Source organism: Sagittula salina, assembly GCF_017813235.1.
GTDB lineage: Bacteria > Pseudomonadota > Alphaproteobacteria > Rhodobacterales > Rhodobacteraceae > Sagittula > Sagittula salina.
Genome location: NZ_JAGISH010000021.1, coordinates 1 through 46,357, shown reverse-complemented (window position 1 = coordinate 46,357; position 46,357 = coordinate 1). Strand labels below are relative to the sequence as shown.

The window sequence follows — 46,357 nt, the reverse complement described above, 5'->3', positions numbered from 1 at the left end:
TGGAAAAGCCCTGTCGCCTTCGAACGCAAGGTGGCCTAAACGAGCACTTGGGGCGGCACGAAATCGGGACAGGTCCAGCCTTCACCTACAATAGACAGGTCAGCCGCCTCGCTCCGATCCAGGAACACAAGATGATCCGCAAAGCGATCGAGCGCGGCGTTCCCGAAGAGAAGATCGCGCTCGCGCTCGACCTCAACATGAGCAGCATACGACGCAAGGCGCGCCTACTGGACGGCATCTGCGAAGAAGCTGTCGCGATCCTGAAAGACAAGCCGTGCACGAATGCCGTGTTCGATGCGCTTCGCAAGATGAAGACCATGCGCCAGATCGAGGCGGCCGAACTGTTGGTCAACGCCAACAACTATTCCGTCGCCTACGTGAACGCGATCCTGGCAGGAACACCGCAGGCCCAACTGGTCGAATCCTCCAAGCCGAAGAAGGTCAAGGGCATCACGCCCGAGGCCATGGCGCGCATGGAGCAGGAACTGGCCCGTCTGCAGGAGGGGATCGCCTCGATCCAGGACACCTACGGCCAGGATCATCTGCACCTGACCGTGATCAAGGGCTATGTCGGCAAGCTGCTCGGGAACGCCCGGGTCGTGCGCTACCTGGCGCAGAACCATCCCGAGTTCCTCGGCGAGTTCCAGACGATCACCGAGATCACGCCGGCCGAGGCCGCCGACGCCGAGTAGCCGTTCGCGGCGAATGAAGGGGACCCGGACCCGATAAGCGCGGGGACCGCGGGAGACGCCGGACTGTGGGCCGGATCGAGCGCGGCGGTGGGGATGGCGGCGAACCCGCTCGGAGCCCACCAGGCCGGCTCGAGTTTTCGCCGGCCGCGTGGCCGTGCATGCGGCTGCGTTTCATCGGGGCGTGCCGGAGGCAGGGCAACTTCGGCACGCCCACTTGGCCCATTGCAAAACATGGTGAATCCGCGTCGACTTACCACGGAACTTCGTCAGGGATTGATCCCCTCAAACCGACGGCACTCGGTCAGGAGGCTGACCGCAGTTTCAAGCCGATCAGGTGTGGGCTGGGGCGGATTTCCCATCGTTGTCGTGCCTGGGGTCAATGCCCAACCGCCTTCATCCATAACGATGCGCAGACGCATGATTTGCTTCCCACGGGTTCTTGCATCGGCAAGGCCCCTCCCGACCGACCAATAGGCATGTTGAGCCATGATCCAGTTCTCGATCAGCCGAATAAGAAAATCCCTGGGAGCCAGATGTTTCCAGGAATCGGCGTCTTTTCGTGCGCGCGCCAACGGGAGCCTGTCTGAACTTTCAAACTGATGCGCCTCTCTCGGTGCCTCGGCTAAGCTGAATGCCAATCCACGAATAAGAGCCGCAACGAGTAACGTAGGATCACGTGGACGTCTTTGCAGTTCAGTCTGGATGTCTCGAAGCAGTGTGACCGGGTTTCCGGCAAGCGCGGTCTCTGGCACCCAACTTATTGCTGATTTTGGGAGGTCAGCACCTGCGCCGAGCTCGTCGAGGAACGAGCGCGCAATCTGTCGCGTTGTCATCGGCCCTTTCATCAACGTGCCGACCGTCCAATGGAAAAGACCTTCGAGAGTGAGACGAAACAGCTGTCTGACCTGGAGCTCTCGCCATTGCGTCGATATCTCCGGACGAAGCGCCGCCTCGCGCCAAGACGCCGGCAGGTCCGCCATCCGAGTGCGCAATGCGTCAGCAGTCGGCGCGGCCTCCGCCAGGTCCTTATGCGCGGCTATAATCAGGGCAATTCCCTTGCGGCGGACGCTCGACGCGTGAGCGCCACCCAAACGATCAAACGCGACCTCTCGTTCTCCTTCGGTGACCCCGTCCAGTGCCCACAACTTTCCCCATCGGGCAGCATCTTCTCGTGATACCGTAACTGGGCCAAACTTATTGAACGCGTCATGTGTCAACTCGGTGCGAATGGCGTCTTCGAATTCGTCGATCACCGGGTCGAGGTCTGGATTGGGCTGAAATACGCCGATGCCGGACTCGACAGGAAATAGCCAACCGAGTGTCCGAAGGCTTGGGCCATAATTCAGCGGCGAAATGATTCCAGTGGACTCACGTCGCATGTCCCTGCGTGCCACCCATCGGGCACCACCGAAGTGGTATTTTGGTGCGGTCATCAACTCCTGAATGGCTTGCCGTCCAGGAAGGTCACTCTGAGGCATGTGCAAGAATTGTGACCATGCATAAATTGCTTCGAGGCGATCGACAAAATCGCGCATCTGTTCGTCTTCGGCCCCTTTAATTCCGGTGGACTTCACGATTGTTCTGACCCGACGCCACGCCCAAGCCATGACGATGTAAGGACGTACATGCCGAGCCACGTTGTTCAGATCGGGAAGTACCTGATCCATCAGATCGAAGTTGATTTGCCGTAGGCCTAGGGGGTCGACACCACCAATTGCCATCCTTGAGGCTGCTACTGGCCGCGCTTCAAGTTGCTGGTGAGCTTCAATCAGCATGTCCTCGACTGACGGCATGGTTAGCAATCCTTGTTGAGGATGACGCGACCGCAGCAATCGCACACCGCGACCCCTTCGGACTTCAAGGCGGACCTTTTTGCACTGGGCAGAAGAATGTGCTTCCGTGGGCAGAGACCCGTAGCCTCTTCCACAACGGATATCTTGGCGAAATCGTTTGGGTTATGGAGAGCACGAAGGAGTCTTGGCCAATGAGGAGACTTTTTCAGGCTGTCGAACCCATCGTCAGGCCCGCGGCCCGCGGCCGCCTCAAGATAGGAATGGATTTGCTCCCCAATGGTAACGGCAATTTGCGCCCTGTGTAACTCCGCCACCAAGTCTACCTGCGGATTGAGCACTTCAATAAACGCCGGAATGCAGTCGGGATCTAGCTTCACCTTGTTGAGATCGACGCCCCTTTTGAGGAAGAAACGCCGCGCCATGATTGGGCTTGACCCCTCTTGAAGTGTGCCGTGGTAGAGCAAGGCAGTGGCAACAATCGTGTCAGCTTCCGGGCTGGACAAGTCCGAAACTTGATGGAGGATCCTTCGCACCCAAGATTGGACCTCATGGGTTTCGGGTCGTATGCGATCTGTCAGGAAATGGGCCAACGACAGGGCTAGCGGGGCCGCCCCTCCTTTTAACGCGGGGTCGAGGATTACCTCGAGAAGCTCCGAAAAATTCCTGCGCGACTTGTCTTTCGCCCTTTGCTGGGCTGACGCCCGCTCGCTCAGGCCCTCCACGTCGTCTTCATCGACGTCATCGCCTCCAGAGGCTGCATCTGGCCAAGGGCCACGGATCTGCACGAAACTTGACCGGATCATTGCCATCGCCCTCTGCCAGGCGAATTGCGGATCGCTCAGGTCACCGGATTGTGGCGCTGACGTCAAATGAGCCGTGGTCAAATCGCTCAGTGTGATGAAGGTCGTGCCTTGGGTGGTATTCGCGGCAGCCGACGACCCGCCGCCGCTGACCGACGCGATAGCAGGAAGGCGCCTGGGATCTTCCTTAAACCAAGCAAGAATCGCAGCCACATCTTCGGGCGTGTCCGTTCCGCCAAGCATGGCGATCAGTTTCGATGCAATCGAGCCGGTTCTCCGAATTAGTTCCAAGGTGACCGAAATTGAAAGAAATCCTTCCCAAGAGCCGCGATCCTTTTCCAGCCGCAGGACGAGGCGGCCCGTCTTGAGAGCGTCCAGTTCGAAGCCCGCAGCCGAAAGACTGAACTGCCCCTGTTCGTCAGCTTCGATCTCTCCAAGAGCTGCCGAACGCAGCGGGCTTCGTAAGCTTGCCTGCATCTTGCCGCTTCCATGAGGCTTCAAGATGCGGCCGACTACCGTGTCTCCTTCCAATTTCGCATGTAGAACGCCCAACTCGGCTTCGGTATCCGCTTCCTTTTCGTCATCGGGGGCTGAGCGGACGGGCGGAGTGCCAACCGATGTCTGCCAATACAACTTAGTGTCCTGCTGCACCCTGAGGACGCTGGCTTCGATGTTGTTGCCAAACAGTCCTGCGTTCGTGGCGTTGGCGCTGCCCGCTACAAGGAGCCGGCCTTGCTTGCATTGAACCTCCATCGTCTTGGCGTGTAGCCTGCGATGATCACCGCGCAAATGGGAGAGCGTCACTGGCTCCCATTGCTGTTTCGAGGCATATGGCCAAGGCGGGGCAATACCGGCGCCGACGCTACCAGACGGGTGTGAGTGCAGAACGAAATTGTCGCAATTGGTCATTGCCTCCAGCTTCGAGATGCCATTTCCATCCAAATCGAAATAAGGCGATGCCACAGCGATGCGCGTCGCACCGCCTAGCTCTTCGGCATAAAGAGCGATCTGTTCGGCAATCGGGGCGTCAAGACTATGCAAGAGCCGAAACTGGCCATTGCGCTGGCCGCGCTCTGCCGCTTTCCGAAGGTCCGTTGCCACCTCTCGACAAGCATTTCCATCGGTGGTCTGTACGGCATCCGACGTCGCCAAGGCCTCAAAGAAGGCCGCGCCGTCATCGAAAGCATCGGCAGCAAAGCTGGGATGCAAATGTTCGATGACCTCGAGGTTTCCACCCCAACCTGAAAACGTCAGATTCCCTGATCCAACCAAAAGATGTGTGTCGTCGTCATTCGACAGAACACTGATTTTCGGGTGGAAGACTCCCGGCCGGTTGCAAACGACGGGCGAGATTTCATAGTCCCGACCGACGCGGCGTGCGCCCTCTTCACTCAGCGCTGCCCGAACCCCCTCCAGGTCGGACAAGATAAGCGCGCCGCGCGCCCGCCCGCGAAGCAAAGCATCGAGGATAACTGCTTCGAAAAAGGACAGGCTGAGCGCGTAGGTCGTAAGAACGACTCGTGTCCATGGAGCTGATGAAACAAGATCAACCGGGTTCAATGCAATCTACCCAGTCGCAGTCATTTGATGCGCATCTTCAGAATTTTGCATGTCTATCGGCCTTCGAAGTCCACCGCGTTTAGCTTTGATAGCCGATCAAGGTTGCAGTTGGCAAAGGTCGCAGGACAAGCTGGTGGGACGCGACGACGAGGTCCAGCTCATTGATTCGACTGCAACAACGCCCTTTGCTTAGTTTCCTCGCTGATCCCTTCGGCAAGTCTGCCCGCGCGATAGAACTGGACGGGGATCACCTCCGGATCACGCGACGCCGTCGAACTTCCTCCATGTCGCTGCAGTCGCTGGCGAGCGCTCCATCCCTTCGGAAGGGAATGCTCGGGACCGCACTGACTATCAGCTCCGACGAACTTGACGATGTGGTGCTGAAGGCAGCAAGCCGCCGAGATGCACACGAATTCTCATTGCAGATCACGGCGGCCTGGACCCGCTTCAATCTTGCAGCCCTGGAGAAGGAAGCAGCGCGACTGGACAGGATCCTTGCCAGGGTGGTGTCGCTCGCGGCACCGTCCCAATATCCCGCCGCGTGTGAGATCGCGCCGTTGCTTGACGACGCCCGTGCTCTGGATTCTGCGCTCTTGTCGAAGCTGAATGCCGAGGCTATCGGGCCTGAGGCCGTCGCGCGTATCGCGCCCGTCCGGAAGTTTGCAAGCGATCCGCGCACGTTGCGGGCCAACGGCATCGCGGCCTTCGTCACCGCCGAACTGGACCGATGGAAGGATTTCTTCGACAACATCGAGAGCAATCCCCTGACGCCGGAGCAACGCCTTTCGGTCGTCGTGGACGAGGATGCGACGCTGGTCCTCGCCGGTGCGGGATCGGGCAAGACAAGCGTCATCACCGCCAAGGCCGCCTACCTCGTCAAGGCGGGCATCCGTCAGCCGGAAGAAATCCTGCTTCTGGCCTTCGCGAAGAACGCGGCGGAAGAAATGTCGGAACGGGTCGAGGCCCGATCCGGCGTTCCCATCGTGGCGCGGACCTTCCACGCGATTGCCTATGACATCATCGGGATCGTCGAAGGATCGAAGCCCGCCCTGGCCGACCATGCCACTGACGACATGGCCTTCACCAACCTGATCAAGCAGATCCTGAAGGACTTGGTCTACCGCCTGTCAGAGGTATCGAAGGCGATCATCCAGTTCTTCGCGCATTTCCTGGTCGAGCCCAAGACAGAATGGGACTTCAAGACCAAGCACGATTTCTACACGCACATGGAGAGCCAGGACCTGCGGACGCTGCAGGGCGAAAAGGTCAAGAGCTACGAAGAACTGCAGATCGCCAACTGGCTCTACGAGAACGGCGTCGAATACGAGTACGAGCCCGTCTATGAGCACAAGATCGCGGAAACTGGCAGGCGCGATTACCAGCCGGATTTCCGGCTGACCGAAAGCGGAATTTACATTGAGCATTTCGGGGTGCGCCGCCAGAAGGTGGCCGATGGCAGCGAGCGGCTGATCACGGCGCCCTTCGTGGACCGCGACGAATATCTGGCTGGCATGGACTGGAAGCGGAAGGTCCACGCCGAGCACGAAACCACGCTGATCGAGACCTACAGCTATGAACGGCAGGAGGGCCGCCTGCTCACCGGCCTCGCCGAAAAGCTGGCACCGCACGTAACCTTAAAGCCTCGCTCGCCCGACACGATCTACGACCGGATTGTCGAGCTGAAGCAGGTCGACGACTTCTCCAAACTGCTTGGAACCTTCCTGCGCAAGTTCAAGAGCGGCGGCTACAGCTTGCAGGACTGCGAGACCAAGTCCAATCAGATGAAGCTGGGCAAGCGCGCCCAGGCGTTCCTGGACGTCTTCGCGCCGGTCTTTGAGGAATACCAGAAGCGCCTCGATGGCCGGATCGACTTCGAGGACATGATCCTGCGTGCCGCGCACTACGCCGAGACCGGCCGCTATGTCAGCCCCTTCCGGCACATCCTGGTCGACGAGTTCCAGGACATCTCGCAAAGCCGAGCGCGACTGGTGAAGGCGCTAAAGGCCCAGCATCCGAATGTTCGCGTCTTTGCAGTCGGTGACGACTGGCAATCCATCTTCCGGTTCGCCGGGTCAGATATCCATCTGATGCGCCATTTCGGGCGGGAGTTCGGCGGCGCCTTCGATGGCGAGGCTGGCGTGCACCGCACCGTCGATCTTGGTCGCACCTTCCGCTCGGTCGACCTGATCGCCTTTGCCGCCCGGACCTTCGTGCTGCGGAATCCCGCCCAGATCCAGAAGCAGATCGTCCCGGCTGGAACCGCCACCGAACCTGCGATCAGGGTCGTATCCGTGTCCAAGGGCGAGGATGAGGCGAAACTGTCGGAGGTTCTTACCGCCGTGTCAGCCGCTTTGGCACCAGAGGCAACGCCTGCGACGGTGCTGCTTCTCGGCCGTTACCGCTTCGTCGAGCCAAACCTCCGGGAACAGAGACGACGCTTTCCGCGGCTGAAGATCAGCTTCAAGACTATCCATGCCTCCAAGGGGCTTGAGGCCGACCACGTCATTCTGCTGAACGCCGATAGCGGACGCACAGGATTCCCGTCAGAGATCGTTGACGATCCTCTGCTATCTCTGGTGTCGCCGGAGGAGGAAGCGTTCCAGAATGCCGAGGAACGGCGAGTCATGTATGTCGCGATGACCCGGGCCCGGCACACACTGACGATCCTCGCCTCGAACGCCCGGCCATCGTCCTTTGTTACCGAGCTGAAGAAGGATCCCGCCTACGGCATCGTCGCTCCACCAGGCGTTGAGCTGGAGGAACACGGCTGCAGCGAGTGCGGTGGGCGGCTGTTGGGCGTCACCGGGAAGGATGGCCGCATCTGGTATCGCTGCGAGCACGTCCAACATTGTGGCAACCTGCTGCCCGCCTGCCAATCCTGCGGAACCGCTCTGCCCCGCGGCACGGATGGAACGACCGCAGTTCGATGTGCCTGCGGCGCCACCTATCCGTCGTGCCCTCAATGCGAAGATGGCTGGCTGATCGAACGCAGCGGCAGCTACGGAAAGTTCCTGGGCTGCGTCCGCTATCCGACCTGCGTCGGGAAAGCGAAAACATCGAGCGGTGACCGGTCCACACTCACGAAGCCGCGACGCCGAAACAGGGCCTGAAATGAGGTCCATATTTGTGCCCATCGTCAGGCAATGCATGCGCAGGCGCCCCTGCGATCATCTACTTGCGGGTAGTCCCTGCCGCTAGTTAACAGCGCGAGTCAGGGACCTGGGTTGGGCAATGCGCCGGGGTCGAGGCTACCGACCCTTCCCACGAAAGCGTCCGCCGGCCCATTTTCACCGGCAAGCGCGCGCTTGGTCCCGCATCACGGCATAGTCGATCAGCATCTCCGCTATCGCAGAGCCTTCCGGCAGGAGGGCCAGCTCGTCGGCCGCCTGCGCCTGGAACTCCCGACTGTAATCGACCACGGGCGGACATGTTCTGACGGCGCGCCCGTCAGAACTCACCGCTGCGCAGCCGCTGAGCAAGCTCGTTGCGATCGCGAGGACGGCGAGCCGCCGCATCCAGCATCCTGCGTTGGACATCATTGGCCTTCTCCATGGTCTCGAGGCGTTCAGCGAGGCGTCCCGCTTGCTCCCCAGACCGCCGAAGCGACAGCAGGAACAGAAGCACGGCGAGGACGATGGCGCCGTAGCGCAGCGCCGCCCGCACCCACGGGCTGGCCGCGATCCCGGTGAGGAGCCCGGCGATCACCGCCGGCCCCGCTTCCAGTCATCGAGGCGAGCATAGATGGTGACCGCGATGCCGCCGAGCGCCACAAGGATGAACAACCAGCGCAGGGTGTCGAGATACGGCACAAGCGGCAGGATGGCGGATTGGGTCTCTGCCAGGACGCTCTGCGCGACTTCCACCCCGGCCGCGCCGAGCGTCGCGACACCCGCCGCCCCGCCGCCCTTCATGGTGCGGCTTTCGGCCAACACCTCGCGCGCGGGCGGCGTCTCGGCGGCGAAGGACGTCTCCCGGACCGGGAACCGCTCACCCCACTGGCGCGGGGGGCCGAGGTCGACATGCATGAACCCCGAGCGGGGATAGAAGCCGAAGCCGAGGAACCCGACCTCCCGCGCCGCCGCCTCGAACGCCGCCGGGTTGTGGTTCGCCATGGCGATGTCGAAGGCGGCGCCGTCCATGTGCTTCGACCGGGTCGCGCCGCCGACAGCGCGATTGTGCTCGGGGCTGCGATAGGCGGAGCGGACGATCAGCGGCTTGCCCAGCCGGTCGCGCAGCGCCTGCAGCTTGTCGAGCGCCGTTTCGTTGACCAGCAGTTTGCCAGTACCCCGGCAGGCGATCTCGGCAGGGCTGAAATTCGGCCAGCGCCAGGTGCTCTCAGGCACGTCGCGCCAATGGCGGTGGAAAGTTGTGGTCATGGGGTCCTCCAAAACAAAAAACTCGCCTCGAGGGCGGGTGCGGTTGGACTGATGAATGGTGATCGAGCGCGGCTACGGGCTGCCGCCGAAGATCTTGAGCTTGATGGCGATACCGGCGAGCAGCGCCAGCATGACGCCGGTTGTGATCATGCGGACGGCGGTCTGCATCGCCGTGCGCCGCTCCAGACGGATGCAATCCACGAGGGAGCGCAGATCGCGGATGTCGAGCGCGGCCTCGTCGCCGTCGAGGCCCACATCGGCCAGCGCGCGCTTCGCGCCTTCCTCGGCCGCCCGGGTCAGGATCGCCTCGAACTCGGCGTCGGGCATGCGGACGAAGCCCTCGGATCGGGGTGGTGTCATCGGATCGTCCATCCCCAGCTCAGCCGATCTTGCAGCCCCAGAAGGACGTGTGATCGGCGGCGAAGTAGCCGTCCGCGACCCGGAAATACCCCTGCAGCTCGACGGTATCGCCGGCCGTCAGCGGGACCATGGTCTGCAGCCAGATCGCGGTGGCGAGCGAGACATGGGTGGCGGAGATTTCACCGAGGGAGCCGCGGATTTCGGTCGTGCCGTTCAGCACGAGCCGCCCGCGCATGCGGGCCGTGGCGCTGGCGTTGATCTTGTAGAGGAGTGTCGCGCCGAAGAGGTAGGTGCCGTCGACCGGCGCCACGAAGTGGTTGTTCGCGGCGTCGAAGGCCCCCTGGTCGTTGTAGTCGGTGTTGTTGAGGCCGATCTTCGTCCAGGCCCCGACGCCGACATAGTTGTCGTAGTTGGTGTACGCCTTGAACCGCGGCAGCCGGGGCTGGTCGACGATGCCGGTGGCGTTGTCGACGCTGAGCCCGTCGAAGAAGGTGCTGCCGTCGGCGGAGACCGCCAGCCGGAAGCGGTCGGAGCCGAAGAGCCCGACGAGCGCCTTCGTGATGAAGCCGGTCTGAAGCGTAAGGCCGAGATCGTCGCCCGCAGCCTCCTTGTTCATGGTGTAGAACAGATCGCCGGTGCCACCCTCGGCCGCGGTCTTCGCCGTCCAGAGCGCGGCATTCAGCTTGGCCGAGAACGGGTTCGACGCATCCGCCGTGGTGCCGAGCCCGAGCAGCGCCATGTTCTGCAGCGTCGCGGGCGTGGTGCCGGTCCAACTCGCGCCATCGTAGACCAGCAGCACGTCCTCGTCCTCGACCCAAGCCCGCCAGCCGGTCCGGGGCGGCAGGCGCAGCCAGGCGCCGTCGGTCCAGTGCGCGACGTTCAGATCCCAGCCGGCCCAATCGCCCGTCGCGCCCGAGCCGACGATGTAACGGTCACCATCGGCAGGGCTGCCGGGCGGGGCCGTCAGATCCCGGTCGAAAACCGAGAGCTGGACGAGACCGTCGAGCAGCCGCAGCGCCTCGTTGTGGGTGACATGCTTCTGGGCCTGCGCTGCCAGGATGTAGGGCAGCAGGAGATGGGTCGTGGCGTCGGACATGGGATCGCCTTCAGAACAGGAGCGTGACGGTCTCGGGCGCGCCCCGCCCGACGAGGGCGGAGAGCTGGAAGATGCGGATGTCGAGCGTGTCGCCGGGCCCGAGCGGCCCGCCCCAGTCGGCGGTTTGCTGGGCGGCGGTGTAGAGCGCGCTGGTCGTGGTCGTGCTCAGCACCCGCTTCACAGCAGGACCGTCGAGGATCTCGACCTCGTAGGCTTCCAGTTCCTCGCCGAGCGGCACCTCAAGCCCGCCCCAACTGTCGGCCGCGAGCGCGCGGGACCGGCGCGTCCAGCGGATCGTCAGATCGCCGGGACTGCGCGCCTTGCGCCACGGCTGCTCCACATGGGCCACGGAGAACGGCCGCAGCCCGACGCCCGCGGGCGCGAAGGCCTGCGCGACGTAGGTCTCGTCGCTGACCGGGCGGCTCGCCGGACCGATGCGCCAGTTCCAGGGGATGCCGAGATCGGCCTCGGCGATCGGCAGGGACGCCAGCGCGGTGTCCAGCACCACGACCCGCGCGCCCGCCGGCGCGGGGTTGCCCATGGCGCTTTCGGTGCCACGCTGGCCGCGCAGGAGACGTGTCAGCCGATATCGACCCGGCGCCAGAAGCTCTGCCGCGCCCGCCTGCACGATCTCCCAGACGCCGGGCGCGCTCTCGATCGCCAGCGCATTGGCCCCGCCGAACAGCGTCAGGTCGGTAACGCTTTCCAGCGTGCCGGTGAGCAGATCGATCACCAGCGCATTCCCGAGATCGAAGCGCGACGTGGGGCCCGCGTAGAGGTCCGAGACCAGCACCCCGATCCGGGCGCGACTGCCGAAGGTGGTCAGCAGCTCGAAGCCGTCTGTCGAAGGGCTGCGGAACACCGCCATCTCGCCGGGCCAGGGAACCGCGTGCGCGGCGACCAGCGGCCGATGCGCCGGCTGGTCCTCGGTCAGCTGCGGCAGGTCCATCAGCAGCGCATCCGGCGCGCCGAACACCACGGCCCGCGTCAGCGAGGCCGCGCGGGGATTGCCGGGCGGCAGGTCGTAGGTCGCCCTGTCCAGGCGGACCGCCTCGATGCCGCGGGCCTCGGCGTCGGCGACGGAGACGATCCGCAGTTCGACCAGCCGCCCGTCATGCTCCAGCCGGATCGCGTCGGCCGGATCGAGCGCCAGGCGCGAGGGCGGCAGACGGAACGCAGCCGTCTCGCGCCCCACCCACGCCTCCATCAGGGCGCGACGGCAGCGGCGTTCGGCCTCCTCGGGCGGCACCGCCATCTGGAAGGACTCGGAAGCGATGCGCGTGGTGTCGACCGTGATGCGCCGCGCCTCGACGAGGGCCGCGTCGTAATCCTCGTCGGCCCGCGCGACCTGCCACTTCAGCACCTGCGGGAGTTCGGTCTCCTGACCGCGCGTGAGCTCGAGGATGTCGCCGTCACGACCAGCTACCAGGTCGTCGGGCGCGAGGGTGGTGACGGAGGCCCGACCGCGCATGACGAAGCGGATCACGCCCTCGGTCTCCACCGCGTCGAAGCCGAAATGCCGCGACAGCGTAGTGATTGAGGCGCGTGGGCTTTCCAGCGCTGTGATGACGTAGCCCTCGACCGCGCCCCAGAGCCCGGTGACGTCGATCCGGGACTCGGGCAGCCCGGCGCGGAGACAGAGGTGGCGGACCAGCGCCGCGAGCGACACCGCTCCCAGCCGCCCGGTCAGCCAGTGGCCGAGCCGCCAGTTCGCGCCGTCCGTCCAGACGTCGGTCAGCGCGGGAAAGAACGGATAGGGCCGCGCGTCCCAGGTCCAGGCGGCGCATTCGGGCACATGCACCATGCGGCCGCCATAAACCGAGGACAGCGGGTTGTTCGCGGCCTCGCCCCACCAGAGATACGTCGCCTCGAGATAGGCGCGCTGGATGGCGTCATCCCGCCAGCCCCGCGAGAAATGCGGCGTGAAGCTCTCCGACGACTTCGGGTCGAAGAAGACGTTCGGCTGGTTGGTGCCCCGGTCGATGGCCGGGCAGCCGAGCTCGGTGAACCAGATCGGCTTCGACTGCGGCGCCCACGCCGTCGGCGTAGCGCTCTCCACCCCGCCCGGGCGGTCGTAGTGCGGATTCGACCACCAGGCTCGCAGATCCTTGTAGCGGAAAACCCACGGCTTGCTGGCGGCACCGTCGCTGATTGGCGTGCGCACCTGCGCGGAGCGGTCGGCGGCGCTGGCATAGAACCACTCGAAGCCTTCCCCGCCCGCAATGTTCCCCTGCAGGTAGGCGCGGTCGTAGATCGCAGGCCAGCCCTCGGCCGCATCCGCATGTTCGAACCCGTCGCGCCAGTCCGACAGCGGCATGTAGTTGTCGATGCCGACGAAATCGACGTTGCCGTCCGCCCAGAGCGGGTCGAGATGAAAGAACACGTCGCCCGAACCATCGCCCGGCTGGTGTCCGAAATACTCCGACCAGTCGGCCGCGTATCCGATCCTGGTGCCGGAGCCGAGGATCAAGCGCACATCGCCAAGCAGATCCCGATAGGCCTGCACGGCGGGATAGATGCTGGCGCCCGAGCGGATCGTCGTCAGCCCCGGCATCTCGGTGCCGATCAGGAAGGCGTCGACGCCGCCTGCGGCCGCGCAGAGATGGGCGTAGTGCAGCACCATGCGCCGCAGGCCCCAGTCGCCGGGCGTTCCGGTCCACGAAACCGTCTGACCCGAGACGCTGTAGCTCGCGGGCGTGGCCGCGCCGAACAGCGCCGCGACCTGGCTTGCGGCCGTGGCGGTCTTGTCCACGGTCCCCGCGAACCCTGCCGCCGGAGAACAGGTGATCCGCCCCCGCCACGGGAAGGCGGGCTGGCCAGTCTCGGCGGCGTTGTCGGAATACGGGTTTGGCAGCGTGTTGCCGGGCGGCACATCCATCAGGATGAACGGATAGAAGGTCACGCGCAGCCCGCGCGCCTTCATCTCCTCGATCGCCTGCACCACGGCGAAATCGGACGGCGTGCCGCCATATACGGGGCGGTCTTGCTCGTCCCGGCTGACGAGGAAGGCGCCGGCGCGGCTGACGCCATTCACCGACCAGCTGGCGGGCGTGGTCGACTTGGCCGACACCTCGACGCCGGGCCGCACCTTGCACGATCCCGCGCGCAGATCGTCGCCGAACCACGCCACCACGAGGCTGACGCTCTCGACCGCCGGGGTCATTGCCTGCAGCCGGTCCAGCGCCTCCACCATGTCGGTGGAGTCGGCCAGCGCGTTCAGGTTCTCGGGCACTGTCGCGCCGCCATCGGTCTTGCGGATGGCCTGCGTGGCATAGGTGAATTCGCCCGAGGCCGGGATCATGGTGACGGCGCGGGTCAGCCCCTCGGCGGTGTCGGGATCGGCGAGCGGCCGGAACACTTCGAAAGAGAGCTGCGGCAGGCGGTTTCCATGGGTGGAGAGCGCCAGTTCCTCGAAGACCACATAGGCCGTGCCGCGATAGGCCGGGGTGTTGGCCGCGCCCATCCTCGCGGCGATGAACGGATCGGGACCTTGAGCCTCACCGCCCGGATACCAGCGCCAGGTGACGCCGGAGAGGTCCATCGGCTTGCCGTCGGCCCAGATGCGGCCGATGCCGGTGATCGGGCCTTCGCACAAGGCGACCGCGAAGCTGGCGTAGTACAGATACTCGGTGGTCTTGACCTTGCCGCCCCCGCCACCCTTGCCGCCGCCCTGCGTGGTGGTCTTCGTCTCCTCGCGGAAATCCGTCGCCCAGATGATGTTGCCGCCCATCCGCATCCGGCCGTAGAGCCGTGGGATCACCGCGCCCTCGGTTGAGGACGTTATCCGGAGACTGTCGAGCCGCGCGCCCTCGATGCGCTGCGTGGGCGCCAGCGACGAGATGATCCAGCTGTCGACGACCGAGCCGATGCTGGAGCCGATGAAGCCGCCGATGGTCGCGGCGCTGACGCCGAGGATCGCGCCGCCGATCGAACCGCCAATGGCGGCGCCAGCGGCACCGAGAACGAGGGTGGCCATGGTCGGGGTCTCAGCGTTGCGGGAACAGGAAGGCGAAGGCGATGCGCCGCCGCCAGGCTTGCGTCAGCGGCTCCTCGATCACGCCAAGCCGCTCGTAGGCGTGGAGGAAGGTGGCAGGCCCGGTCAGGATGCCCACATGCTTGGAGATGGCGCGGGGCTTCATGCGGAAGAGGACCAGCGCGCCGGGACCAGCCTCGGCGGGCGACACCTCGATCATCATGGCGCGCGCGCCGTCGGCCAGCACCTCGCGCGGTCCGGTCTCGCCCCAGTCGCGGCTGTAAGGCGGGATCGGGAACGGTTCGGGGCCGACGATCTCGCGCCAGACGCCCCGTGCAAGCCCGAGGCAATCGCAGCCAACGCCGCGCAGGCTCGCCTGGTCGTGGTAGGGCGTCCCGAGCCAGGACCGAGCGATAGCGATGGCGCGCAGGGGATCGGTCACGGTTCCCTGAGAGACCGCTGGCTCAGATTGATACCGAGAAGTATCACGAGCAGCGTCAGGTTGGTGGAAGGTGGGTTCTTTTATCATATTGAAGATCCCTTTGGCTCACCCTGTGACAGAAAGAGACACCTGTATGCGCGCATCATGAGTATCAAAAAACCATGATGATTCTTGTTTTGGTCACCTTAAGGGATCATTCTCCTCCAGAGACTAGGAGGCTCGAACATGACCACTGCAATCCATCCGGACGCACTTAAGCACTTCCGAGACCGCAAGCGCTGGACTCAGGAACAACTGGCTGAAGCCACCAAGGGCAAGAACAAGGTCAGCCTGCCTACCATCAAGCGCATCGAGAGCACGAAGGACGGCACCTACCCGGCCAATGACCGGGTCGCAGAGGGCTTGGCGAAAGCACTTGGCGTCACCCTTGATGAGCTTTCCAAGCCCCCCACGGACGAAGCAGAGCGCGAGGCGTCTCTCCGGCAGTTCGGCTACCGGCCGTTGCGCACGATGCTCGATGCAGAGACGGCCATGGCGTTCAACATGGTCCAACACATCTATGGCATTCCGATTCATTCGCAGATTGTGATGGCGCCGCTGTTCGCCGCATTGCTTGCTGAAGGAAGCCTCACGTGGCGGCGTGAGCGGGTCGCGGAGATAGAAGACGCTGCTGCAAGGCTGATGGCCCTTGGCGGAGGCCATTTTTCTTTCGCGAATTCTGCTTATCGCGCTGAAGACGGAGCATCTTACGAGAAGAGATGCATCGAGAATCGCGATCTATTTGGCAATGATATCTGGGACGACGTATACGATCTCGGTTACGACCCTTCGCAGAACAACCCTTTTGCGGATTTCATCAAGCATTTCGCAAGCAAGCTGGACGCAAAGACCGTCTCTTTCGAAGGAGATTGGTCAACCTCCAGCTGGAAGACCAGCGAGGGCATGCCAGAATATCGGATAGGTGCCGACCTGATCAGCGAACTAACCGGAGAAGATCCCGATGCCGAATATGCACTTTTGCGAGGACACGCTCGGCTGAAGGATATTCCTGCTGATCTGCTCGGCAGCGAAAAGGAGGTCGAGCGGATCGCTTGGATCATAGGCCGAATTCCTGAAGATGAACTCGCTAAGCGCAAGACGGACCGCGATGAGCTCATGTCACTGATTGGCGACTTCGATATCCCGGTTTCGGCGGAGAATTCCGATCAGGCGAAGGAGGACGACGATGCATGACCTTCGCTTCACCCAACACGCCGAAACACGGATGCGCCAGCGCGGCTATCGAAACGCCGATGTCAGTCTAGTTCTCAGTGTAGCGACGCGTGTAGCCGACGACGCGTTCTTTCTCAGCGACAAGGATGCAGCCCGCGAGATCCAGCGACGCCGGCACGAGATTCAGCAACTCGAACGTCTGCGAGGGACCAAACTCATTGTTGAGTGCGAGAACGTCATCACGCTTTACCATTCCGACCAGAAGCTATCTCGCCCAGCCAGCAGCAAACGCAGGAGGTCGTCATGAAGTGCGAAACCCCTGAGCAAACGGCGCTCGTGTCTTTGCCTATCTCCCTCATTGAAGCGATGCTCAAGATGCGTTCCGCCCTTGATGACAATCTCGCATCGGCACTTGAGAAAAGCGTTAACGTTACTCCGGCCTCGAACAAAGCCATATTCAATCAGCCGGTTCCCAATTTCGCTGCCCCGGAACGTGGCAAGTACGCCGCTGAGTTTCTCGGGGTTGGTTTCTCTGTGAACACCTTGGCTGACGTTTTCGGTCGGGTTGTTGATATGATGGCCGACGTTGCGCCGGAAGCATTGGTCGAGCTTGCAGCAATCCGCACCCGAGGACGGCGGTATGTCTCGCGGGAGCCGCGCGACATTCATCCCCGCAGCCCTCATCTCCCGGTCACGCAGACCGAGTCTGGGTGGTGGATCAGCAAGAACATCAGCCAAGACCAACTGAAACAGGCACTTCGCAACCTCTGCAATGTGTCGGGGCTGGGCTTCGGGAAAGACCTTAAATTCCCGCTGCGGCAGCCCCACCGATAAAGCCGACGTTCCCATCACTGCGGCGTTCTCTTCCACCACGTTCAGAGAACGCTCCCCTCGTGACCGCCATCCTTTGTGGCGTAGCGCAACACGGCATCCTGGCCCGGGATGTGCGGGAAGCCGCGGAAGTTCGCGGTGTTGGCGAATTTCGCCCCGCAGGTTTCCATCCGCTTGTCGCAACCTGCGCGAATCGTGAACGCGTCCCCATCGGCGATCCCACGCACCGGCGCTTCGAGCAGTGTCAGGATTGCCACGCCGTCAGTCACGTCATGGGCCAAAACCTCGGTGCGCCGCCCCGCGTTTGCGCCGCTGGTCCATTCGATGGTCCCGAAGGTGAACCAGCCAGAGGCGAAGCCGCCGAGGCCCCAGGCGGTGAAGGCGCGTTCGCGTAGGAGATCGATCACCGCGCCTGTCCCCTTGAAGGCCGGATCCTCGAGATCGACGCCGCAGCGCGCATCGCCAAGGGCGGCACCGCAGGCCGCCTGGAAGGTCCGCCCCACCGTCTGGCCCAGCACATGCGCGAGCGAGCGAACTTCGGCGACGAAGGCCAGCCGCCCGCGCCGGATCTGGCCGATGGCGCCCCGGCGCATCAGCACGCGCTGGCCGGTGTCCGCCCAGTTGACGCGCCAGACCTCGACCGCCGCGTTGTCCCAGCGGCCGTCGAGAATGTCGGTCTCGGCTATCTGGTCCGAGGTCAGCACGCCTTCGGCGTCCTGCGCGTCGACCGACAGGTCCGATACCGAACGAACCTCGGAAGCGGTCAGCCCGCTCTCGGGCTCGAAGTCCGAGCCATCGAAGTTCAGCGTCCGGTCGTGATCGGTGAAGCCGAAGGTGACGCCGTCGGCCCGCGTAATCCGCCAGCACCAGGCGAGCGTTGTCGTGCCCTCGTCGAGATGGGCCTGCAGGGCGGGAGTGAGGGATTTCATCGGCGCAGTTCCAGCAGCGGAATGGAGGTGATCGAGCCGAGCCGCTCGAGGTCGAGCGTCACGTCGAGCGCATCGGTGTCGAAGCGGACGGGTACGTCGAACTCGAACGCCGCGGTGATCGCGACGCCAGCGCCCGGCGCGGCGCTGAAGGTGACGATGCCGGTCGTGGTGTCGACGGACCAGCCGGAGGGCTGCTCGACGCCCGACAGCGCGATGCGCACGCTGCCCGCCACCGGCTTGGCGATGGCGCGCGTCCAGGATTGCCCCCCCGAGGCGTAGCGCTTGACCAACTGGAAGGCGGTCGTCGCGCCGTCGCCGGTGCCAATCGACTGATCGGTCGGCGACAGCGTGCCCGAAGGCAGGCAGGACTTGTGATCGCCCCAGTCCTTGAAGCGGAAACCGTGGAGCCGCCCGTTCCGCGCTTCGAAAAAGGCGACGACCGCCGCCAGGTCGTCGGCGCGGCGGACGCCATAGGCGACGTCGTAGCGGCGGCGCGAATTGGCCCAGCTGGCGTTCCGCTCCTCGTCGCCCGTGGCGAGCTCGACGATCTGGGTGCGCCGCTCGGGCCCGCCCCGCGCGCCGCGGCTGATGTCGTCGGGAAACCGGACCTCGTGAAACGCCATCACATGCCCCTCCGCCCGAGCGAAACGGCACGGGCGATGTCCGCGGCGACCTGCGTGCGGGACTGCCGGAAGCTCTCGGCGTCGCGCGCCATGATGGTGACGTTTACCCCGCCCGCGCCGTAGCTCTGCGCCTCTCGGCGCGACAGCACCCGCTCACCACGCTGCAGGATCGCGGGCACCTCATCATGCCGAAGTCCGGCCATGCCGCCGGAATGCATCCGGGGCGAAGCGGCGAAAGCCATGGCCGGGACCAAGCGTGAGGGCCCGGCCGATCCGACCATCCCGCCCGCATGCAGGACGTTGGCGAAGATGCCGCCCGCACCGGAGAACACGCCGGAGAGCGCATTGGCGATCGGCCCGAGGATGAACCGCCGCGCCGCCAGCTGGGCGAGATCGGCCAGGAGCGACGTCACCAGATCGCGGAAGTTCAGCTTGCCGGTCTTCACGAACTGGCCCACCGCGTTCTCCGCCGACTGGAAGGCGCCGACGAGGCTCTGGCCGATGTCGCCACCGATGTCGCGGGCCTTGCTGGCGTAATCGGAGAGCGCCGCCGTTACCGCCTGCCAGCCGGTGACGGCGGCTTCGGTGTCCGGCTCCGCTGCCGCAGCAGCATCTCCGGCCGCCACACCGGCGCCCGTCGCGGCGCGTCCGGCATCGCCGAGCGCCGTCTCCAGCCGCTCGGCCGCGCCGGTGGCATCGATCAGCGCATCGGCTCCGTCCTCATCGGTGCTGCGCACCGCATCGCGCAGGGCTTGCCAGCTTTCGAGCGGGGCGCGGGCCTCTTCGGCCAGATCGCGCGCGGCACCGCGATAGACGTTCGCGGACTCGAGCGCGCGGTTGGCCGCCACGGTCAGACCGAGATCGGGCGCGGTGAGCGGGTTGTCCTCGAACGCCCGGTCGAACGCCGCCTGCGCCGCTGTCGTCGCGGCGGTCGCCGCCCCTTCGAAGCGGTTCTCGATCTCGCCGAGGTCGAGGTCGGGCACCAGCGAGATGCGCCGCTCGGAGCCGAGCGCTTCGAGCCCCTGGTTGATCCCGCCGATAAAGCCGTTGATGCGCGAGACCACGCCGTTCAGCATCGCCTCGACGCCGTCGACCAGGCTGTTGGCCGCCTGGAACGCCAGATCGCCGATGGCGGCGGGCAGCAGACCCCAGATCGCCTTGATCGCCTCATAGGCGCCCTCGAAGGTGTTCGCGGCCGTGTTGCCGAAACCCACCACGCTCTCGATGGCGCTCTGCATGCCCGATGCGGCGTCGGCCTTAAGATCGAAGAACATCGCCGTGGCGGCCGCACCCGCCGCAGCTGCGCCCATCCTGATCCGCTCCCAGACCTCGACGGCGAGGTCTTTCAGCAGTGACATCGCCTCGCCAAACCCGCCCGCACCAGAGACGAGGCGGGTGAACTGGTAGACAAGCTCGCCCGCGCCGACGATCAGCGCCCCGATGCCGGTGCGGATCAGCGCCCCACGCAGGACGACGAGCGCGGTGGCAAGCCCGCGCACAGACAGGGCCGCAGCGGCCATGCCAGCGACCCAACGGCCCGCGAGGAAGGCTGCGAAGGTGGCAGCATAGGTGGTTAGGCGGCCAATGTTCTCGAAGAGCCCGCGAATGGCGATGCCGAGCGGGCCGGTGCGGCTGGCGACCGTCGCCATGGCGTCGGCAACGGCTTCGAGCGCGGGGGCTGCGGCGACAGCCAGCTGGTTCGACAGCCCGCGCCAGATCAGCCCGAGCCGCGAGATCGCGTCGTTCGTCCGCTCGATCTGGTCGGCATCCTGCTCCGAGACCACGACACCGAAGGCGAGGACGTCCTCCGTCGCCTGGCGCAGCGTCGCGGTGTCGATCCGCGACATGGCAATGGAGCCTTCCTCGCCGAAGAGCTGGCCTGCCACGGCGGCGCGTTCGGCGGCAGGCACGAAGTTCTCGATGGCGGCGTTGATCGCGCCGACGCGCTGGTCCAGCGGCAGGGCGATCAGCTCGTTGGCGGAAAGGCCCAGACGGTCCAGCGCGTCGGCGGCGGGACCGGTCCCGGCGGCCGCCTGGCTGAGGCGGCGCGTCAGATCCTTCGTCGCCTGTTCGATGCCGGACATCGACACGCCGGCCAACTCGCCCGCACGCTCCAAGGTCTGGATCGAGGCGACCGTGGTGCCGAGGGACTGCGCGAGCTTGGCCTGCGCATCGACCGTCTGCAGGCCGGAGCGGATCATCGCCACGCTAGCGGCGGCAGCGGCGGCCACGGTAGCGGCAGCCGCGACCCGGACCCGGCGCGAGAAGGCCGCGAGCCGGGCGTTGGCCGCTTCCATCTCCCGGCTCAGCCGTCCGAAGCCGCGCGACCCGGCCTCGCCCACGCCTTCCAGCTCGGCACGCACCTGCCGTCCGCCCACGGCCGCGAGGCGGACGCTGACCCTCTTCTCAGCCATGGGAGTGATCCATCTGTTCGTTGAGCTTGGCGACCATCACCGCTTCGATGACAGGCAGCAGTTCGGCCATGGCGAGCGGCGGCACGCCGAGTGCGTCACCGAGCGCGAGCGCCGCCGACATGTCCCAGCCGATCACCGCGCCGGGCAGGACACGCAGCTGGCCGCCGAGTCGGCCGACAAGGTCCCAGACCTGCCAACCCTCCGGCGTTGCCGGACGGTTCAGCCGCGCCGGGCAGTCCGGGCAGGCTTGCTCGCGGCCCTCGTAGGGTGCGCAGGCTTCGCAGTAGCGCTCGCCCCCGCCGAAGGACCATTCGGCGAGAGCGCGGAGGCGTTTTTTTCCTGTTCCAGCAGCAGACCCTTCGAGACGTAGGTCAGCTGGAAGGCTTCGAAGATCGGCCAGACATCGAGCAGCGCGTCGATGGCCTCCGGGCTCGGGTCGATCACGTTGCCGTCCGCGTCCCCGATGCCGTCCCAGGCGAGCACGGCACGCCGCGCGAGCGCCTTCGCGAAAGCGACGGCGCGTTCCTCGTCCGAGGCTTCTTCCGGAACTGCCTCGACGGCGGGATCGCTCCGGGTCGCCACCATTAGCGCCGTGGTCAGCGGGCGCAGCTGCACCCGGACGCCGGGGGCGACGTCGTGCCAGCGCGGCGCGTTGGTCAGGTCGAGCGTCAGCATCAATAAGTCTCCACGTCGTTCACGAGGGTTGCCGTGCACATCCGGCCGACGACGCTGTCGCGCGCGGCCTGCCAGTCGAAGGTCGCCTGCACGCCCTGCGGCCCGGAAATCTCGATCCGCGGGCGCGGCAGGTAGACGGCGTGCACAGTGAAGGTGAAGCTCTCGCCCGAGGGCAGCGCATAGCCGAACTCGAGCTCACACGGATCGCCGTTGATCGCTTGCGTCACCAGCGTGCTGTCGGCGAAGCGCACCTCGATGGAGCCGGTCAGCGCCGCGATGCTTGGGTCCGCGCCATCGATACGGCCGTCGTTCCGGATGGTCTCGATCCGGTCGAGGTTGTTGGCATAGGTGATATCGGCCGAAACGACGTTGCCAAGCGCCGTGCCATTCCGCGTGATCGCCCCGTTGAAATGACCGAAGCGCTTCAGCTCCAGCGCAGCAGGTGTTCCGGCGCTCGTCGTGGTCCCGACCGTTTCGCCCTGCGCCACCAGCCGCGCCGTCGCGGTCAGAAGCCCCGAGCGCTGCATCTGCCAGGTGATCTGGTCGAGCGCGCATCCGGAATACATCGCATAGCGCGGGACCTCCGGCATGCCGGTCTCGATCGACATGCTGGGCAGCGTCCAGGCCCCCGACTGGAACTCGTGCGTCCATGGGCCGGTGCCGCTGGTCGTCGGTGCACCGAAGGCCGCCTTCAGCCAGAAGCCGAAAGCCTCGGCGTCGAGCGGCACGACGACGTCGCCGTCGGCCGTGACCGCGTCCTTGATCGGCGCCAGCGGATCGCGGCCGTAGCCGAGAAGCTCCGAGTTCAGCAGCGGCTGCTCGGCCCCCAGCGACGTGCTGGCGAACGGCATGCGGGTGAAGCCGCTTGCGGGCGGCGTTCCATAGGTCGTCTCGAACGCAAGCGCCATCAGCGCCCGCGCCCCCTGGGCTCGTGCCATGGTGTTCTCCTTGATTTCGTTGAAGCGCGGTTGCGTTCGGTCGGGCCGTGCCGCACATGAAGTTCATGCGCAGTAATCATCCCAATTTCCCGCTCAGTAATTCCGGTCGGCGGATCATCACCCGGATGATCGTTTCTGTTCTCGCGATCACGGTTCTTTCGGTTGGCCCCGTCTCGGCGCAGACGAATACCGTGAGCGGCGCGGTCCTCTATGTGACGGACGGCGACACTTTCTCACTCCGTGGCGTCGATCGGCCGATCCGTGTCTGGGGCCTCGACGCTCCGGAGCGCGATGAGCGAGGCGCTTCCGCGGCGACGTCTACTCTGCGGCGGCTGGTCGCCGGGCAAAGCCTGACCTGTCGCGTGCGCGATATCGACCGGTATGGACGGATCGTCGGGCAGTGCTTCCTCGCCGATGGCCGCGATGTCGCGGCCCAGATGATCGCTGCCGGAGTGGCCCGTGAATACTGCTACTTCTCCGGTGGCTACTATGGGACCTGTCGCGGCAACTGACCAATCCGCCCTAAGCGAGCGCGTCGGCCGTGGAATAGTGAAGCAGGACCGGGATTACGGCAGCCTTCAGGCTGGCCGCGCCCTCAACCGACAAGTCCACTGCCCGCGGCGCTTCCGCCTCGGCCCAGTCACATAGTCCGCCCAGCGTGCGATCGGCCGCGAGCACCGTACCGATGCTCGCAGTCAGCGTGTCAAATGCGGCGTCACGGTCAGCGCCCTGCACGACCGCCTCGATCTCGGCGCGATGCTGGTAATGGTAGCGCAGGGGTGACAGCGTCACTTCGGGCTCCCCCGGCTCGCCTTCGCGCAAGATCAGCAGTCCTTCGACCGGCACACGCTCGGGCAGCACGTCACCGCGAAGGGCGGTAGCGGGTAGCGCCGAGAGCCGCGCGTGCAGCGCGGCGAGTATGGTTTCGCGTGGGGTGGGCATGTGGTATTCGAAACCTGGTCCAAAGTGGGTTGAGGCTTGAAATATTTGAAGTTTGGCGAACTCCCGAAGTTTAGTTCCACCAAGGTGAAGGCCGCCTCAGAAAAGATTTCTGCGGCGATCAAGTTCGCTGAGCCTCATGCCGACCGCGCTCTCGATTGGGGACGAAAGCAGCAAGAGAGGGCGAATTCGCACTTGCCGACCGCCAGCGAGATTGAAGCATGGACGCGGAAAAACGCAGAGCGCTATGACTGGCGCCCTAGGCCGGCATCGACCTCCTTGGAACATCTCGAGGAAACGCTCACGCAGATCGTCTCAGCAATCCGCCAGACATCCGACCGACGATCTCGGCTTTTTGTCAACGCCGTCATAGGCAAACTTGGCGGTGTTTTGACCGTGGGCGGGATCTCAGGCCTTGTCACTACATTTGGTGCAGCATCAACTGGCGCGGCCTTAGCTACCCTGCATGGTGCCGCAGCAACGTCGGCGCTGCATTTCTGGATAGGTTCTTTGGTCGGCCTTGGGGCCGTAGGCGGCAGCCTCATGTTGGTGGCAGGCGGTGTGGGCGCCGGCATTGCCGCGGGTTTTTGGGGCAAACGAAAGCTCTTTGGCAAGGCGCGTTCCGAAGACGACTTGCAGGAGCATGAGAAGGCTATCCTTGTGGCGTGCGTAACGCTGATCAACGCGACAAAGCAGCAACGAGAATTGAGCCAGACAGCCTCATCTGCAGAGATGCGGCTTGTCGCAGAACAAGTGCTCATTCCGCTGGCGAACCAGATCAACCAGCACTGGGATGATGCTTCCCTCAAAGAGAACGGAAAGTCCGAATGCGAACCATTCATGCGAACACTGGCCTACCTGCAACGGCGCAAGCTCGATCAGTGCAGAGCCGAACTGGGCCGGATCGCGCTGGCAGCGATGGAGAAGGACGCGGCGGCCTGACCCGAAGCGCTGCGGTCGTCGTTGCTGTCACCCTGCAGCGCCTGCTCGATGAACCCACTCGTTCCTGGTCGATGGAGGAAGAACTTGTCCTCGATGCCCTCAGGCGGTCGGCGACAAACCTGAACGGTGCCACTACAGAGGAACTGGCCGTTTACATCTCTGAGCTTACTCCCGAACAGCTTCGAGGTGTCGTGTCCAACGTGAAGGGCATCTACCACGAGTTGCTTTTCGTCCATGCTGAAAACATCGACGCAGATGACGTTGCCGCGCGGGTGTTCGAGGCGACCAACCATCCCGGCGCAGATGTGGAGTTCATTGTTAATGGTGATGTCATCCATGCCGTTCAGCTAAAGGCAGTCGCCTCTCCGGCCGCGATCTTCGAGCATCTTGCCCGCTATCCGGGCATCGAAGTTGTCGCGACGGAAGAAGTGGCGGCAGTCGTTTCCGCTGCAAGTGGTTCAGGTTTCTCGAATGCGGCGATATCTGGCGATGTTTCACGCGTGTTCACCGAACTGCCGAGAGACAGTGTGGCGGTCGAAATAGCAGAAGGCGCAGCAACCTCCGCTCTGTTGGCGGGAGCCATCTCTGCGGCTCAGGTTCTGCGATCCGGCAAGGTTTCCCGGCAGCAGTTCGCGACGGCGTTTGGCGACGTCTCCGTAGGCGTCATAACGGCGACAGCATTGGACGTTCTCCTCGACGGACTGGCCTAATTTCAACGACCCTCCACCCAATTCGCCACCATCAGCCCCGGCACGCTGTCCAATGCCCGGTCGGCATCCCGCGCCAGATCCAGCCGCTTCGGCAGCTTGACCTGCGGCACCAGCAGGAAGATCGGCACCGTCGTGCGCCCGCGACCGGTCTTCGAGCGTGACGCAACCCCAAGCCCGCGGCTGTTCAGCCGGCCTTCGGCCACCAGCAGGCTCGGACCTAGCCGGCGGTAGACGAAGCGGAGACGCAACCCACGGCGGCGTTCCCATTCGCCGGGGGTGATCTTGGCGCCGCGCAGACCACGGCCGGCGGCCTCGGTCGGGATCGCGAGCCAGAACCCGTCTTTCGAGCGGATCAGCGGGCCGGTGTCGTGGGCGCCGACGACGACCGGGGCCTTGGACCAGACCAGCGCCGCGGCGTTAAGGCTCTCGCCGGCCTTCGGGTAGGTCTGGCTCCGGATCGAGTTGGCGAGCCGTCGGCCGAGCCCCGCGCCGGTGATCTGCCCGCGCCAGGCGGTCTTGAGCCCGGTCCCGGCTTCGCGCATGGCAACTGTGACGGCCTTCTCGCCGGCCTTCACCTCGGCGGCCATGGCGGCGACGAGATCGGGGGTGATGTCGAGCTTCAGCTTCATCGCTGTCAGGCCGGGCGCAGGTCCACGGTCCAGACGAGCCGCTCGCGGTCGCGGACGGGTTCGCCCTGGATGAGGAAAGCCTCGCCGTCGATCTCGATGCGGTCGCCGGGACGGGGCTGGGGCACCTCGGCGAGGCGCAGATCCAGCCGGGTGGTCTCCGACCAGATGCGCGCGTCGCCGAAGTTCGTGACGTCGTCGGGCCGGCGCAGGATCGCGCGGACCAGCGCGGGTGCGCCGCCCTCGGCGGTGTAGACGACGTCGCGCGCGAGATGCGCATCGGCGAAGAGCGCGTCGAGGGCGGCGGCGAAGGCGGTCATCAGGTCCGCCTTGCCGAGCGCAGAACCTGCGGCCGGGTGCAGATCGGCAGCGGGTTGCTCTCGATCTCGAGCCGCACCCACTCGTCGCGATCCCGGTCGGGGATCGTGCGCGCGTAGAGCGGCTGGCCGAGCGTGTTGACCGTCTCGAAGGTGTCGGCGGGGGCGTAGTAGATCTCGAAGAGCCCCTCGATGCCTTCCGGATAAAAGAACGCCTTGTCGGTCGGCACGGTGAAACCGACGCCGCCCCGGTAGCGGCGGAAGGTGATGCCGCCGAAGCTGACCTCGTCGGCGACGCGACCGCGCAGGTCAGCCGCCGCGGCGGTGTTCAGGTAGGTCTCCCGCACCTCCTTGTGGGCCACGAGATCGGCGAAGAAGGCCGAGCCGCATTCGGCGCGGATCTGCACGGCGCCGGCCGATAGCCCGCCCATCGAATCCTCGACGCTCTCGATCAGCGCCTGGCAGCGCTTGCGCAGCGCGCCCGAGGCCGGGCTCGCATTGTCGAGGTCAAAGTCGATCTCTGCCGCCGGCGTGATGCCGAACTCGGTGAAGTAGTTCACCACCGTCGCGTGGTCCTTCGGGTCCTTCACCAGCCCCTGGATGCCGTTCAGCAGGTGGTATTCGAAGGTGGTCTCGGCGTCCTGGCGGAGCTTGCGCAGGCGATAGGCCACCTCGGTCTGCACCTGCTGGGTCGCGCTTTCCGAGCCGAAGTCGCGGACGGACTGGATCTCGGAGGCCCAGAGCACGTCCTGTTTCTTGAACTGGCGGCAGATGAAGGCGCGCATCTCGCGCCGGTCGGGCACCTGCTGCTCGTAGGCCGAGCCGCGCTCAGAGAACGGGATCAGCGAGAGCGTGCCGTCGCGGCTCTCGATCACGACGGTGCGGGAGCGCACGCCGCGCGGGCTGAAGAGGTTCGAACCCGAGAGCAGCGCGGGCTTGAAGGGGATGTTCTCGAGCGCGCGGGTGAGCTCGATGATGGTGAAGGCATCGCCTTCGAAGATGTCCATGGTGGCCATGAGGATGCCTCCTGTCGAGATTGGGTCAGCGGACGAGAATGCCCGCGGCGAGGAGCGCGGCATGTGCGGCCGCGATCTCGGCCTCGCTGGGCGTGCCCGCAAAGACGAGGTCGTGGCGGTTGACGATGGCGGGACCGCGGACGACGGCGACGGCCGGCACATCGCCAGCGCTCGCATCCGCCTTGCCCCAGAGCACCGCGACGGCGGTCTCGGTGCCGTCGACGGCCGCGGGGTCGTGGGCAGCATACTTGCCCGAGGCGGTGATCTTGCCCAGCACCGTGCCGGGCTCGAGCGTTCCGCTTGCGACGGTGATCGTCTCGCGGGTGTAGTCGCGGAAGTCTTCCCAGACGAGGAAGCCGCCGGGGTGTTTCCCTTCGACCAGCGTGGTCATGGTGTCATCCTTTCAGCTTGAAGGTGCGGGCGACAATCTCGCCCCAAGGGCGCGCGGCCGAGGAGCGGCCGGGCTGCGGGTGATGGGGCGCGATCTCGGGCTCGGCCTCGGCCTTCGCTGCGAGGAGTGCAGCGCGCACCGCGTCGAGGCTCGCGTCCTCTTCGAGGAAGCGGCCGGCCATCTGCGGCTGGCCCGCGAGACGGCAGAGATCGACGACGGCCCGGGCGTGCCCGATGGCCTCTGCCCGGATCGCGGCGGGGTCCGGCAGCGCGCCGCCCGGCGGCGGCGTATTGGCCGGTGGCTGAGGGGCGTCGGGGGCAGCCTCCTGCTCGTCGTCGGCGTCCGAGACCTCATCGTTCTCCGCTGTCTCTGTGTTGCCTTTGTCCGCTTCGGTTTCGGCGCCATCGGTCTCGTCGCCGGCGTCCGCTTCCGCTTCGACGGTCTCGACCAACACCGGCGGCGCGTTCCGGAAGCGCCCGATGTCGAAGTTCGCGGCGATCCGAACAGGCTCGATCAGGCGGTCGGCGAAGCCCTGCGCCACGGCGTCGCCTGCGTCGAACCAAGTCTCGGCGGCCATCAGCGCGGAGACATCCTCAGTCGTCCGTCCGGACTTCGCGGCGTAGCCTGAGACGAGGCTGCCCTTCACCTTGTCGAGCGCCTCGGCCATGGCGCGCATGTCCTCGGCCGTGCCCATCACGAGGCCGGAGGGATCGTGGATCATCAGGAAGGCGTTCTCGGGCATGACGATCTCGTCGCCCGCCATGGCGATGTAGGAGGCGGCCGAGGCGGCGATGCCGTCGATCCAGACCGTGACCGTGCCCTCGTGGCGCTTGATCGCGTTGTGGATCGCGACGGCGTCGAAAACCGATCCGCCGGGGCTGTTCAGCCGCAGATCGACAGGCGTGCCCTCAGGCAGCGCGCCAAGTTCGGCGAGGAAGCCTTTCGCCGAGACCCCGTAGGCGCCGATCTCGTCATAGATCGCCACTTCCGCACCCGTCCCCCGGGCACGGATCGCATACCAGCTTGCCATGTCGTCACTCCTGTTCGGTGGCCGGATCGGTCGCGACGGCGCCGCCATCCGTGTCGTTGCCGGCGCCGTCGCCTGGCTCCGCCCGGGTCGCCGGTGTCGCGCGGGCGCCCTGCGTCTCGCCGGGGTTCGTGCGGTAGCGCAGGCCGAGACCCGTCGCGCGCACGGCGTCGGCCGCGTTCTCGCGATCGACTTCCTCGATGTCGTAGCCGGTGGCCTCGACCACCTTGCGCCGCGAGGTGATGCCCGCCTCCATCGCCAGCACCTGCGCCTGGATGTCCTTCAGCGGATCGACCCAGTCCCAGCGCGGCGGAATCCACTGCACCGGCCGCGCCGTCGCGGGATCGGCATCGAGCGCGCCCGAAAGCACCGCCGTCTCCAGCCAGCGCCGCCAGACCGCGCGGCAGAGCTGGTGCACGATCACGCCATGCTGCAGCTGGCCGATGCGGCGACGGAACTCCACGAGCTCCGCCCTGAGGCTCGAGTAATTCGCCTGCCGGACATCGCCGGTGACGAGGTGATAGGGCAGCCCCAGCGAGGCGGAGACCGCCAGCAGCGTGCGGTACTGGAACGCCTCATAGCCGCCGCCGACATCCGCGGGCGACGAGAATTTCACGTCCTCGCCTGGCAGCAGCACCTGCATCGTGCCGGGCTCGAGGCTCGCAATGGCCGCGCCGTCGAGATCCGCCTCGGCCTCGCCCATCATGGGCTCTTCCGGCGCGGTCTTGGTGATGAAGCCGGCGAACATCGCCGCGGTCTTCTTCCGGTCGAGTTCGGCGTCGTCGTACTGGTCGAGCAGGAACAGCCGCACCATCGCGGGTGCGATATGCGGCAGTCCCCGGATCTGGCCCGCGTCGATGGGCCGGTAGATGTGCAACACGTCGGCCGCCCGCACGCGCACCGTCTCCGGGATCACCACTCCCTGGTCGGTGCTGTCGCCCGGATGGCGGCGGCGGAAATGGTAGGCCACGCGCCGGCCGATCCCATCGAACTCGATCCCGCATCGGATGCGGTTGCCGTTTCCCGCCGTCTCGGTCTTCTCGAATGGCAGCATCTCGGACTGCAGGAGCTGCAGCTGCAGCGGGACGAGCAGTCCGTCCTCCGCGCGACGGGGTCGGAGCCGGACGAAGCACTCGCCCGCGACGAACATCTCCCGCGCGACCATGGCCTGCAGGCCGTAGAAGTCGCTCAGACCGTCGGCGTCGGCCTCGTCGGTCCAGGCGAGCCAGAGCCGCTGGACCTGGTCGCGCAGATCGCCGTCCCCGATCAGCGAGGATGGCTTGATCCCGTCGCCGACAAGGTTCGCGGCGAAGGCCTCGCAGGCGTTGGCGGCATAGCCGTTGGTCACCACCAACTCGCGGGACCGCGCCAAGAGCCGAGGACCGCCCGAGGCAACCAGCGCGTTGATGTTCTCGAGCGGCGGGTTCCAGCCCCGGAGCCGTCGCTTCGCCATGGCGCCTTCGAGACGGGCCCGCACTGCAGCGGGTCCGCCAGTCGAGCGGCGGCGGAAACGGTCGAAGAGGCCCATGGATTCAGAGCCCCTTCGCCGTCGTCACGCGGACATGCCGGACGATCCGACGCCCCTCGGCCGCGGCGATCTCGCGGTCCAGCGCTTCGATGGCCCGGTCGATCTCGGCGACGCTGCGATAGTCCACGGTCTTGCCGTCGTAGCTGACCCGCGCCACGCCGGAGGACCGCTGCGCGGTCAGCGCGTCGCGGCGGGCGCGGAGTTCGGCGGCCGTGGCCAAGGATCACCTCATGTAGCTTGAGCGCACCGTGCGCCGGCGCGGCATTGGTCGTGTCGTGACGGATGGCGCCGTTGCCGCACCGGCCTCGGGCCCGTCCGACTTCGCTACCCCGAGTTGCGCTTCCAGATCGGCCCACCGCGCTTCGGGCCAGCGATCCGCCCCGAGGATCCACGCGGCCGCGCGGGCATAGACGCGTGTGTCCAACGCCTCGTTGCGCTCGCGAAGCTTCTGCCATTCCAGCCGCGCGAAGCCGCGTTTCGTGCGCACCGTCACCAGCTGCTCGGCGGTCAGCTGTTTTAGCCATTCGCCGTCCGCCCAGTCCGGTAGGTGGATCGTGCCGGGCGGGCACAGCGCGCTCGCCGCCATTTCCTCCTTCGTCGGCCGGTCCTGCCGCAGGAAGCGATAGGTCTCGGCCTTGAAGGTCGAGGTGGCCACGGTCCAGAGCCGGGCCCCGCGCCGGAGCCGCTTGCCCGCGACGGTCGCGTCGACATAGGTCGGCCCGGTCACCGGGCTCGTTCGTGTGAACCCTTCGACGCCCTTCACCGGCGCGACCTGCGCGAAGCCCACCTGGCGCGACCAGGCATAGACCGCGCTGGTCTCGTAGCCCGTGTCGATCGCGAGCCGGGCGAGTGTCATCGTCCGGCCCGAGGCATGCGTCCATGTCCGACCCAGCAGGTCGGTCAGCTGCTGCCAGCAGGCCGGATCGCCGGGCCCGCCCTCAAGCACCAGATGGTCGACGAGCCAGCTTTCCAGACCGCGGCCCCAGGCCCAGACGTCGACCTCGATCCGGTCCTTCTGAACGTCGGCGCCCGCGGTCAGGAACAGCCCCCGCTCCGGGACCGTGCCCGGGGACCATGCTTCACGCCGGTCGGCCAGCCGCTGCCAGTCGGGCGCCTCGCCGGTCTCCATCCAGGCCTCGCCGAGGATGGTGTTCCGGAACGCCCGCATCGCCTCGTCGCTGCCCCGTGCCGCCTCATGTGCCCGCGCGATCCGCTGCCAGCTGAGCCAGCCAACCGGCGAGTAGAGCGCCGAGAGGTGATAGCCGACCGTCGCCGGATCGGCGGCCGTGGCGGTCGCCCGCCACTCGCCGCGCTCGAGCATCCGCGTCTTGTGGTGCTCGGCGATGGACCGCTCGCAGTCCTCACAGAGATACTCCGCCGTCTCCGGGCGGCCCTTCTCCCAGCGCAGCCGCTCGAACTTCAGCCACTGCATCGCGCCGCAATGCGGGCACGGCACGTGGAACCGGCGCTGGTCGGATGCCTCGAACTCCCGCTCGATCCGGGAAAGCCCGCGGATCGTAGGGGTCGAGACAAGGAACACCTTGCGCCTGTGGGCGAAGGTCAGCGACCGGGCTTCCGCCAGCGTGACCGGATCGCCTTCCTCGTCGGCGGACGCGGGATAGGCGTCGACCTCGTCGAGGAAGATGTAGCGCGCCGGGGTGGAGCGCAGTCCCACCGCTGAGTTCGCGCCCGTCATGATCAGGATGCCGCCCGCGAACTCCTTGGACAGCATCGTGTTGCCCGCATCGCGCGAGCGCGCGGGCTTCACCCGCTCCCGCAGGTCCGGGCTTTCGTGGATCAGCGGGTCGATCCGCTGCCGCGAGTTCCGCTTGGCCAGTTCCACGGTCGGCTGGACCGCGAGCATCGGTCCCGGCGCCTGATGGATCACGAAGCCGATCCAGTTGTTGCCGGCTTCGGTCGCGCCGACCTGCGCGGCCTTCATGAACACGATCCGCTGGGTCGGATCGCCGGGCGAGAGCCGGTCCATGATCTCGCGCATGTAGGGCGTGCGCGCGGTCCGGTACTGCCCCGGCTCGGCCGAGGCGCGCGACGCGAGTTTCCGGTGGCGGTCGGCCCAGCTCGAGACGGTCAGGTCCGGGTCGGGCCGCAGGCCGCGCGACCAGGCACGGATCAGCGCGGCGGACCCGTCGAACCCGACAAGATCGTCATCTAAGCCCGGGTCGGATCTCCGAGAGGCTGTCGAGCTGGGCGCGGACATGGGCCTCCAGAACCTTCTGCATCAGCGCCGCCTCCACCTCGCACGCGTCCCCCAGCGCCGCGGTGAGTTCCGAAGCCATCAGCGCGGCGACCCGCGCCGGCCAGGTCACCCACGCATCGCGCTCGTCGCGCGCGAGCCGGAACATCAGCGTTTCCGCCCGGGCGCGGTCGACCAGCTCCCCCTTCAGCTTTTGGAGCCGGATACGCCGCTCCTGCGCCTTCAGAACCTCGTTCGCGGTCTTGGCCTGCAGGAAGGTCGTACCGCCGCCGACGGCCGGGGCGGACAGCCCCTGTTCCCGTAGCGTGTCGCCGACGGCGGCGACGGCCGCCTCGGGCACGGGCTTCAGCTTCGGCGTCGGCGCTTTCCTCGTCTTCGATGGGTCCGTCGTCTCGGCCCGCCGCTTGTCGGACGCTGCGGCGTCGATACTGCCATCCTCGTGCAGGACGAGCCGGCCGGCGGCCTTCGCTTTCTGGATCGCGCCGCGCGACAGGCCGACATGGGCGGCGTACTGGCGTTCGCTCATGCCCTGCATCGCCAGCCTCGATTATCATTCAAAGTCATGTGCTTATCGAGTTGATAAGCTGGGCCAGCGGAGCGAACGTCCATCCTACAAGGACGATGCAACTCACCCGGAGCCACCACGATGACAACCCGCCTGAACCCGATCACAACCCCGCGCTTTGAGGCCCGCGCCGAGAAGGCGCGCCGGAACAAGGAAGCCGCGCTCGCCGCCTTCGTCGGCAAGAAGGCCGAGATCGACGAGATGCTCGCCCGCCTGCAGGCGCTCAGCGACGACCATTTCAACTGCCACCCCAACGAGGTCGGCTGGGCCATGGTCGGCACCCTCGAACACTATGCGAGCCTCCTGAAGCGCATCACCGACAGCGCCTTTGGCGAGGGCGAGCACGCCCGCTGATCTCCAGCACCGCCGGAACTCCCGCCGCGCGCCCTGCGCGGCTTGGGGTCGTAGAAGGCGCCGCATTACGCGGGCCCGAATGCGGAGACGACCCCATGACCAAGCTTTCCGACACCCAACTCGTGATCCTCAGCGCCGCCGCACAGCGCGAGGACAGCAACGTCCTGCCGCTTCCCGGCTCGCTCCGCGGCGGTGCCGCCGCTAAGGTGGTCGGCGCGCTCCTCTCGCGCGGGCTGATCGCGGAGACCGCGACGGACAGCCAGACCAAGGCGGACGCCGCGCTCAACCGGATCTGGCGCAACGACGAAGATGGCCGGGCCATCCTCCTGCACGTCACGGACGCGGGCCTCACCGCCATCGGCATCGAGCCGGCAGGCGGCGGCAGCGCGCCCACGGGCGCCGTCGAGGCGCCGAGCGCGGAGGACCCACAGGACGCTCCCGCCGAGGCCGATCCCGGGCCCAAGGCGCGCACACCGCGCTCGGGCACGAAGCAGGCGAAGCTGATCGAAATGCTCCGCGCCGACGGCGGCGCGACCATCGACGAGATCGTCGCCGAAACGGGCTGGCAAGCTCACACCGTGAGAGGCGCCATGTCCGGCGCGCTCAAGAAAAAGCTTGGGCTGAACATCACCTCCGAGAAGGTCGAGGGACGCGGCCGGATTTACCAAGTCCGCGGCTGATCCGGCCTTCGCTGACTGGAACCGCGGTCAGCCACCCAGAGCCCGACGGTCGAGTGCAATCTCGGCCGTCCACGCTATGGCGGGATCAAACAATTGCGCGGACCTGTGCGGGCACCGCAGGCGATGTATTCACATTCAGATTTCTCGCAGCGAGATCCTTCAAACCGCAGGCCTTCAAGAACGCATAGGTCTCGTCGTAGTAACTTGGCGGTCGCGTGGGGTCCGATGCGTCACCCTTCGGGACAAAGATGATCATGCCCTGCCGGGCCCTCGTCAGGATCACGCGATAGGCGTTCTTGAGGTAGAGCTGCCGCTCATCCTGATTCACCCTCTGCCAGGCAGTGCCGCGGAAGTTGTAGAACCGCCAATCATCTCCATCATGTCGGAAATCGGCGTCCCAACAAACGCCAACCCAGTCGAGTTCAAGTCCCTGGACGTCGAATTCGGTGGCAACCTCTTCGAGGTAGAAGGACGAGCGTACATCTGTTCGGTCGTTCAAGAACCACGTTGAAGCGTCGACCTTTGCCTTCACGTTAAGCCCCTCGGGGCGCAGGCGATGCGCGCCTGAGGATGCAACTAGCCCAAAGCGTTCACTTCCGCGGGCGACGTTCCGAAGCCAATCCCGCGCTGAGTCGAGATCTCGCGTGAGCCAAATCGGGTAGCGATCCTCGACCTGATGATAGACCTCCCTCGCAGCTTCCGTACGGTTATCGACGATGTGGCCGATGAAGCTCGACAGCGCTTCCGCCCGGAACGATCGCATCGATACGCTCAGATGGAGTTCGGTGGATCGTTGAACGGGCAGCTCGCGGAGAAGCCGCACCGAGGTCGCGTCCGTCACGTAGTCCCCGTCCTCGAGCCGATCTGAGATATAGATGTCCCAGTCCCGAAAACGGTCGTCGAGCGCCGACAACCATTCGCCAAGCCCGGCCTCACCGGTATTGATCTCCTGGCCACCGCCGATCAAGCAAACCACCACGCACCAATCCTCGTGACGATCCATCACGCTGATCAAGAACTCTGGCTCCGACATGTCGAAGCCGAGATGCCCGCGCTTTGTCTGCATGAATCGGCTGGCCTGATCACGGGTCCAAGCGCGTTGTGCTTCATCGAATACCGCGACCTTTTCGTGCGGCGCGCCGGTATTGTTCAGTGCCTCGTCCCGAAAATGATGGATGTTCTGAATGAAGCTTGAGACTTTACGATGGGCATTCGTCTTTGTCGTTCCTTCGCGCGCGGCCTCATCCCGCGCTAAGGCCTCCCGCAGCACCGTGACCAGGGGGCCATTTCCCGATAGGAACACGGCGTGCTCATCGGAGTGTTCTTGCGCGCGTTTGGTGGCGATGTTGAGGCCGGCCAGTGTCTTGCCGGCCCCCGGAACACCCGTGACGAAGCAGATTGACTTTATCCCCTCCACCTTCGAGCGATCGATGATCGCAGAAATGCAGTCGGTCGTATGGCTTAGGTTCTGCGCGCTGGCGTCAGATCGCGCGATCTCCTCGACGGCGTGGTTTTGGTACAGGGCCTGGGCCGCTTCAACGATTGTAGGCGTCGGCTGATAGCCGGATCGCAGCCAATTCCGGACATCGAACGGATCGAGATCAGTTGCGGCGGCGCACCGGGCGATCAACGCCGGTAACTGCTCCATTCGTGCGAGGACTGGTTCCGCAATGCCATCCGGCGCGAACCGCACGTCTGGTAGCCCGGCGACTGCCGCCTCGGTTGCGAGGACAATAGGGATGATCGGCAGATCGTGGCTGCCCTTGTGAAAGTTTTTCAAGTCCAGAGCGTAGTCATGGACCTGTTCGATGGCCGAGCGGTCAAAGTTCCGGGCGCCCACCTTGAATTCGAGAACAAAGACCGTGCCGTCGACAAGAAGAACAACATCCGCCCGCTTTCCCATCCGCGGGATCGCAAACTCGAACAGGATGTGACCGCGCGCGAGGTCTGACAGGACCGGCTTGAGCAAGCGGATCTGGCCAATCCAGGCGCCGCGCTGCTGGTGCTCGAGGGCGAAGCCATGGTGCTGCACGAGAGTGCCCAAGATGGACGCCTCGTCGGCTTCAAGAAACGCCCCAATTGGAGCGTCGTAATACGCCACGTGCATCAACTTCACCCGAGTTCTTCGCCTGCCTCCCTATGCGTAAGCCATTGATCTGGTTTTTTCTACTGTGTGCGACCGGACTTTCGTGTGCTTTGTGTTATCCCTGACGGACCCGGATCGCCTCAAATAGCCGCCGCAGGACGAAGGACCGCGCGATGCTCACCACCGTGAACACCGCGCCCATCTTCAGGTTCTGCGCCAGTGTCGTGTGCAGCCCAAAGACCGGGAAGATGAGAATCTGCGTCACGACGGCGACGCCGTAGCCGACCGCCACGTTGGCGATGGCCTCGACCAGGGACATGGCCCGGCTCTGCTTCATGCGGCTGCATCCTCGTCCTTCGCAGACAGGTCCAGCCGCTCGGCCTTCACCTGCGCGAAGGTCCGGCCGTCACCGTCGAGGATGGCCTCCTTGCCGGTCTCGGCCTGCCATCGCTCGACGGCGACGTCGACATAGGCCGGGCTGATCTCCATCGCGAAGACGCGCCGACCGTTGGCCTCGCCTGCCATGATCTGCGAGCCGGACCCCGAGAACGGCTCGTAGCAGAGGCCGCCGCGGGCGACGTGCTGGCGCATCGGGATCCCGAAGGCGTCGAGCGGTTTCGGCGTCGGGTGGTCGGGGCGCTCATCCTTGGCGAAGGACGGCATCTCCCAGGTCGAGGGCAGCGTCTGCTCGGCGACCTTCGGCGGGCGGTTCGGGCGGCGCCAGCCCATGAAGCAGGGCTCGTGCTTCCACAGGTAATGCGAGCGAGTCAGAACCCCGCGGTCCTTCACCCAGATGATCTGCTGGTGGACGAAGGCGCCGGCCTTCTCCCAGCAGGCCTCCAGCATCGCCTGGCGGCGGGAGGCGTGCCAGCAGTACCAGGCGGCATCCTGGGTGATCGCCTCGGCAACGGCAGCGGCGATGAAGCCGTCGTAGAGCTCTGCGCCCTGCGAACTGTCGTCCCAGGTGGTGCCGTAGGACGCGGACCAATCCTTGTTGCGGGTCGGATGGTTCGAGCCATCGTAATCGACGAGATACGGCGGGTCCGTCGCGAACAGCACGGCGCGCTCGCCGTTCATCAGACGGCGCACATCGTCATGGTTCGTGCTGTCGCCGCAGACCAGCCGGTGATCGCCGAGGATCCACAGATCGCCCGTGCGCGACGCTGGGTTGCGCGGCGGCTCGGGGATGGTCACCGGAGGCACGGAGCCGCCGGCGCCACCCTCTTCTTCACCGCCTCCGTCCGGATCGAAGGCCAGAAGCTTGTCGAGTTCGCCGTCGGAGAAGCCCACGAGCGACAGGTCGTAGTCGTCCGCGAGCAGGTCCTGCAGCTCGGCCGACAGCAGCGCCTCGTCCCAGCTGCCGAGTTCCGTGAGCTTGTTGTCCGCGATCCGGTAGGCCCGCCGCTGCGCCTCGGTCAGGTGGCCCAGCACGATCACCGGCGCTTCGGTCAGCCCGAGCTGCGTCGCCGCTAGCACGCGCCCGTGGCCCGCGATCAACTCCCCGTCCTCGCCAACGAGGCAGGGCACGGTCCAGCCGAACTCGGCCATGCTGGCGGCGATCTTAGCGACCTGGTCGGGCCCGTGCACCTTCGCGTTCTTCGCATAGGGCTGCAGGCGCGCAAGCGGCCAGGTCTCGATCCGCTCGGGGGCGAAGGCGAGGGTCATGCAAGTTCCTGTCGATGATCGATCGGCATTGGCCGGATGGACTCCGGCGCGGCAGATCCACCGGCTTCCGGCTGGACTCCGGTCTGCCCGGGGTATCCACCCCGAGCGGCCGGTCAGGTTTTTGAATTCACGAGGCTTTCGTGGCATCGCGGCTGGACGCTGGACTCCGGTGGCTTCCCAAAAATCCGGCGCTGTCGCTGGCGAAATGCCGAGCCAAGCCCGCCAGCATACGTTTCGGCCCGGAAAGGAACCGGAAAACAAAAGCTTGGCGGCATGGACCCCGGCTGGACCCCGGAAGCCAGCCGCGGTGTCCACCTCGGGATGAGCGTTGGTTCGTCCGAGCGCACGACCCCGAGTATAGCGTCATTTATACCGTCAGAAGGGTGATCCGTCTCGCCGTCTGGTGTCTCGCCGAAAATTGCCTCACGCGCCCGTCGAGCCTTGACAAGGCTCAGTGCGACGCATGCGCCACCACGAACTTCATCGACCGCTTTCGCGGCACGCGCCTCCCGTTCAACCGCCACACGATCACCGCGATCCCGTACTGCCAGCGCCGGTTCGCGGTGGCGCGGCTGATGCCGAGTTCCCAGCAGATCGGCTTCCACGGCTTCCGGTTCGCCCGGAGCCAGAGCAGGCGCGCATCGGCGGGCTCGAGCCAGCGCAGCCAGAGCAGCGCATCCTCGGCCTGCGTGATGTCGCGCGGGCTGGGCTTGGGCCTGCGGGTTCGGGGCTCCTGGCCGACCTTGTCGGCGAAGCTGTGGAAGTACTCGGGCCAGGCGTTGAAATAGCCCTGCGGCTTCACCTCGGGCAGCGACCGGAACACGTCCGCCGCGCTCTCGAGCCGATCCTCGACTATGGTGGTTGTCCACTCAGACATCGGCCGACTCCCGCGTCTCCACCCTCGGCCCATACAGCTTCTCCCCGAGCTGACGGACCAGCTCGCGCTCTGGCCATGTCAGGCGATGGTCGTCGACGGAGACGGCAAGCACACCTTCGTCATGCCAGCCATCGCGCTTCACCTGGTCGGGATCCCGGCGCGTGCCGCCGTAGCCTTTCGGGTACCACCTCATGCGAGGCCCCCGTTCGTCGCGAGCGCCCAATGGAGGATGGCGATGGCGTCGGCCTCGTTGTCGTCGGCGGGTGAGAACCCTCGTGCTCGCGCCGCGGCGATCATCGCCTCCTTGGGCGCGTTGCCCTTCCCGGTCGCGTGACGTTTGATCGTACCGACCGGAACGCCCTCGTAGGGAACCCCGCGCAGTTCGGCCCACGATGTGAGCGTCGCCATCAGACCGCCGTAAATGTGGGCCGCGTCAGTGCCGGCGTGCCGGCGGACCTCCTCGAACCAGATGGCGGCGATGGGCCCCGACAGCCGGTCGAATTCGGTCAGCCAGTTGGTGAACCGCAGGTAGCGCATGCCACCGCCATCGAAGCGTCCGGGACGAAAGCTGACCGTGCCGCTGGTGATCAGTCCGTCGTGGCTGCGGAGTGCCCAGCCGGTCGTGGTGCCGAGATCGAGGGCGAGAATGCAGGATCGGTAAAGCGCGCCCGGCTCGGGGCGAACGTCCTGCGCGGGGATCGGTGTGTTCATCGTGGAGGCTCACAAGCTGTGGGCCTTCGGCTTTGGTCGCCGCAAGATTTAGCATCCGGCGGTCCTGGGCCAAAGCGAAAACGACGAGGAACGCGACGGCGGGCGGTGATCGACGTTCGATCCGCCCCGGTCCCAACCTCGGAACGCGTGGTTCCAACCTTCGAGGGCGTTGGGACAGACTTTTATCGTTCAAGTTCAATTACTTGACCGGATGCAGTCCCAACCTCGGTGTCCCCAACGGGGGTCCTTCTCTTTTCGTATAGAAAGACATGTTCCCGACCCTTTAAGTTCTCCCACATGAATGTGTAGCAAAAGGTTGGGACCACAGGGTGAGGTTGGGGACACCGTTGTTTTTGAACGGCCTTTCGTGTCCCCAACCCCCTCGGTAGGTTGGGACAGGGTTGGGACCACGGGGAGGTTGGGCCAGCGTACCAGACGCACGCCGGCCGATGTCTGCAGCGCTGCAGAGAAGCCCCGCGATGCTGGCAACGGTGCCGAACGTCGGTTATCCACGGCCGCAGTGGCTCCCGTCGTGCCTCCTTTTCAACGACGGCGATGGTTCGCGAACGATTGAGTTGCCGTCAGTGGATAACTGCTCCGGAAGTTGCGCACGGAGTTCCCCTAGACTGAGCGCTCGACGTCGATCCGACCGAAGTTCTAGGATCATCCCCATCGAGATCGCGACGAGGAGCCCTACCTGCTTTGATCGAAGCCCATCGCACTGATGGTCCCGGTCCTCGATGAGAACGCATAACCGGAAAGCTAGCGCCGAACGCTCTACACAGGTTAAGTCGACGCTGAAGAAGACGTCATTTCCCACCGCCTACATGAGGTAATCAGCGATTTGGCCATAGCAATCGAGCCACCATCAAGAAGCCTCCTGAAGCGTATGGAAGCGAGATTCGCGCTGCAGCAAGACAACTGGGACGATTACAGCTTCAGAACGCTTTACCATTTGCACTTCCGGCATGGCGACGATCCGGAAGACGTAACCTACGTGGGCGGGGTTAAAATCCTACGCAGAGGCCAGAAGGCCGACGGAAAGCGGCAAATTGAAAAACCCTTCAACAAGCTATCAGAGGATTGGATCTCGGTCGGTACCAGCCTCGACTACTATCAGCGGATGAATGAGCTGCCACGTGCCAGACGCAGGACAATCATGAACTCCCTGAACGACGCGGTGGCGCATCCCGAACTTGTTCCACTTTTCGAGGATGAAGACGGGTGGAAGACCTCGCTTTTCCGCGACAATCCCGACTGGCACAACTTCCTCAACGACGCACGCGCGCTCTTCGAGGGCAACTTCTCCGCCCTCGCGGACATCGAGCAGACATTCTCGTACACGCCAGCCGGCGCGGACGAACCGATCGAGTTCGATTTCGGCTCGCCCGAACCTCCCGGCTACTTCGGCCCCTATCGTCGCTTAGGTCCCGGGCGGCGCAGGACGTTGCTCCCCGATCGCATCGTCGTGCTTGTCGGCCGCAACGGATCGGGCAAAAGCACACTGCTATCCCGCCTCGCCCACGTGGCATTCGCTTCGCCGCAGGATAGGGCCACGAAACGGTTGAAGGCATTAGGCACCCTCCAGCCGGCGTCGATCGGCTTCATGCGCGTGATCACTATTTCATACAGCGCCTTCGACAGCTTCACCGTGCCGGGTCTCGACGCCAAGGATCTTTCGCAGACAGCCGAAGACCTAGCCAGTGGCGAGGGCCGATTCGTCTTCTGCGGGCTGCGAGACGTCGTCGCGGAGGCCCGGGCGGACGTCGAGAAGGACGAGGCTGTCAATCTAGATGACGACGGCGATGAGCCGGTTGAGCGGCGGACGACGACCCGGCTCAAACCCGTTGAACAGCTCGCTGACGAGTTTGCGGCGCTGATCGCGCGTATTCGCCGGCAGGAGGGCGTCGAGCTGCTCGAAGCGGCGCTGGAGCCTCTGCTTGGCGACCCATCGTTCGCAGAGCTAGAGGACCAAGTGGGCAGATTGACAGCGCGGAGCAGGTCGGCGCGATCCCTCTTCTTGGGCTGGAGTACAGGCCACAAGATCGCTCTGCACGTCGTGGCCTCGCTTGTAGCGCACGCGCAGCCGCGGTCGCTGGTACTCTTCGATGAACCAGAGGCCCACCTTCATCCACCACTGATGGCGGCGCTGATGCATTCGGTGCGCATCGTGCTGAACGAATTGAACGCCCTGTGCGTCGTTGCCACGCACTCGCCGGTGCTTCTTCAAGAAACGCTCTCGCGCCACGTCAGGCGAATACGCAGGACGGGCAAATCACTTGAGATTAGGCAGCCCGGTCTCGAGACGTTCGGCGAAAACGTGGGTGTCCTCACGTACGACACGTTCGGGCTCACGGCATCCAGCACAGACTTTCACAAGGTTCTGGACCTACTCGTCGAGGGCTGCGACTCGATCGAGGAAGTAGATGCCCTGTTCGATCCCGGACTCAGCGCCCAGGCCCGGGCCTATGTCCTCACGCAGTTCGCGCGCAAGGGATGAGGAACTTGCCGGAACCCACCCGGAACAGCGAACGGGCCGACCTGAGGAAGGCCGTGCGCGAATACCGGTATCGCGGGCAGACTTTCGGCCACGCTATCACCGACAACGAGGTGGAAGAGGTCGTGGCTCTCTATGACCTCTACGAACAGGGCCGGGGCGCACCCTGCGCGGAACTCAAGGGGCCCGACCTGCCCGACTCGCTGCGCGAGACGATCCATGCCGCCTACGCGAAGACCCAGCTTGGACGTACACTGCAGCCTTTGCGTGAAATGCTCTTCAAGGGCGTGGATCTCTGCCCGGTCTGCGGCATCGATCCGGCTACCGAACTCGACCACCATCTGCCCCAGTCGGAATTCAAACCGCTTGCGATCCACTGTCGAAATCTCGTGCCGATGTGCCACGCCTGCAACCATGCCAAGCTGGCCGGCTTCGACGAAGACGGTGAGGGCTTTCTCCACCCCTACTATGACCTGCTGCCGGACCTAGACTTCCTGATTGCGACCGTCGACATTGATGGACCAATCTTGGTCGTTTCCTTCGGGATCGACCCAGCGGCGGCGCTACCAGCCGGCTTCGCCGACAGGCTCACCGCTGGGATGGAGACGCTGAAGCTGGAGGCGAGATATCAGCAAGAGGTGAACACCTACGTCGCCTCACACGCGGCGGCTTTGCACTTGGCGCATCGCGCTGAGGGCCAAGTCGGAGTTCGGCGAACGCTGCGGCTCCAGGCCCGCTACGAAACTATAGCGTTCCATCGAAACCATTGGCGGCCTGCCCTACTGCGCGCGCTCTGCGCACATGACGGGTTCACTGATGGAGGGTTCGCGGCAGTTCTGCCGATCCAGAACGACATGCTTAATGACTTGGACGGTTGACCCAAAGGGCACCTACAGCCAACGGTTGAATAATCGCAACCGAACCACAAGATCGGCGCGCGAAACGGACGCAGTCCCTGGCCGCTCGAGCGGCCACAAGGGCCGTGATGGATGCCTACGTGGACTGCCGCCGATACCGCCACTCCCGCGGCGCCTCGCGCCCACCCTCGTCGCGGCGTCGGTACCGCTCCCAGCCGTTCGCCTTGAGGTAGGCCGAGACGCGCATCTGGTCGCCGCGGGTCCAGCGTGCAGGTTCGAGCCCGATCGCTTCCTCGAGGATCTCGCCGACCGACACGTCGACAAGCGGCTCGGGGCGCGGCACGCTCTCGGTGCGGGAGTTGCCGTAGTCGGGGAAGCCGTCGGAAAGGGTGCGGATCTCGTGCGTCAGCCAGTGCTCGATCAGGTCGTCCCAGGCGTCGGACTGGTAGCGGCGGTCCTGTTCCTCGCGGGCTTCCGCCAGCAGCGCCGGATCGTCGATCCACCAGATCGCGCCGGCGCGGAAGCGGTGGACGGCCTCGGCCCAGAGCTGGTCCCGGTCGCCCGCGAGCGCCGCGATATCGATTGCACCGCAGCGAAGCGGCCAGAAGCGGCGGTTGCCGGTCTCGTCGCGCAGATAGGTGTCGGGGTTCACGGTGCCGGCGAAGACGCACTGGCGCGGCACCTCGACGGTATAGCGCCCATACGGCGGTCGGAAGCGGTCGGTGGTGCGGGTCAGGAAGGCCTTGATGCGGGATACCTCGGCACGGCCGATGGCGTCGAGTTCGGCAATCTCCACGATCCAGACACCCTGCATGTGCAGCGCCGCGTCCTTCGAGCCGAGTTCCGGCAGCTCGTCGGTGAACCATTCCTCGCCGGCGAGCACCTTGATCGCGGTGGATTTGCGCGCGCCCTGCGGCCCCTCGAGGATCAGCATGTGGTCCGCCTTCACGCCGGGCCGGTATATGCGGGCGACGGCCGAGATCAGCCAGAGCGCACCGATGGTGTGATGGAACGCCGTCGGCTCCGCGCCGAGATGGGCGCTGGTCCACGTCTCGATCCGGGGCGTGCCGTCCCATTTCAGGGTGTCGAGCCAGTCGCGGACGGGATGGATGCGCAGCTCGCGGGCGACGGCGCCGACAGCGCGGCTCACGACCACCGGGGCGACGTTGATGCCGCGGAGCTGCAACCACTCGGCGGTGCGGATGTCGTCGGCGTCCTCCCATGGACGCGGAAGGGGGGCGATTCCGGCGTCCCACGGCAGCGGCTGGCGCACCACGATCTCCTGCCCGAACTCATCGAAGGCGAGCACGCCGGCAAAGGCCGGATCGGAGGTCAGTGCGACGATGACGTTGGCTTCGTTTCGCTCGGGCGCACCCGCGAGGTCGAGCCGCAGGCGCCTGAACCAGGAAGGCTTCGGGATCGGCGCGTTTGGATCGCCGGTGGCGTTCACGCGGCGGCGGAGCTCGGCAAGCTGCTGCGTCAGGACCGACATGCCGATCCCGGTCGCGGACTTGATCCGCGCGATGACCTGCCGTTCGGGCAGCGGGTCGAGCCTTGCCAGCGCGATGCGCCCGAGCAGCGTGGACAGGGCTTCGAACTCGGGCGGATTGGTCAGCGCCTCGGCAGCGGCGATCAGGGTCGCGGGATCGTCTGCGGAGGCGACGACGGGTGTGACCGTTTCGGGGTCGACCGTATCTCCGGCCTGCGGCTCGGCTGCGGTATCTGTCTCGTGCGCGTAATCCTCGGCGCGAGCGCCGCGCTGCAGGTCGTCGTTGAAGTCGTCGCCGTGGAGCGGCGCGACGATTTCGTTCGGGATGTCGGCCCGGTTCAGGCGGTCCGAGAGCGTCGCAGCCGCCTGGCGCCCGGCGTCCCCCGCATCGGCGTAGATGGTGACGCGCCGGGTGCCCTCGGGCCACTGGAACCGCGCCAGACCGTCGGCCGACAGCGCCGCCCAGACCGACATGCCGAAGAGCGCGTGCGCGGCCAGCGCCGTCTCGATCCCCTCGGCGATGCCGATTTGACCATCCTCCGGCATCGGGAACAGCCGGACCACGGCATCCTTCACGCTGCCCAGCATCTTCTTGCCCGGAGGCGCCTTGGCGCTGCCGTCGTCGAGCAGGAACGTGCGATGGATACCCGGCGCGCGCTCCCCGTCCGGCAGCCGCAGGATCGCGATCAGACCGGGCCAGCCGCGGCAGCTGTCGAAGTCGGGAAGGTCGGGGTGGAACAGCAGGTCTGGCGATCCAGGATCCGACAGCCCGCGGGCGCGCAGGTAGGTTTCGCCTGGCGTGCCCGCGAGCGGTACCGCCCCGCCGACAAGACGCGCGATCTCGGCCGAATGGTCCGGGCGTGCGCGCATGGTCGACGACGGCGCTGACCGCGGCGCGGGATGGTCTATCCCCGCCAACCGCGCCGCCTCGTCGAAGAGCGCGCCGTCGCAGAGCCCTGTCGCCTGCGCGATCAGGTCGATGGGACCGGCCCGCTCGCCGGTGGCGTAGTCGAAGCCCCAGCCGGCATAGGGTCCGTCGAGGTGGATGGTGCACGACCCTTCCTTGCGCGGTGGGCGCCCGGAGAGGTCTGCGCAGCGCAAGGATCGACGGTCCCGCGCAAGCCGGGCCTCGGGGAAGAGCCTCGGCAGCCAGTCCGCCGCGGTGCAGGCCAGCCGCTCCTTCACCGCCGCGAGATCGTGCCGGGTCTTCGGGACCGCGATGTCGTTGAGATCGATCATCGCGCCCCTCAGGCCAGGAGGACGAGACCGCGCTCGGCCCGGGTGATCGCGGTGTAAAGCCAGCGGCGCCGGTCGATCTCGCTGCGACCCAGCCCGTCGTCCCAGACGATCACGTTCTCCCACTGCGAGCCCTGCGCCTTGTGCGCCGTGATCGCCCAGCCAAAGGTCGCCTCGGTCAGCAGGCGCTTGTCCTTGTAGTCGCGGTCGTGGCGCTTGTCGTCATAGGCGACGTGGTCCTCGAAATGCCCCTTGTAGATGCGCAGCCGGCCCGGCCGCCCGTCCTCATAGGGCTCGCCGATGCGGCGGCCGTCCTCGTCATGGACGACGGCCGAGAAGTAGAGGCTGCCCTCGTCGACGATGTCCTCGAGCGTCACGAACATGCCGTTGATCAGTCCCAGATCGTTCTGGTTCTTCAGGCAGATGATCTTCTCGGCCGGTCCCGTGGGCAGCCAGCTCCCGCCGAGACCGGCCGCCGCACGCATGGCGTTGTTGATCTGCAGCCGCGTGGCGTTCAGGCCGCAGATCAGCTGGCCGCCGCGCAGCGCCTGTTCCGGCGTGATGTCGCCCTTGCGGAGCTTCGCGACATGGTCGTCGTAGACGCCGAAGCCGATGGGCCGTCCCTCGCGCGCCATGGTGGCGAGACGGATGATCGCACTCTCGGCCGCCTGGCGGTGGATCTCGGTCAGCATCACGTCCGGCTCGTCGCGGGTGAAGGCGCCTTCGCCGCGGATCGGCGGCAGCTGGCCGGGATCGCCGAGCACGAGGATCGGCTTGCCGAAGCTCATCAGATCGCGCGCCATCTCCTCGCCGACCATCGACACCTCGTCGAGCACGATGGACGTGTCGCGGTTTGATGCCGCTCCTTTGATAGCATTTACTGCAACAAAGGAGACGAACTATGGGCACAGGAAG

General features: G+C 65.6%; 45 protein-coding genes. 12 read left to right on the top strand and 33 right to left on the bottom strand.

Annotated features, from left to right (window positions below; genetic code table 11):
- Nucleotides 1–692: plasmid partitioning protein RepB C-terminal domain-containing protein (locus J5474_RS21470; protein WP_245216639.1), on the top strand; the 692-nt coding region annotated here is incomplete at its 5' end.
- A gap of 266 nt (nt 693–958) precedes the next feature.
- On the opposite strand, the gene J5474_RS21465 is transcribed toward J5474_RS21470, so the two are convergent.
- Together J5474_RS21465 and J5474_RS21460 are read right to left on the bottom strand one after the other, a co-directional pair.
- Nucleotides 959–2,485 carry a hypothetical protein gene (locus J5474_RS21465; RefSeq protein WP_209363939.1) on the bottom strand — a complete coding sequence of 509 codons (1,527 nt, stop codon included), beginning with the start codon at nt 2,483–2,485 and terminating at the stop codon, nt 959–961.
- Nucleotides 2,486–2,487: 2 nt separating this feature from the next.
- Nucleotides 2,488–4,845: a phospholipase D-like domain-containing protein gene (locus J5474_RS21460; protein WP_209363937.1), complete on the bottom strand. Its 2,358-nt coding sequence runs from the start codon at nt 4,843–4,845 to the stop codon at nt 2,488–2,490.
- 284 nt (nt 4,846–5,129) lie between these two features.
- On the opposite strand from J5474_RS21460, the gene J5474_RS21455 reads away from it, so the two are divergent.
- Nucleotides 5,130–7,955, top strand: coding sequence for a UvrD-helicase domain-containing protein (locus J5474_RS21455; protein WP_209363935.1), 2,826 nt, complete (start codon nt 5,130–5,132; stop codon nt 7,953–7,955).
- A gap of 177 nt (nt 7,956–8,132) precedes the next feature.
- On the opposite strand, the gene J5474_RS23205 is transcribed toward J5474_RS21455, so the two are convergent.
- The 7 genes from J5474_RS23205 to J5474_RS21420 form a co-directional block, all read right to left on the bottom strand.
- The gene (locus tag J5474_RS23205) at nt 8,133–8,264 is read right to left on the bottom strand and encodes a hypothetical protein (protein ID WP_342454080.1); all 132 of its coding nucleotides are present in this window, start codon (nt 8,262–8,264) and stop codon (nt 8,133–8,135) included.
- A 28-nt stretch (nt 8,265–8,292) separates the two neighbouring features.
- On the bottom strand, nt 8,293–8,550 hold the full coding sequence (locus tag J5474_RS21445) for a hypothetical protein (RefSeq protein ID WP_209363931.1): 258 nt from the start codon (nt 8,548–8,550) through the stop codon (nt 8,293–8,295).
- A complete protein-coding gene (locus J5474_RS21440) occupies nt 8,547–9,221 on the bottom strand; it encodes a YcbK family protein (protein ID WP_209363929.1) in 675 nt (224 codons plus the stop codon). Before J5474_RS21440 ends, J5474_RS21445 begins: the two co-directional genes overlap by 4 nt.
- Nucleotides 9,222–9,293: 72 nt before the next feature.
- Entirely contained in the window at nt 9,294–9,581 is a 288-nt protein-coding gene (locus J5474_RS21435; protein ID WP_245216638.1) for a DUF6127 family protein, read from the bottom strand.
- A 19-nt stretch (nt 9,582–9,600) separates the two neighbouring features.
- Entirely contained in the window at nt 9,601–10,677 is a 1,077-nt protein-coding gene (locus J5474_RS21430) for a DUF2793 domain-containing protein (protein ID WP_209363926.1), read from the bottom strand.
- Nucleotides 10,678–10,687: 10 nt separating this feature from the next.
- Nucleotides 10,688–14,653, bottom strand: a complete 3,966-nt coding sequence (locus J5474_RS21425) for a baseplate multidomain protein megatron (protein ID WP_209363924.1) — start codon at nt 14,651–14,653, stop codon at nt 10,688–10,690.
- A gap of 10 nt (nt 14,654–14,663) precedes the next feature.
- Nucleotides 14,664–15,092: an NlpC/P60 family protein gene (locus tag J5474_RS21420; protein ID WP_342454079.1), complete on the bottom strand. Its 429-nt coding sequence runs from the start codon at nt 15,090–15,092 to the stop codon at nt 14,664–14,666.
- A gap of 225 nt (nt 15,093–15,317) precedes the next feature.
- Here J5474_RS21420 and J5474_RS21415 point away from each other — a divergent pair, with 225 nt between their 5' ends.
- The 3 genes from J5474_RS21415 to J5474_RS21405 are packed head-to-tail and all read left to right on the top strand — an operon-like array spanning nt 15,318 to nt 17,138.
- Nucleotides 15,318–16,325: a helix-turn-helix domain-containing protein gene (locus tag J5474_RS21415; RefSeq protein ID WP_209363920.1), complete on the top strand. Its 1,008-nt coding sequence runs from the start codon at nt 15,318–15,320 to the stop codon at nt 16,323–16,325.
- The gene (locus J5474_RS21410; RefSeq protein ID WP_209363918.1) at nt 16,318–16,611 is read left to right on the top strand and encodes a hypothetical protein; all 294 of its coding nucleotides are present in this window, start codon (nt 16,318–16,320) and stop codon (nt 16,609–16,611) included. Before J5474_RS21415 ends, J5474_RS21410 begins: the two co-directional genes overlap by 8 nt.
- On the top strand, nt 16,608–17,138 hold the full coding sequence (locus J5474_RS21405) for a hypothetical protein (RefSeq protein WP_209363916.1): 531 nt from the start codon (nt 16,608–16,610) through the stop codon (nt 17,136–17,138). Before J5474_RS21410 ends, J5474_RS21405 begins: the two co-directional genes overlap by 4 nt.
- A gap of 41 nt (nt 17,139–17,179) precedes the next feature.
- Here J5474_RS21405 and J5474_RS21400 read toward each other — a convergent pair whose 3' ends face one another.
- From J5474_RS21400 to J5474_RS21375, 6 genes are all read right to left on the bottom strand, one after another.
- Nucleotides 17,180–18,064, bottom strand: coding sequence for a DUF2163 domain-containing protein (locus tag J5474_RS21400; protein ID WP_209363914.1), 885 nt, complete (start codon nt 18,062–18,064; stop codon nt 17,180–17,182).
- The gene (locus J5474_RS21395; protein ID WP_209363912.1) at nt 18,061–18,687 is read right to left on the bottom strand and encodes a DUF2460 domain-containing protein; all 627 of its coding nucleotides are present in this window, start codon (nt 18,685–18,687) and stop codon (nt 18,061–18,063) included. Before J5474_RS21395 ends, J5474_RS21400 begins: the two co-directional genes overlap by 4 nt.
- Complete coding sequence (locus J5474_RS21390; RefSeq protein WP_209363909.1) at nt 18,687–21,101, bottom strand: phage tail tape measure C-terminal domain-containing protein; 2,415 nt, start codon at nt 21,099–21,101, stop codon at nt 18,687–18,689. The genes J5474_RS21395 and J5474_RS21390 overlap by 1 nt, the downstream gene beginning before the upstream one ends.
- Nucleotides 21,094–21,222: a DUF7697 family protein gene (locus J5474_RS23055; RefSeq protein ID WP_023414271.1), complete on the bottom strand. Its 129-nt coding sequence runs from the start codon at nt 21,220–21,222 to the stop codon at nt 21,094–21,096. Before J5474_RS23055 ends, J5474_RS21390 begins: the two co-directional genes overlap by 8 nt.
- Nucleotides 21,223–21,320: 98 nt before the next feature.
- A complete protein-coding gene (locus J5474_RS21380; protein WP_209363907.1) occupies nt 21,321–21,776 on the bottom strand; it encodes a hypothetical protein in 456 nt (151 codons plus the stop codon).
- Nucleotides 21,776–22,714, bottom strand: a complete 939-nt coding sequence (locus tag J5474_RS21375; protein WP_209363905.1) for a phage tail tube protein — start codon at nt 22,712–22,714, stop codon at nt 21,776–21,778. The genes J5474_RS21380 and J5474_RS21375 overlap by 1 nt, the downstream gene beginning before the upstream one ends.
- A gap of 56 nt (nt 22,715–22,770) precedes the next feature.
- Here J5474_RS21375 and J5474_RS21370 point away from each other — a divergent pair, with 56 nt between their 5' ends.
- Complete coding sequence (locus J5474_RS21370; protein WP_209363903.1) at nt 22,771–23,226, top strand: thermonuclease family protein; 456 nt, start codon at nt 22,771–22,773, stop codon at nt 23,224–23,226.
- A gap of 10 nt (nt 23,227–23,236) precedes the next feature.
- Here J5474_RS21370 and J5474_RS21365 read toward each other — a convergent pair whose 3' ends face one another.
- Nucleotides 23,237–23,656 carry an acyl-CoA transferase gene (locus J5474_RS21365; protein WP_209363900.1) on the bottom strand — a complete coding sequence of 140 codons (420 nt, stop codon included), beginning with the start codon at nt 23,654–23,656 and terminating at the stop codon, nt 23,237–23,239.
- A gap of 36 nt (nt 23,657–23,692) precedes the next feature.
- Here J5474_RS21365 and J5474_RS21360 point away from each other — a divergent pair, with 36 nt between their 5' ends.
- Both J5474_RS21360 and J5474_RS21355 read left to right on the top strand, forming a co-directional pair.
- On the top strand, nt 23,693–24,595 hold the full coding sequence (locus J5474_RS21360) for a hypothetical protein (RefSeq protein ID WP_209363898.1): 903 nt from the start codon (nt 23,693–23,695) through the stop codon (nt 24,593–24,595).
- Nucleotides 24,535–25,305, top strand: coding sequence for a hypothetical protein (locus J5474_RS21355; protein ID WP_209363896.1), 771 nt, complete (start codon nt 24,535–24,537; stop codon nt 25,303–25,305). The genes J5474_RS21360 and J5474_RS21355 overlap by 61 nt, the downstream gene beginning before the upstream one ends.
- A gap of 2 nt (nt 25,306–25,307) precedes the next feature.
- Here J5474_RS21355 and J5474_RS21350 read toward each other — a convergent pair whose 3' ends face one another.
- Genes J5474_RS21350 through J5474_RS21310 form a run of 9 tightly spaced genes read right to left on the bottom strand, consistent with a single transcriptional unit; the run spans nt 25,308 to nt 32,960 of the window.
- Nucleotides 25,308–25,934 (bottom strand): DUF6441 family protein, encoded by a 627-nt coding sequence (locus J5474_RS21350; RefSeq protein ID WP_209363894.1) that lies wholly within the window; start codon nt 25,932–25,934, stop codon nt 25,308–25,310.
- A 5-nt stretch (nt 25,935–25,939) separates the two neighbouring features.
- Entirely contained in the window at nt 25,940–26,251 is a 312-nt protein-coding gene (locus tag J5474_RS21345; RefSeq protein WP_209363893.1) for a head-tail joining protein, read from the bottom strand.
- Nucleotides 26,251–27,264: a major capsid protein gene (locus J5474_RS21340; protein WP_209363892.1), complete on the bottom strand. Its 1,014-nt coding sequence runs from the start codon at nt 27,262–27,264 to the stop codon at nt 26,251–26,253. Before J5474_RS21340 ends, J5474_RS21345 begins: the two co-directional genes overlap by 1 nt.
- Nucleotides 27,265–27,289: 25 nt before the next feature.
- The gene (locus J5474_RS21335) at nt 27,290–27,655 is read right to left on the bottom strand and encodes a head decoration protein (protein ID WP_209363891.1); all 366 of its coding nucleotides are present in this window, start codon (nt 27,653–27,655) and stop codon (nt 27,290–27,292) included.
- 4 nt (nt 27,656–27,659) lie between these two features.
- A complete protein-coding gene (locus J5474_RS21330) occupies nt 27,660–28,685 on the bottom strand; it encodes a head maturation protease, ClpP-related (protein WP_209363890.1) in 1,026 nt (341 codons plus the stop codon).
- Between the two features lie 4 nt (nt 28,686–28,689).
- The gene (locus J5474_RS21325; RefSeq protein WP_245216637.1) at nt 28,690–30,210 is read right to left on the bottom strand and encodes a phage portal protein; all 1,521 of its coding nucleotides are present in this window, start codon (nt 30,208–30,210) and stop codon (nt 28,690–28,692) included.
- A 4-nt stretch (nt 30,211–30,214) separates the two neighbouring features.
- Nucleotides 30,215–30,430 (bottom strand): phage head-tail joining protein, encoded by a 216-nt coding sequence (locus tag J5474_RS21320; protein WP_093359498.1) that lies wholly within the window; start codon nt 30,428–30,430, stop codon nt 30,215–30,217.
- Nucleotides 30,431–30,433: 3 nt separating this feature from the next.
- A complete protein-coding gene (locus J5474_RS21315; protein WP_209363889.1) occupies nt 30,434–32,428 on the bottom strand; it encodes a phage terminase large subunit family protein in 1,995 nt (664 codons plus the stop codon).
- The gene (locus tag J5474_RS21310; RefSeq protein WP_209363888.1) at nt 32,376–32,960 is read right to left on the bottom strand and encodes a hypothetical protein; all 585 of its coding nucleotides are present in this window, start codon (nt 32,958–32,960) and stop codon (nt 32,376–32,378) included. The genes J5474_RS21315 and J5474_RS21310 overlap by 53 nt, the downstream gene beginning before the upstream one ends.
- 111 nt (nt 32,961–33,071) lie before the next feature.
- On the opposite strand from J5474_RS21310, the gene J5474_RS21305 reads away from it, so the two are divergent.
- On the top strand, nt 33,072–33,344 hold the full coding sequence (locus tag J5474_RS21305; RefSeq protein WP_209363887.1) for a hypothetical protein: 273 nt from the start codon (nt 33,072–33,074) through the stop codon (nt 33,342–33,344).
- A 95-nt stretch (nt 33,345–33,439) separates the two neighbouring features.
- On the top strand, nt 33,440–34,024 hold the full coding sequence (locus J5474_RS21300) for a DUF3489 domain-containing protein (RefSeq protein WP_209363885.1): 585 nt from the start codon (nt 33,440–33,442) through the stop codon (nt 34,022–34,024).
- Between the two features lie 85 nt (nt 34,025–34,109).
- On the opposite strand, the gene J5474_RS21295 is transcribed toward J5474_RS21300, so the two are convergent.
- The 6 genes from J5474_RS21295 to J5474_RS21270 all read right to left on the bottom strand — a co-directional run bounded on the left by J5474_RS21295 (nt 34,110) and on the right by J5474_RS21270 (nt 39,363).
- Nucleotides 34,110–36,131 carry a DUF2075 domain-containing protein gene (locus J5474_RS21295; RefSeq protein ID WP_245216641.1) on the bottom strand — a complete coding sequence of 674 codons (2,022 nt, stop codon included), beginning with the start codon at nt 36,129–36,131 and terminating at the stop codon, nt 34,110–34,112.
- A gap of 94 nt (nt 36,132–36,225) precedes the next feature.
- The gene (locus tag J5474_RS21290) at nt 36,226–36,447 is read right to left on the bottom strand and encodes a DUF7220 family protein (RefSeq protein WP_209363883.1); all 222 of its coding nucleotides are present in this window, start codon (nt 36,445–36,447) and stop codon (nt 36,226–36,228) included.
- Nucleotides 36,444–37,775, bottom strand: coding sequence for a site-specific DNA-methyltransferase (locus J5474_RS21285; RefSeq protein WP_209363881.1), 1,332 nt, complete (start codon nt 37,773–37,775; stop codon nt 36,444–36,446). The genes J5474_RS21290 and J5474_RS21285 overlap by 4 nt, the downstream gene beginning before the upstream one ends.
- 451 nt (nt 37,776–38,226) lie before the next feature.
- Nucleotides 38,227–38,652, bottom strand: coding sequence for a DUF6362 family protein (locus J5474_RS21280; RefSeq protein WP_209363879.1), 426 nt, complete (start codon nt 38,650–38,652; stop codon nt 38,227–38,229).
- A complete protein-coding gene (locus tag J5474_RS21275) occupies nt 38,645–38,845 on the bottom strand; it encodes a hypothetical protein (protein WP_209363877.1) in 201 nt (66 codons plus the stop codon). The genes J5474_RS21280 and J5474_RS21275 overlap by 8 nt, the downstream gene beginning before the upstream one ends.
- Nucleotides 38,842–39,363: a crossover junction endodeoxyribonuclease RuvC gene (locus tag J5474_RS21270; RefSeq protein WP_209363875.1), complete on the bottom strand. Its 522-nt coding sequence runs from the start codon at nt 39,361–39,363 to the stop codon at nt 38,842–38,844. The genes J5474_RS21275 and J5474_RS21270 overlap by 4 nt, the downstream gene beginning before the upstream one ends.
- An 889-nt stretch (nt 39,364–40,252) precedes the next feature.
- On the opposite strand from J5474_RS21270, the gene J5474_RS21265 reads away from it, so the two are divergent.
- Nucleotides 40,253–41,863: an AAA family ATPase gene (locus J5474_RS21265; RefSeq protein WP_209363873.1), complete on the top strand. Its 1,611-nt coding sequence runs from the start codon at nt 40,253–40,255 to the stop codon at nt 41,861–41,863.
- A gap of 5 nt (nt 41,864–41,868) precedes the next feature.
- Nucleotides 41,869–42,738 (top strand): HNH endonuclease, encoded by an 870-nt coding sequence (locus J5474_RS21260; RefSeq protein ID WP_209363871.1) that lies wholly within the window; start codon nt 41,869–41,871, stop codon nt 42,736–42,738.
- A gap of 115 nt (nt 42,739–42,853) precedes the next feature.
- On the opposite strand, the gene J5474_RS21255 is transcribed toward J5474_RS21260, so the two are convergent.
- Entirely contained in the window at nt 42,854–45,445 is a 2,592-nt protein-coding gene (locus J5474_RS21255; RefSeq protein ID WP_209363869.1) for a VapE domain-containing protein, read from the bottom strand.
- 8 nt (nt 45,446–45,453) lie between these two features.
- The gene (locus J5474_RS21250; protein ID WP_425342909.1) at nt 45,454–46,314 is read right to left on the bottom strand and encodes an ATP-dependent DNA helicase; all 861 of its coding nucleotides are present in this window, start codon (nt 46,312–46,314) and stop codon (nt 45,454–45,456) included.
- Between the last annotated feature and the right edge of the window lie 43 nt (nt 46,315–46,357).

Bases quoted from the DNA above. Each gene is read 5' to 3' on its own strand.
- J5474_RS21465 (WP_209363939.1), bottom strand. From the start codon at position 2,485: ATGCCGTCAGTCGAGGACATGCTGATTGAAGCTCACCAGCAACTTGAA.
- J5474_RS21455 (WP_209363935.1), top strand. From the start codon at position 5,130: ATGTCGCTGCAGTCGCTGGCGAGCGCTCCATCCCTTCGGAAGGGAATG.
- J5474_RS21440 (WP_209363929.1), bottom strand. From the start codon at position 9,221: ATGACCACAACTTTCCACCGCCATTGGCGCGACGTGCCTGAGAGCACC.
- J5474_RS21435 (WP_245216638.1), bottom strand. From the start codon at position 9,581: ATGACACCACCCCGATCCGAGGGCTTCGTCCGCATGCCCGACGCCGAG.
- J5474_RS21430 (WP_209363926.1), bottom strand. From the start codon at position 10,677: ATGTCCGACGCCACGACCCATCTCCTGCTGCCCTACATCCTGGCAGCG.
- J5474_RS21425 (WP_209363924.1), bottom strand. From the start codon at position 14,653: ATGGCCACCCTCGTTCTCGGTGCCGCTGGCGCCGCCATTGGCGGTTCG.
- J5474_RS21415 (WP_209363920.1), top strand. From the start codon at position 15,318: ATGACCACTGCAATCCATCCGGACGCACTTAAGCACTTCCGAGACCGC.
- J5474_RS21410 (WP_209363918.1), top strand. From the start codon at position 16,318: ATGCATGACCTTCGCTTCACCCAACACGCCGAAACACGGATGCGCCAG.
- J5474_RS21405 (WP_209363916.1), top strand. From the start codon at position 16,608: ATGAAGTGCGAAACCCCTGAGCAAACGGCGCTCGTGTCTTTGCCTATC.
- J5474_RS21400 (WP_209363914.1), bottom strand. From the start codon at position 18,064: ATGAAATCCCTCACTCCCGCCCTGCAGGCCCATCTCGACGAGGGCACG.
- J5474_RS21395 (WP_209363912.1), bottom strand. From the start codon at position 18,687: ATGGCGTTTCACGAGGTCCGGTTTCCCGACGACATCAGCCGCGGCGCG.
- J5474_RS21390 (WP_209363909.1), bottom strand. From the start codon at position 21,101: ATGGCTGAGAAGAGGGTCAGCGTCCGCCTCGCGGCCGTGGGCGGACGG.
- J5474_RS23055 (WP_023414271.1), bottom strand. From the start codon at position 21,222: ATGTCGGCGGCGCTCGCGCTCGGTGACGCACTCGGCGTGCCGCCGCTC.
- J5474_RS21380 (WP_209363907.1), bottom strand. From the start codon at position 21,776: ATGCTGACGCTCGACCTGACCAACGCGCCGCGCTGGCACGACGTCGCC.
- J5474_RS21375 (WP_209363905.1), bottom strand. From the start codon at position 22,714: ATGGCACGAGCCCAGGGGGCGCGGGCGCTGATGGCGCTTGCGTTCGAG.
- J5474_RS21370 (WP_209363903.1), top strand. From the start codon at position 22,771: ATGAAGTTCATGCGCAGTAATCATCCCAATTTCCCGCTCAGTAATTCC.
- J5474_RS21365 (WP_209363900.1), bottom strand. From the start codon at position 23,656: ATGCCCACCCCACGCGAAACCATACTCGCCGCGCTGCACGCGCGGCTC.
- J5474_RS21350 (WP_209363894.1), bottom strand. From the start codon at position 25,934: ATGAAGCTGAAGCTCGACATCACCCCCGATCTCGTCGCCGCCATGGCC.
- J5474_RS21345 (WP_209363893.1), bottom strand. From the start codon at position 26,251: ATGACCGCCTTCGCCGCCGCCCTCGACGCGCTCTTCGCCGATGCGCAT.
- J5474_RS21340 (WP_209363892.1), bottom strand. From the start codon at position 27,264: ATGGCCACCATGGACATCTTCGAAGGCGATGCCTTCACCATCATCGAG.
- J5474_RS21335 (WP_209363891.1), bottom strand. From the start codon at position 27,655: ATGACCACGCTGGTCGAAGGGAAACACCCCGGCGGCTTCCTCGTCTGG.
- J5474_RS21330 (WP_209363890.1), bottom strand. From the start codon at position 28,685: ATGGCAAGCTGGTATGCGATCCGTGCCCGGGGGACGGGTGCGGAAGTG.
- J5474_RS21325 (WP_245216637.1), bottom strand. From the start codon at position 30,210: ATGGGCCTCTTCGACCGTTTCCGCCGCCGCTCGACTGGCGGACCCGCT.
- J5474_RS21315 (WP_209363889.1), bottom strand. From the start codon at position 32,428: ATGTCCGCGCCCAGCTCGACAGCCTCTCGGAGATCCGACCCGGGCTTA.
- J5474_RS21310 (WP_209363888.1), bottom strand. From the start codon at position 32,960: ATGCAGGGCATGAGCGAACGCCAGTACGCCGCCCATGTCGGCCTGTCG.
- J5474_RS21305 (WP_209363887.1), top strand. From the start codon at position 33,072: ATGACAACCCGCCTGAACCCGATCACAACCCCGCGCTTTGAGGCCCGC.
- J5474_RS21300 (WP_209363885.1), top strand. From the start codon at position 33,440: ATGACCAAGCTTTCCGACACCCAACTCGTGATCCTCAGCGCCGCCGCA.
- J5474_RS21295 (WP_245216641.1), bottom strand. From the start codon at position 36,131: ATGCACGTGGCGTATTACGACGCTCCAATTGGGGCGTTTCTTGAAGCC.
- J5474_RS21290 (WP_209363883.1), bottom strand. From the start codon at position 36,447: ATGAAGCAGAGCCGGGCCATGTCCCTGGTCGAGGCCATCGCCAACGTG.
- J5474_RS21285 (WP_209363881.1), bottom strand. From the start codon at position 37,775: ATGACCCTCGCCTTCGCCCCCGAGCGGATCGAGACCTGGCCGCTTGCG.
- J5474_RS21280 (WP_209363879.1), bottom strand. From the start codon at position 38,652: ATGTCTGAGTGGACAACCACCATAGTCGAGGATCGGCTCGAGAGCGCG.
- J5474_RS21275 (WP_209363877.1), bottom strand. From the start codon at position 38,845: ATGAGGTGGTACCCGAAAGGCTACGGCGGCACGCGCCGGGATCCCGAC.
- J5474_RS21270 (WP_209363875.1), bottom strand. From the start codon at position 39,363: ATGAACACACCGATCCCCGCGCAGGACGTTCGCCCCGAGCCGGGCGCG.
- J5474_RS21265 (WP_209363873.1), top strand. From the start codon at position 40,253: ATGGAAGCGAGATTCGCGCTGCAGCAAGACAACTGGGACGATTACAGC.
- J5474_RS21255 (WP_209363869.1), bottom strand. From the start codon at position 45,445: ATGATCGATCTCAACGACATCGCGGTCCCGAAGACCCGGCACGATCTC.